The sequence below is a fragment of the Streptomyces kronopolitis genome (genome assembly GCF_014646275.1).
GTDB lineage: Bacteria > Actinomycetota > Actinomycetes > Streptomycetales > Streptomycetaceae > Streptomyces > Streptomyces kronopolitis.
In genome coordinates, this window is the sequence record NZ_BMND01000027.1 from 57,672 (window position 1) to 104,420 (window position 46,749).

At 73.4% G+C, this 46,749-nt stretch carries 12 protein-coding genes (1 of these 12 cut by a window edge); 2 read left to right on the top strand and 10 right to left on the bottom strand.

Going from position 1 to position 46,749, the window contains the following annotated elements; translation table 11 throughout:
• Nucleotides 1–4,339: the 5' portion of a type I polyketide synthase gene (locus IEY78_RS25115; protein WP_189101951.1), read on the bottom strand. The gene continues 2,858 nt to the left of window position 1, outside the view; the window shows 4,339 of its 7,197 coding nt (coding positions 1–4,339); it begins with the start codon at nt 4,337–4,339; its stop codon lies beyond the left edge, outside the window.
• 527 nt (nt 4,340–4,866) lie between these two features.
• On the opposite strand from IEY78_RS25115, the gene rfbH reads away from it, so the two are divergent.
• The gene (gene rfbH, locus IEY78_RS25120) at nt 4,867–6,168 is read left to right on the top strand and encodes a lipopolysaccharide biosynthesis protein RfbH (protein WP_189101930.1); all 1,302 of its coding nucleotides are present in this window, start codon (nt 4,867–4,869) and stop codon (nt 6,166–6,168) included.
• Between the two features lie 87 nt (nt 6,169–6,255).
• Here the strand turns inward: rfbH and IEY78_RS25125 are convergent, their stop codons facing one another.
• From IEY78_RS25125 to IEY78_RS25145, 5 genes are all read right to left on the bottom strand, one after another.
• Nucleotides 6,256–7,485, bottom strand: a complete 1,230-nt coding sequence (locus IEY78_RS25125; protein WP_229700160.1) for a macrolide family glycosyltransferase — start codon at nt 7,483–7,485, stop codon at nt 6,256–6,258.
• A 101-nt stretch (nt 7,486–7,586) separates the two neighbouring features.
• Entirely contained in the window at nt 7,587–8,612 is a 1,026-nt protein-coding gene (locus IEY78_RS25130) for an NAD-dependent epimerase/dehydratase family protein (protein ID WP_229700161.1), read from the bottom strand.
• Entirely contained in the window at nt 8,612–9,613 is a 1,002-nt protein-coding gene (gene rfbB / locus IEY78_RS25135; protein ID WP_189101932.1) for a dTDP-glucose 4,6-dehydratase, read from the bottom strand. The genes IEY78_RS25130 and rfbB overlap by 1 nt, the downstream gene beginning before the upstream one ends.
• A gap of 101 nt (nt 9,614–9,714) precedes the next feature.
• Entirely contained in the window at nt 9,715–10,782 is a 1,068-nt protein-coding gene (locus IEY78_RS25140) for a glucose-1-phosphate thymidylyltransferase (protein ID WP_189101934.1), read from the bottom strand.
• Between the two features lie 66 nt (nt 10,783–10,848).
• Nucleotides 10,849–12,105 (bottom strand): activator-dependent family glycosyltransferase, encoded by a 1,257-nt coding sequence (locus tag IEY78_RS25145; protein ID WP_189101936.1) that lies wholly within the window; start codon nt 12,103–12,105, stop codon nt 10,849–10,851.
• A 418-nt stretch (nt 12,106–12,523) separates the two neighbouring features.
• Here IEY78_RS25145 and IEY78_RS25150 point away from each other — a divergent pair, with 418 nt between their 5' ends.
• Complete coding sequence (locus IEY78_RS25150) at nt 12,524–13,738, top strand: cytochrome P450 (RefSeq protein WP_229700162.1); 1,215 nt, start codon at nt 12,524–12,526, stop codon at nt 13,736–13,738.
• Nucleotides 13,739–13,769: 31 nt separating this feature from the next.
• Here IEY78_RS25150 and IEY78_RS25155 read toward each other — a convergent pair whose 3' ends face one another.
• The 4 genes from IEY78_RS25155 to IEY78_RS25170 form a co-directional block, all read right to left on the bottom strand.
• The gene (locus tag IEY78_RS25155; protein ID WP_189101938.1) at nt 13,770–13,973 is read right to left on the bottom strand and encodes a ferredoxin; all 204 of its coding nucleotides are present in this window, start codon (nt 13,971–13,973) and stop codon (nt 13,770–13,772) included.
• A gap of 199 nt (nt 13,974–14,172) precedes the next feature.
• The gene (locus IEY78_RS25160; RefSeq protein ID WP_189101940.1) at nt 14,173–25,131 is read right to left on the bottom strand and encodes a type I polyketide synthase; all 10,959 of its coding nucleotides are present in this window, start codon (nt 25,129–25,131) and stop codon (nt 14,173–14,175) included.
• A 46-nt stretch (nt 25,132–25,177) separates the two neighbouring features.
• Nucleotides 25,178–40,945, bottom strand: coding sequence for a type I polyketide synthase (locus IEY78_RS25165; protein ID WP_229700163.1), 15,768 nt, complete (start codon nt 40,943–40,945; stop codon nt 25,178–25,180).
• Between the two features lie 45 nt (nt 40,946–40,990).
• On the bottom strand, nt 40,991–46,749 hold a 5,759-nt coding region (locus IEY78_RS25170), incomplete at its 5' end, for an SDR family NAD(P)-dependent oxidoreductase (RefSeq protein ID WP_229700164.1).

Sequence of the window (46,749 nt, forward strand, 5' to 3'; positions counted from 1 at the left end):
GCAGGACGCGGGTCGCGGCTTCGAACTCCACGGTCTGGCGGAGATTGCGGTACCAGTAGGCCGCGGTCAGTTCCGGACCGTCGACCTGTCCGCCGGTCACCGACGAGTAGAACGCCACCTCGCACGGCCGCGGCGACACCGACGCCAGCAACTCCAGCAGCTCGTCCTCCAGTTGCTCGGTCGCCACCGAGTGTCCGGCGAAGTCGACCGGGACCCGGCGCACCCGTGCGCCTTCGCCCTCCAGCAGCCCTATCGCCTGCTCCAGGGCCTCGGCGTCTCCGGAGATCACGGTGGAGGAGGGGCCGTTCACCGCGGCGACGCCGATCTGGCCGTGCCAGCGTTCGAGGTGGGCCCGTACGTCGTCCGCGGGCAGGCCGACCGACGCCATTCCGCCGGAGCCCGCCACCCGGGCGATGGCCTGGCTGCGCAGCGCGACGATCCGCGCCGCGTCGTCCAGGGTCAGGGCGCCCGCCACGCAGGCCGCCGCGATCTCGCCCTGGGAGTGCCCGACCACCGCGTCCGGCCGCACGCCGAACGAGCGCCACAGCTCCGCCAGCGAGACCATGACGGCGAACAGCACCGGCTGCACCACGTCCGCCCGCTCCAGCCCCGGAGCGCCCTCGGCCCCCTCCAGCACGTCTGCCAGCGACCAGTCCACGAACGCCGACAGCGCCTGCTCGCACTCGGCCAGCCGGTCGCGGAAGACCTCCGAGGTGGCCGCCAACTCCCGTGCCATGCCCACCCATTGGGAGCCCTGGCCGGGGAAGACGAAGACGGTGCCGCCCGGGCGCGCGGTGCCCCGCACCACGCCGGCGCCGGCCTCACCCCGTGCGAGGGCCTCCAGTCCCGCCGGCAGTCCCGCGCCGGCGGCGACGACCACGGCGCGGTGGTCCAGGGCGCTGCGGTCGAGCAGTCCGAGGCCCACTCCTGCCGCGTCCACGGCCTCCGGTCCGGCCCCCGGTCCGGTGTCGGTCTCGGCTTCGGTCTCGGTTTCGGTGAACTCCCGGAGCCGGGCGGCCTGTCCGGCCAGTCCCTGCGGCCCGCGGCCGGAGATCACCCAGGGGAGCACACCGGGCGCCGTGACCGGCTCCGGTACCGTGCCGCTCGCCGCGGGGGCGTCCGGCGCCTGCTCCAGGATGAGATGCGCGTTGGTGCCGCTGGCCCCGAACGAGGAGACCGCGGCGCGCCGGGGCCGGTCGCTCGCCGGCCAGTCGACGGGCTCGGTGAGCAGCCGCACCGCTCCGGCGGACCAGTCCACGTGCGGGGAGGGTTCGTCGATGTGCAGGGTGCGCGGCAGTACGCCCTCGCCGAGGGCCTGCACCATCTTGATCACACCGGCCACGCCGGCCGCCGCCTGGGTGTGGCCGATGTTCGACTTCAGCGAGCCCAGCCACAGGGGCCGCTCCGGTGCCCGCCCCTGGCCGTAGGCCGCCAGCAGGGCCTGTGCCTCGATCGGGTCGCCCAGGGTGGTGCCCGTGCCGTGGCCCTCGACCGCGTCCACCTCGTCGGGGGCCAGGCCCGCCCGGTCCAACGCCTGGCGGATGACCCGCTGCTGGGCCGGTCCGCTGGGGGCCGTCAGGCCGTTGCTCGCGCCGTCCTGGTTCACCGCGCTGCCCCGCACCACCGCGAGCACCGGATGCCCCAGCCGGCGGGCGTCCGAGAGCCGCTCCAGCAGCACCAGTCCCGCCCCCTCGGAGAAGCCGGTGCCATTGGCCGCCGAGGAGTACGCCTTGCAGCGTCCGTCGGCGGACAGCGCGCCCTGGCGGCTGAATTCGACCAGGGCGGTCGGCGCGGTCATCACCGTCACCCCGCCGGCCAGAGCCAGGGAGCACTCGCCCTGCCGCAGCGACTGGGCGGCCAGATGGATCGCCACCAGCGAGGACGAGCAGGCGGTGTCGACCGTCAGGGCGGGTCCCTCCAGTCCGAAGCTGTAGGCGATCCGGCCCGAGGCGATGCTGATGGCGCTGCCGTTGGCGAGGTGCCCCTCCAGGCTCTGCGCCGACCGGTCGTGCGGGCCGGGGCCGTAGCCGCCGTGCATCACACCGGCGAACACCCCGGTGCGGCTGCCCCGGAGCGACGTGGCGTCGATGCCCGCGCGTTCGAAGGTCTCCCATGCCGTCTCCAGCAGCAGTCGCTGCTGCGGATCCATCGCCAGCGCCTCGCGCGGGGAGATGCCGAAGAAGGCGGCGTCGAAGCGGTCCGCGTCGGACAGGAACGCGCCTTCGTGGGCATCGGACCGGCCGGCGGCGGCCGGGTCCCGGCCGAGGAGCCGCTCCAGGTCCCAGCCGCGGTCCGCGGGCAGCGGGCCGACGGCGTCGGTCCCCTCGGCGACCAGCCGCCACAGGGCCTCCGGGGTGTCGCTGCCGCCCGGGTAGCGGCAGCCCATCGCGACGATCGCGACGGGTTCGTCCGGATCCGCGCGGGGCGGGGCCGGGGCGGCGTCCTCCTGCGGGGCGTCCAGCAGCTCGGTGTGCAGGTGTCCGGCGAGCGCGGCGGGGGTGGGGTAGTCGAAGGCGATCGCGGCCGACAGCCGCTTGCCGGTGAGGGCCCGCAGCCGGTCGCGCAGCTGGACCGCGGCCAGCGAGGTGAAGCCCAGCTCCTTGAACGCCTTGTCCGGCGCGACGTCGTCCGCCGCGCCCAGGCCGAGGACGTCGGCGACGGCCGAGCGCACCATCGTCAGCAGCGCGCGGTTGCCCTGGGAGCCGTTCAGCCGGCGCGTCAGCAGCTCGGCGGCCCGGTCGGCGGAGCTGTGCGCCGGTGAGAGCGCCTCGGTGCGCAGTTGCGCCAAGGGGTTGACCGCCAGCAGCCGGGCCGGCAGCTTCGCCAGTTCCTGCCGGGCGATCTTCCCCGCCGGGGTGCGCGGGACGGCGGCGATCTCGTGCAGCGCGTCGGGCACCTTGTAGGCGGACAGCTGCTCCTGGCAGGTGGCGAGGACGAGGTCGGGGTCGATGCCGTCGGGGCCCGGTACGAGGTAGGCGACGGGGACCTCGCCGAGCACCTCGTGCGGGGTGCCGGCGACCGCGGCCTCCGCCACCCCGGGGATCTGCTGGAGGACCTCTTCGACCTCGCGGGGGTGGATGTTCTCGCCGCCGCGGATGATGAGTTCCTTGAGCCGGCCGGTGAGGGTCAGATAGCCGGCGTCGTCGAGGCGGCCGAGGTCGCCGGTGCGGTACCAGCCCTCGGACAGCACGGCGGCCGTGGCCTCGGGCTGCTGGTGGTATCCGACCATCAGGGCGGGGCTGTTGACCCAGACCTCGCCCTCCTCGCCGGTGGCGACCTCGTCCCCGGTGCGCGGGTCGGTCAGCCGCAGCCGGAGGCCGGGCAGGGGCAGCCCGCAGGAGCCCTCCACCTGCGGGCCGTCGGGGAGGTTCGTGGTGATCGCGCCGCCGGTCTCGGTGCTGCCGTAGCTGGCCAGCAGGGAGATCGTGAAGGTCTCCTGGAAGGCATGGTGCAGCCGGACCGGGCAGGCGGAGCCGGCCACCAGGCACAGCCGCAGGTCCGGCGCGGCGAAGTCGCCGGCGCGGGCCGCCTCGACCATGTGGTGGAAGAGCGTCGGTACGCCGACGAGGAAGGTGCTGCGCTCGGCCCGCAGGGCGTCCAGGACCTCGTCGGCCGCCAGCCCCTGCATGAGGTGCGCCGTGGCGCCGACGGCCACGACTCCCAGCAGGCACACATTGTGCGACACGAGGTGGAACATCGGCAGCGGCCAGAGCACCCGGTCTTCGGCGGACAGGCCCAGCACCGGTGCGGTGCACGACGCCGTGGCCCACAGGGACCGGCGCTGGGTCGACAGCACGCCCTTGGGCCGGCCGGTGGTTCCGGAGGTGTAGAGCATCCAGGCCGGCTCGTCCAGGCCGAGGTCGTCGCGCGCCGGGGTGGCCGGTTCGGTGGCGGCGAGGGTCTCGTAGTGCGCGGTGCCCTCGGGGGCCGCGCCGTCGCCGGTGACCACGACGCGCAGGCCGGGGCGTCGCGGCAGCATCCGCAGCACCTGGTCGACCTGGGCCGGACCGGTGATGATCACCTGCGCGTCGCTGTCGTCGAGCAGATGCGCCAGCTCGGCGTCGGAGGACTGGGGGTTGAGCGGCACCCCCACGGCGCTCGCCCGGGAGGCCGCCAGGCAGCTCTCCGCCATCTCCACGCAATTGCCCAGGTAGACGGCCGCCCGGCCGCCGCGGTCCAGGCCCAGATCGGCCAGCTGGCCGGCCAGGTGCGCGGTACGGCGGTCGAGCGCCGCGTAGGTCACGCTGCGCCGCGCGTCGGAGAAGGCAGTCCTGCCGGCGAACCGGACGGCGTGCTCGGTGAGCAACTCGTGCACCGGGCGGATCAGTTCGGTGCGCATCTTGGCACTCACGTCTTTCGCGCTCCCACCACTTCGGAAACAGGTCCTTGCCCCGGGCAGGCGCGGGCCGTCCGGGCGGCCCGGGCACATGGCTCCGGGCTCGCCGGGATCATCCCGTCCGCTCTGCCGAGACCGCCCTCGCGAAAGGTCTCACCGGAACGTCATGCACCTTCGGGAGGGAGAACACATCCCGTCGCTCCGACCGTGGAGAAGCGCCGTCCCCCTGTCCGGCCCCAGTATGGTCAGCGGCGATGTGGGACATTCCCTAGTGTCCGCCCCGCCTGCGGCGCCGGTGGTGCCGCGCCGCACAGCCTCTATGGCACTCCCTAGACTTCGCGGGCCCCACTGGCACCGTCCGGGCCCGGCGTGCTGAGCTGATGACCCCGATCAGCCGACCGGTGACGGGACCCGGTGTACCGCGTGGGGTACACGCCGTCGGCCTGTCGTGCCCCGCATCGCGACCCGCGGATCGCACCCCGCGGCAACGCGACGAACATCCCGCAGGAACTCACAGGAGGCGGCAGCCGATGGGGTACAGCAAGAGCGACATTCTGGATCAGGTACGCAAGTACCACCAGGACAATGTCGCGTCCGGGTTCGTGCCCGGGGTGACGCCGGTGGCGGCGTCGGGCGCCGTCCTGGACGAGGAGGACCGGGTCGCCCTCGTCGAGGCGGCCCTGGATCTGCGGATCGCGGCCGGTACCAGTTCCCGCCGGTTCGAGCGGGCGCTGGCCCGGTACTTCGGGCTGCGCAAGGCGCACCTGACGAACTCGGGTTCCTCCGCCAACCTGCTGGCGCTCAGTGCGCTGACCTCACACCAGCTGGAGGACCTGCGGCTGCTGCCCGGCGACGAGGTCGTGACCGTGGCGGCGGGCTTTCCCACCACGGTCAATCCGATCCTGCAGAACGGCCTGGTGCCGGTCTTCATCGATGTCGAGCTCGGCACCTACAACGCCTCCCCGGAGCGGATCGCGGAGGCCATCGGTCCGCGCACCCGCGCCATCATGATCGCCCATGCGCTCGGCAACCCCTTCGCCGTCGAGGAGGTCGCCAAGATCGCCAGTGACCGCGGGCTGTTCCTCATCGAGGACAACTGCGACGCCCTCGGCAGCACCCACCGGGGCCGGCTGACCGGAACGTTCGGGGATCTGGCCACGGAGAGCTTCTATCCCGCCCACCACATCACCATGGGCGAGGGCGGCTGTGTGCTGACCGACAACATGGTGCTCGCCCGCATCGTGGAGTCGCTGCGGGACTGGGGGCGGGACTGCTGGTGTGAGCCCGGCGAGGACAACCGCTGCTTCAAGCGCTTCGACCAGCAGATGGGCACCCTGCCGAAGGGCTACGACCACAAGTACATTTTCTCGCACATCGGCTACAACCTGAAGTCGACGGATCTGCAGGCCTCGCTCGGGCTCAACCAGTTCGGGAAGATCGAGGAGTTCGGTGCCGCCCGGCGGCACAACTGGGCGCGGCTGCGCGCGGGGCTGGACGGGCTGCCGCATCTGCTGCTGCCGGAGCCCACGCCGGACAGCGATCCGAGCTGGTTCGGTTTCGTGCTCACGGTGCTGGACGACGCGCCGTTCTCGACGGCGGAGCTCATCGACCACCTGGAGTCGCGGCGGGTGGCCACCCGCCGCTTCTTCGCCGGCAATCTCACCCGCCACCCGGCCTATCTGAACAGCCAGTTCCGGGTGAGCGGGCCGCTGACCAACAGCGACATCATGGCCGAGCGGACCTTCTGGATCGGGGTCTTCCCCGGGCTGAGCGACGAGATGATCGACCACAGCATCCGCAGCATCACCGAGTTCGTCACCCGCCGTACCTGACGGGCCCGACAGGCGACAGGCGCCCGGCACGCGCGGATGCGTGCCGGGCGCCTGGTGTCCGGGCGCGGGGCGGGGCGGCCCGGACGTTCAGACCCCGGAGACGGACGGGGTCCGGTCGTCGGCCCACTGCTCCAGCAGGTCGGCGGCCCGGATCGCGCCCCCGGCCCCGCGGACGTGCGCGCGCATCCGCGCCATCCGCTCCGGTGTCCCGGGGTCGGTCACGAGGTCGTGGACGGCCGCGGCCAGGGTCTGCGCGGTCAGCTGGTCGCGGTCGATCCACCGGCCCAGCTTCAGATCGTCCAACCGCCGTGCGGTCAGGGCGAGTTCAAAGGTCTGCGGCACGGCGATCAGCGGTGTGCCGAAGTACAGCGCCTCCATGACGCTGCCCATGCCCGCGTGGCAGACCAGCAGATCGGCGTGCGGCAGGACCACGGGGTGCGGCAGCCACTCGTGGAGCTCCACGTGGGGCGGTACGGGGCCGAGGGCGGCGAGGTCGCTGCCGCGGCCGAGGGTCATCACCACGTGCCAGTCGTCGCCGTCGAAGGCCTCCAGGCAGGTGCGGAAGAAGTCACGCTGCCGGTTGGACTCGGTGCCGAGCGAGATCAGTGCCAGCCGCCGGCCGTCGCCGGGCGGTGACCACGGCACGGCGGCGGGGTCCTCGGCGACCGAGGGGCCGACGAAGGCGAAGCGGTCGTCGAAGCTCGCGCCCTCGATCTGGAACTCCCGCGGCTGGAAGACCAGGTTCCGGTCGTCCCATTCCGCCAGGAAGCGGCCCAGCTCGTCCGGGGCGAGGCCGTGGTCGCGGGTGAAGCGCGTCAGTGCGTCGCCGCCCTCGCGCATCGAGGGGTCCTCGGGGTCGAACATCTGGGCCCGCATGGAGAACGTCTCGTTCGACGCGTGGCTGGGGCTCAGCTGCACGGTGGTGGTGCAGCCCAGGATGCGCGCGGCCATCCGGGCGGCCGCGAACGACTCGAAGTCGTAGAGCACCGCGTCCGGAACGTCGGAGGCGAGGGCGGCCACGGCGAGCGGGCAGACCGTGTCCATCGTCTCGACCAGCAGCTCGTAGCCCTCGGCGGCCAGGCGTGCGGCGCTCGGGTCGGGCACCTTGCCGAACGCGCCGCGCCGGGAGGTGTAGCCCACGGCCCGGGCGCCGGCCCGCTCGACCAGTTCGGTGTAGCGGTGGTCGACGACATAGGTCACCCGGTGGCCGCGGGCGACGAGTTCACGGGTCAGGCCGAGCGTCGGGTTGACGTGCCCGAAGTCGGCGAAGACGAAGACGGCCACATGCCGCGGGGAAACCGCTCGGGACCCTGACACTTCCACACCTCTGCTCACTGCCGTACGGGGCGGACCAGGGGCGTTCGACGGCAGCCGACTCCCCCTGCTGCCACCGTAGGGACGGCGGCCTAGGGTTTCTGCTAATGCTGCGCCGGCGACCAATGCTGTGCCGGCGACCGGTCCGTGACAGGGACGGGCTGCGCGCCGACCGCCCGCCACAGTTCCCGGGCCGAGCTGTCGAGGCCGTGGCGTGCCGACCAGCCGAGCACCCGTCGGGCGGTGCCGGTCGCCACCTGCATCCAGTCCAGACCGGTGTCGGTCCGCACGCCGGATCCGGCCCCTTCGACGATCCGGGCGGGCTTCCCGCTGGCGGTGATGAGCCGCTCCACCATCGTGCGCACCGGCACCGCCTCGCCGCGCCCGATGTTGATGACCTGCCCGCCGACCGGCAGTGCCGCCGCGGCCAGTACCGCGTCCGCGGTGTCCCGGACGTCCACGAAGTCGCGGCTCGCCCGCAGTGGGCTGACCCGCACCACGGCCTCCTGTCCGGCGTCCGCGGCGTGCAGTTGCGCGGCGACCTGCCCCAGCAGGCTGCTCGGCGAGGTGCCGGCCCCGATGACGTTCGACAGCCGCAGGACGACGGCGTCCGCCCGCCCCTCTCCCGACGCCGCCAGGACCGCCTCGGTGCCGCGCAGTTTCGACTGTCCGTACGGGGTGGTCGGCCGGGTCGGTGCCTGCTCGTCCAGGGCGGTGCCGGGTGTGGGCGGGGCGTACTCGAACACCGACCCGAGGTGGACCAGGCGGGGGCGCCAGGAGGCCGCGGCGAGCGCCGCCAGCACCGTCTCGACCAGGGTGTGGTTGGCCTGCCGCATGGTCTCCTGCGCGCGGGACCACACGGCGCCGGCGGCGTTGACCACGGCGTCCGGCCGCTCGGTGTCGAGGAGGCGGCTGAGCGCGTACGGCCCGTCGCCGATCAGGTCGAGCGGCACGCAGTGCGCGGGGTCGGCGGTGAAGGGGCGGCGGGCCACCAGCAGGGGTTCGCCGCCGGCCGCCCGGACCGCGGCGGACACCTGCCGGCCGATGAATCCGCTCGCGCCCAGCACGACCACCCGGCGGACGGCGCGATCCGGATCACGGCCCGTTTCCGGCGTCTCGCACCGGGCCATCAGCACGTCCCGGCGAGCCGCGTCGCACGTTCGCGCAGCGGCTCCCACCAGTCGCGGTGGTCGCGGTACCAGGCGACCGTCTCGGCCAGGCCGTCGGCGAAATCCTTGGCCGGCTTGTAGCCCAGCTCGGTCTGGATCTTGCGCCAGTCCACCGAGTAGCGCCGGTCGTGTCCCTTGCGGTCGTCGACGTACTCGATCATGTCGGGCGAGGCCCCGCAGGTCTCCAGCAGCAGATCGGTCAGCTCCCGGTTGCTCAGCTCGGTGCCACCGCCGATGTTGTAGACCTCGCCGGGGCGGCCGCCGGTGCGGACCAGCTCGATGCCCTGGACGTGGTCGTCGATGTGCAGCCAGTCGCGGACGTGCAGGCCGTCGCCGTACAGCGGGACCTTCTTGCCGTCCAGGAGGTTGGTGACGAACAGCGGGATGACCTTCTCCGGGAACTGGCGGTGCCCGTAGTTGTTGGAGCAGCGGGTGACCCGGACGTCGAGGCCGTGGGTGCGGTGGTAGGCCAGGGCGATCAGATCGCTGGAGGCCTTGGAGGCCGCGTACGGCGAGTTGGGACTGACCGGCTGGGTCTCCGAGCAGGCGCCGGTGGCGATCGAGCCGTAGACCTCGTCGGTGGAGACATGGACGAAGGTCCCGATCCCGTGCCGCAGGGCGGCGTCGAGCAGGACCTGGGTGCCCAGGACGTTGGTGCGGACGAACTCCGCGGAGCTGCGTATGGAGCGGTCGACATGGGACTCGGCCGCGAAGTGGACGACCTGGTCGTGGGTGGCGATCAGCTCGCCGACCAGTGCCTCGTCGCAGATGTCGCCGGCGACGAAGCGGAAGCTGTCGAGGTGGCGGACCTCGTCGAGGTTGGCCGGGCTCGCCGCGTAGGTGAGGCTGTCGAGCACGGTGATCTGGACGTCGCCAGGCCCGAAGGGTCCCAGGAGCGTACGGACGAAGTGCGAACCGATGAAGCCGGCGCCGCCGGTCACCAGGAGTCTCGTGGGGCTCATCGAGGTTGTGGCGCGGGGCCTGGGAGCCAGGCCGGTGGTGCGCCTACCCCCTTCCGTTGTTCGGTGCGGGTGGGATGGGTCGGCCCGCCGCGCGGGCGGCGTCAGGACTGGATGTGGACCCTCGCGTGGTCGCCGAGGACCAGCCGGTGGGCCACCGGGCCCTGCGGGGCGAGCGCCACCTGGGCGTTGCGGCCGACCAGCGAGGCCTCGACCCGGCGCACGCTCTCGAACGACGAGCCGCGCAGCACGATCGAGGAGGCGAGTTCGCTGTCGTGGATGCGGCAGTCCTCCGCGATGGAGGTGGACGGGCCGATGTAGGAGTCGGTGACGACGGTGCCGGCGCCGATCACGGCGGGCCCGACGATGCGCGAGGCGCGGATCGTGGCGCCGGGGCCGATGCGGACTCGGCCGAGGACCTCGCTCGCGCTGTCCACGTCGCCCTCGATGCAGCGGTCCTGGCTCTCCAGCAGCATGCGGTTGACCTCCAGCATGTCGACGACGCTGCCGGTGTCGCGCCAGTAGCCGGACAGTTCGCCGGAGCGGATGTCCTGGCCCGCCTCGACCATCCACTGCACGGCGTCGGTGATCTCCAGTTCGCCGCGCGCGGACGGCCGGATGGCCCGTACTGCCTCGTGCACCGCGGGGGTGAACAGGTAGACGCCGACCAGCGCCAGGTCGCTCTTGGGGTGCTGCGGCTTCTCCTCCAGTCCCGTGACCCGGCCGCTGGCGTCCAGTTCGGCGACGCCGAAGGCGGTGGGGTCGGGGACCCGGCTGAGCACCAGCTGGGCGTCGGGGCGCTCCTTGCGGAAGCCCTCGACGAGGTCGGTGATGCCGCCGGAGATGAAGTTGTCGCCCAGGTACATCAGGAAGTCGTCGTCGCCCAGGAAGTCGCGGGCGATGACGACGGCATGGGCGAGGCCGAGCGGGGCGCTCTGCGGAATGTAGGTCACCTGGAGGCCGAACTGCGAGCCGTCGCCGACCGCCTCGCGGATCTCCGGACCGGTGTCGCCGACGATCATGCCGACGTCGACGATGCCGGTCTCGGCGATGGCCTCCAGCACGTAGAAGAGGATCGGCTTGTTGGCGACCGGCACGAGTTGTTTGGCGGAGGTGTGGGTTATGGGCCGCAGGCGCGTACCGGCGCCTCCCGAGAGCACAAGAGCCTTCACGGTTTCCATCCAGGGGCGAGTGGTGTCAGGGGAAGGGCCTGTCGGTCGCCGGCCGACGCGGCCCGGTCAGCGCTCCGCGACCAGTTGCTCCAGTGTGGCGACCATGTCGCGCGGGCTGGGCATCGCCGCGGATTCGTCGCGCAGTCGCTGCGCGGCGGAGGCGAAGCCCGGGTCGTCGAGGATCTGCCGGGTGTGGCGGAGCACCAGGTCGGTGGTGACCTCGCTGTGGTGGGCGTAGATCCCCGCGCCGGCGCGCTCCAGGGACCTGCCCCGCCACTCCTGGTCGGCCACATTGGTGGAGAGGGCGAGTTGCGGTACGGCGTTGATCAGGGCGGTGGCGTAGGTTCCCCAGCCGCCGTGGTGGATGACGGCCGAGCAACTGGGCAGCAGGGTGTGCAGCGCCACGCCGTCGACGGCGCGCACATTGGCGGGGAGGTCAGCGGTGTCGGCGAGCGCCGCCCGCTGCTGCGGAAGGAGCGCGGCGACGACCTCGATGTCGAGCCCGGCCAGCGCTCCGAGGATGTCGGGGACGGAGACGTAGTCCCCGCCGTAGGCCTCGGTGTTGCTCGTGCCGAGGGTCAGGCAGACCCGCGGACGCTTGGGTGCCTCGCGCAGCCACTGCCACCACACCGCGTCGCCGTTGTAGGGCACGTAGCGCATGGACAGGGACGCCAGCGTGGTGGGCGGCCGCAGGCTCGGCGGCAGGGTGTCCAGGGTGTACTGCCCGTTGATCAGCTCTTCGTCGCAGCTGACGCCGAAGGGGGCGCCCCGCTCGTCGAGCCAGTCGGCGAGCGGGTCCACCCGCTCCTCGGGCGGTGCCTGGCGCATCAGGTCGAGGTAGGTCTGCCGTGCCCTACCGTAGACGTCGGCGCACCACAGCAGCCGGACGTGGACGGCGTCGCAGGCACGGGCGGCGAGGGCTCCGGCGTAGCAGAGCGGGTCACGGATGACCAGGTGCGGCCGCCAGCTCTTCGCCAGGGCGGTCATCTCCTCGATGACCGGCTCGTTGTAGAGGGCGAACCCGTAGGGGACGCTGATCTCGTAGCGGCCGCGGAGGGCGGGCCAGTCCACCTCCTCCGGTCCCAGCCGGCTCCAGTTGGCGACGTCCTGGTCCTGGGACTCGGGGGCGAGTTTCATGGCCTGGTGGAGTTCGTGGTCACGGCCGACGGGGGCGGCGACCAGGCCGGTGCCGGTGACGATGTCGGTCAGTGCCGGGGCGTTCGCCATGCGTACGTCGTGTCCTGCCGCGGTGAGCGCCCAAGCCAGCGGCACCATGGAATACAGGTGCGACTTCTCGGACAGTCCGGCGAACAGCACGCGCATGGGCGTCCCCTCTCGGTCGCGCACGTTTTGGGTGGCCTCGATATGACCGCCAGGCCCGCATTCACGGCCAGAGCGTGGATGGTGTCGATGCTTATCCTGTGGTCTGCGGAGGTGCCCTGCGGTACCGCGCCGCCAGGGTCTGGGGATTCCTCCAGACAATGGCCACCGGGCCCGCTGCCGCCTCCCGATGCCCGAGATGGGCCCGGTCCGGGCCCTGCCGACACCCGTCGGGCACCGGCCCTTTCACTGCCCCGGCCCGGGCTTCGGAAATCCCTAGAATTCCGCCGCGTTCCTGTCCGCTGCCGCGTCGCCGTGCTGAGCTTCGTTCTTATCTGTGACGAGTGGTTTCGGCGGCGGGACGTGTGCTGCGGTATGCGACCGGGCCGCCGCGAAAGGGGAATCAGCGGTGCCGCAGAACATGTCGAATGTCCTCCCGAACGTGCCGCATCCGCCGTCGGTACCCGGCCCGGAGGTCGGGCAGCCGCCGACGGTGGAGCCGGACGGCGGAGCGACGCTGCTGGCCTGGATGCGCCGGATGCGGGACGAGAGACCGGTCTGGCGGGACGAGGCGGGGAACGCGCATGTCTTCAGACATGAGGACGTGGTGCGCATCATGTCGGATCCGGCGCTGTACTCCTCCGACACGGTGGGGCGCCTAGGCGGCGGTGAGACACCCAGCGGCGTCCTGCTGCTGCTCGACCCTCCGCAGCACGGCAAGCTGCGCCGCCTGGTCAGCCGCGCGTTCACCAACCGGCTGATCTCCGAACTGGCCCCGCAGATCACCACCCTCACCCGGGAGCTGCTCGACGCGGTCGACGGTGACCGCTTCGATCTGGTGGAGGCGGTGGCCAATCCGCTGCCGGTGATGGTGATCGCCACGATGCTGGGCGTACCGGTCGCCGACCACGACAAGTTCCAGGCGTGGGGGGAGCAGCTGCTGGCCACGGACGCGTCGGATCCGGAGAGCGTGCGGCGCATGGAGCTGACCGGCAAGGAGATCTCGGCGTATTTGCAGGAGTTCGTGGACGCCCGGCGGCGCACCCCGCACGACGATCTGATCGGCACCCTGGTGCAGGCGGAGGTCGACGGGCAGCGGCTGAGCGACGACGAGATCGTCAGCTTCGCCACCCTGCTGCTGCTGGCGGGCCACATCACGACCTCGGTACTGCTCGGCAACACCCTGCTGAGTCTGGACAGCGCGCCGGAGCGCTGGGAGGCGCTGCGCGCGGACCGGTCCGGGATACCCGCGGTGATCGAGGAGACTCTGCGTTGCCGGCCGCCGTTCACCCGCGTCGAGCGGGTGCCGACCCGCCGGGTGGAGATCGCCGGAGAGGTCATCGAGCCGAACACCATGATTCATCTGTGGCTGCTGTCCGCCAACCACGACGAGCGGGTCTTCGACGACCCCGCGGCGTTCGTGCCGGAGCGGCCCAACTCCCGGCAGACGGCGTTCGGTCACGGCATCCACTACTGCATCGGGGCGCCGCTGGCCCGGCTGGAGAGCCGGATCGTGCTGGAGCTGATGCTGGACCGCTTCCGCACGGTGCGGGTGGACGCCGGCGCCCCGCTCTCGTTCCACGGCAGCAACGTCTTCGGCGCCGAGCGACTGCCGCTGGTGGTCCGGCGCGCCTGACGCCCCGTGCCGACGGACCTCGCCGCGCCGGTCAGGAGGCGGCGGGGTCCACCGTGATGGCCCGGGACGGGCACAGCTGCTCCGCCTCTTCCACGTCGTCCGCGCACCGCTCGGGCGGCTCGGTGAGCAGCAGTACGACACGGCCGTCGTCCTCGTGCTGCTCGAAGACCTCGCCGGCGGTCATCGCACACATCCCGGCGCCGACACACCGGTCCCGGTCAACCGTGATCTTCATGGTGTTGTCCTCCCTCTCGTCGTGGCCCTGCGGCCGCGTCGTGCGGGCCGGTGGGCCCGTGGGCCTGCCGACCATGGTGTCCGCTGTGCGGCGCGCCGCCGACCGTCACCGGCCGGGTCTGGTGAATCGCCCAGACAATGGGCCCGGGGCCCTGGAGCCCCGGGCGGCCGTCCGGCCGTCGCAGGCCGCTGCCCGCCGTTCATCGCGGCGGGTCGCCCGGCCGCGGCTCCGGCAGGGCCTCCATCCAGGCGTTGACGGTCTTGGCGGTGGAGGCCGCGTGGTCCTCCATCATCGTGAAGTGGTTGCCCGGTACGTCGGTCACGGCGTCCGCGCCGTCCCAGGAGGCCTGCCACTCCTCCGGTGCGAGCTGTTCGCCCTGCTCGGCGCTCACCGGCGGCTCGCTGGAGCGCACCAGCAGCACCGGGCAGGACAGCCGGTCCGGTGACCAGGCGCCCACGACGTGGATGTACCAGCTCATCGCGGTCAGCCGGTCGGAGTCCATGTGCGCGAAGAGGGACTCGCGGGCGAACATGCCGCCGATCATCTCCCCGGCGAACCGGGTGAACGGCGAGTCCTCGCGCGGCAGATAGGTGTCCAGCAGCGCCACCCCGGCGGGCGGGGTCCCCGCCTTCTCCAGGTGGTGCGCCACGGCGAGGGCCAGGATGCCGCCGGACGACGAGCCGAGCAGGACGAACGGGCCGCCGTCGGCGCACCGCAGCACCGCCTCGGCCTGGAGCCGGACGACCGCGTCGAAGGACGCCGGCAGGTGCTCCGCCCGGCCGAAGCCCGGGGTGGGCAGCGCCCACACGTCGCGGGTGCCGCGGTGGGCGGAGGCGAACCTGGCGTACTGGTGGACACCGGCGAGCGCCACGTACGAGCTGAAGCAGATCAGCGCCGGCTCGGGCGCCTCCGGGGAGTCGCCGCCCCGCGCGAGGCGTACGGGGGTGCACTGCGCCCCGGCGTCCTGCGGCGCGTCGAACGTCGGCCGCAGCCGGGCGGCCGCCTGCAGCAGCGCGAAGCCCTCCTCGACCCGTCCCGACTCGCAGGCTCCCCGGAAGAGGGCGCCGAGGGTGTCCTGTGCGCGCGCCGGCGCGGACGACCGGTCGTCGGAACCCGCGGCGCCGGACCGCGGGAGGGCGCCCGCGGTCAGCTCCTCGCCCAGCCGGGCGGCGAGGTCCTGCGGGGTGGCGACATCGAACACGAGGGTGGGCGGCAGCCGCAGGCCGGTGACGGTGCCGAGCTGGTTGCGCAACTCCACGGCGGTCAGCGAGTCGAAGCCCAACTCGGTGAAATCGCGGTCCGGTTCGACGTCGTCGGGCGAGCCGTGGCCGAGGACCGCGGCGACCTGGCGCCGGACCAGATCGAGCAGCAGCGCGTCCCGCCCTTCGGGGCCGGCGTCCGTGAGCCGGGCGAGCAGATCATCCTTGTCCGCGGCGGACGCGGAGACCGTGCGCCGGGTGCGGCCGGGAGCGGCGCCGTCCAGCAGTGCCGCCTGTCCGCCGCTGCCCAGGGCCAGGGTGACCAGGGCCGGGTCGCCGGTAGCCAGTGCGGCGTCGAACAGCGCGAGCCCGTCCTCGGCGGAGAGCGGCCGCATCCCGCCGCGGGCCATCCGCCGCCGGTCGGTGTCGGCGAGTCCGGTGGTCATCCCGCCGTCCTCGGCCCACAACCCCCAGGCCAGGGAGGTGGCCGGCAGCCCCTGGGCCGCCCGGTGCCCGGCCAGACCGTCCAGGAAGGCGTTGGCGGCCGCGTAGTTGGCCTGCCCTGCCGAGCCGAAGGTGCCGGCCGCGGAGGAGAACAGCACGAAGGCGGACAGTTTCTGATCCTTCGTCAGCTCGTGCAGCAGCCAGGCGGCGTCGGCCTTGGGCCGCAGCGTCCGGTCGATCCGCTCCTCGTCGAGGGCGGTCAGCACACCGTCGTCGACGACCCCGGCGAGATGCACGACCGCGGTCAGCGGGTGCTCCGCCGGGACCGAGGCGAGCAGCGCCGCCACATCGGCCCGCTCGGCGACATCGCAGGCCGCCAGTGAGACCTCCGCTCCTTGCTCCGCCAGCTCCGCGCGGAGCCGGTCCGCCCCGTCGGCCGCGGGGCCGCGGCGGCTCGCCAGCAGCAGGTGCCGCACACCGTGCCGGGCGACCAGATGGCGTGCCAGGAGTTGCCCCAGCGCGCCGGTCGCCCCGGTGACCAGCACCGTGCCGTCCGGCTCGAACGGCGGCTGCGGGGCCTGCGGGGCCCGGGGAGGCTCGACGCGGGTGAGCTGCGGCAACCGCAGCACACCGTCCCGCAGCACCGCCTGCGCGGGGGCGGCGGCCACCGCGTCCGCGAGCGCGCCGCGGGACGCCTCACTGTGGTCGAGGTCGAGCAGCCACAGCCGCCCGGGGTGTTCCCGCTGCGCGGAGCGGACCAGCCCGCACAGCGCCGCGCCCGCGAGGTCACCGACGTCCTCGCCCGGCGCGGCGGCGACCGCGCCCCGGGTGACCAGCACCAGCCGGGAGCCGGCGAACCGCTCCTCGGCGAGCCACTGGCGGCAGGTGGCGAGGGTGGTGGCGAGCAGCCCCCGGACGTCGGGGGCGGCGGCCGTGCCGGCGGCCGTACCGGTGTCCGTGGCGCACTCCAGCAGCACGGTGTCGGGCATCGTCATGCCCGTGTCCACCGCGGCCGCCAGCGCGTCGAGGTCGGCGTAGGACTCGGTGTGCACACCGGCGCCGTCCAGTGCCTCCGTGATCCCGGAGTCCCCGGCACTGCCGGGCGCGGCGCCGGCCGGGCTGCCGAGCACGACCCAACGTGCGGCCCCCGAGCGCGCGGGCACGGGGGTGGCCCGCCAGTCGACGCGCAGCGGCGCCGGTGGCCCTGTCTGCGGGACGGCGGGCAGCTGCTCGGAGGTGACCGTGCGCAGGGTCAGCGCGTCGGCGCTCGCGACGGGACGCCCGGAGACATCGGTGACCAGCACCGAGAAGGCGTCGTTCCGCCCCTCGGCGGGCGCCAGGCGGACCCGCAGCGCATCGGCCCCCTCGGCATGGAACGTGACCCCGCTCCAGGCGAACGGCAGCATCGCGCCGCCGCCCCCCTCGGTGCCGTCACCCGCGTCCCGGCCGCCGACGAGCAGCGTCTGCACGGCCGCGTCGAGCAGTGCGGGGTGCAGCGTGAACCGTGCGGCGTCGGCGCGGTACGGCTCGGGCAGGGCGGCCTCGGCGTACAGCTCCTCGCCGCGCCGCCAGACCCGTCCGAGCCCCCGGAACGCGGGCCCGTAGGCGAATCCGGCCTCGGCGAAGGCGTCGTACCACTCCCCCGTTCCGACCGGCTCAGCACCCTCGGGCGGCCAACTGCCGGGCACCACCGGCTCGTTCGCCGGGGCGGTGGCCAAGGTGCCCTGGGCGTGCCTGGCCCACGGCGCGTCGTCGCCCTCCGCCACGGGCCGGGAGTGCACGGTGAACGACCGGCACCCGGCGTCGTCGGGTGCGCTCACCGCGACCTGGAGCTGGACCGCGCCACGCTCCGGAAGCACGAGCGGCGCCTCCAGGGTGAGTTCGGCGAGATGGTCGCAGCCGGTCCGGTCACCGGCGCTGACGGCCAGGTCGAGATAGGCCGTCGCCGGCAGGATCACCCTGCCCAGCACCGCGTGGTCGGCGAGCCAGGCATGGGTGGCCAGGGACAGCCGCCCGGTGAACACCACCGACTCCGCACCGGCCACAGTGACCGCCGCGCCGAGCAGCGGGTGACCGGCCGCGCGCAGCCCCACGGCGTCCAGGTCGCCCGCCGCGGCCACCGCGTCCCACCAGTAGCGCCGCCGCTGGAAGGCATAGGTCGGCAGGTCGACGCGGCGGGCACCGGGGAACAGCGCGGCCCAGTCGAGACCGGCACCCGAGGTGTGCAGCGCTCCGACCGCGGACATGACCCCGTGCGTCTCGGGCCGGTCCTTGCGCAGCGCGGGAATCAGCGTCCGCTCGCCATCGAGGCACGCCTGCGCCATCGCGGTCAGCGTGCCGTCCGGCCCGATCTCCAGGAACCGGGTCACGCCCTGCTCCTCCAGCCGCCGGATGCCGTCGGCGAAGCGCACGGCCTCACGGACGTGCCGCACCCAGTAGGCGGGTGAGGTCAGTTCTTGGGGTGTGGCGAGTTGACCGGTGACGTTCGAGACGACCGGGATGCGGGGTGCCTCGAACGTCAGGCTTTCCGCGACCGTGCGGAAGTCGTCGAGCATCGGCTCCATCAGCGGGGAGTGGAAGGCGTGGCTGACCGTGAGCCGCTTGACCTTCCGGCCCTCGGACTCGAAGCGCTCGGCGACCTCCGAAACCGCGGCTTCCTCGCCGGAGACCACGACCGACTGCGGGCCGTTCACAGCGGCGATGCTCACCCGCTGCTCCTGGCCCTCCAACAGCGGCAACACCTCATCCTCGGAGGCCTGAAGCGCGACCATCGCGCCACCCGCCGGAAGCGCCTGCATCAGACGACCACGAGCCGCCACCAGACGGCAGGCGTCCTCCAACGACAACACACCCGCGACGTGCGCGGCCACCAACTCACCGATGGAATGCCCCACCAGGTAGTCCGGCCGGACACCGAACGACTCCACCAGCCGGAACAGCGCCACCTCGAACGCGAACAACGCCGGCTGAGTGAACCCCGTCCGACTCAGCAGCTCGGCGTCCTCACCGAACACCACATCCCGCAGGGCCGAGTCCAACTCACCCTCGAAGTGCGCACACACCGCGTCGAAGGCATCCGCGAAGACCGGGAAGGAGTCATACAACTCCCGGCCCATTCCCGCACGTTGGGCACCCTGGCCCGCGAACAGCAGCGCTGTTCTGCCCTCGCCGCGTACGACTCCGGTGAGGACGTGCGCCGGGGCCTCTCCGTTCGCCAGTGCGCTCAGGCCGCTCAGCAGCTCGTCGCGGGTGGCACCCACCAGGGCGGCGCGGTGTTCGAAGGCGGACCGGGTCGTGGCCAGGGAGAGTCCCACGTCCCGCGGGTCGGCGTCGGGCCGGGCCGCGAGGTGGGTGTGCAGCCGGCCGGCCTGGGCGCGGAGGGCGTCGCGGGTGGTGCCGCTGAGCGTCCAGGTGACGGGCACGGACGGGGTGCGGGCCGGCGGCGGGGCGGGAGTGGCCGGGGCCTGTTCCAGGATGGCGTGCACATTGGTGCCGCTGATGCCGAAGGAGGAGATGCCCGCCCGTCGCGGCCGGTCGGTGTCGGGCCACTCCACGGGGTCCGTGAGCAGCCGTACGTTCCCCTCCGACCAGTCCACATGGGTCGACGGCCGGTCGATGTGCAAGGTGGGCGGCAGGGTGCCGTGCTGGAGTGCAAGCACCATCTTGATCAGACCCGCCACACCGGCGGCGGCCTGGGTGTGGCCGATGTTGGACTTGACGGAGCCGAGCCACAGCGGCCGGTCGGTCTCCCGGTCCCGGCCGTAGGTCGCCAGGAGCGCCTGGGCCTCGATGGGGTCGCCGAGGGTGGTGCCGGTGCCGTGGGCCTCGACGGCGTCGACGTCCGTTCCGGACAGGCCGGCGCCGGCCAGGGCCTCGCGGATCACCCGTTGCTGGGAGGGGCCGTTGGGGGCGGTCAGGCCGTTCGAGGCGCCGTCCTGGTTGACGGCGGAGCCGCGGAGCAGCGCCAGTACCGTGTGGCCGTTGCGCTGTGCGTCGGAGAGCCGCTCGACCAGGACGACGCCGACGCCCTCGGAGAAGCCGGTGCCGTCGGTCCGGTCGGCGAACGCCTTGCAGCGGCCGTCGGGGGCCAGGCCCTGCTGGCGGCTGAAGTCCAGGAAGAGTCCCGGGGTGGACATCACGGTGACGCCGCCGGCCAGCGCGAGGTCGCACTCGCCCGAGCGGAGGGCCTGCGCCGCGAGGTGGAGGGCGACGAGGGAGGAGGAGCAGGCGGTGTCGACGGTGACCGCGGGGCCTTCCAGACCGAAGGTGTAGGAGAGGCGGCCGGACATGACGCTCGCCGAGTTGCCGGTGCCGAGGTGGGCCTCGGCGTCCGGTGCCGGGGCGAGGGAACGGGAGGAGTAGTCCTGGTAGTTGGTGCCGGCGAAGACGCCGGTGCGGCTGCCGCGCAGCGACACCGGGTCGATCCCGGCCCGCTCGAACGCCTCCCACGACGTCTCCAGCAGCAACCGCTGCTGCGGATCCATCGCCACCGCCTCCCGCGGCGAAATACCGAAGAAGCCCGCGTCGAAGCCACCGACATCATCGAGGAATCCACCGGCACGGGTGTAACTCCGCCCGGGCACACCCGGCTCCGGGTCGTAGAGCGCCTCCACGTCCCAGCCGCGGTCCGCCGGCCACTCACCGATCGCGTCCACACCACCCGCCAGCAGCCGCCAGAACTCCTCCGGCGAACCCACCCCGCCAGGGAAGCGGCAGCTCATCGCGACGATGGCGATGGGGTCGTCCTCGGGGGCGGTGGCCCGGGAGGGGGCCGGGGTGGCCGGGTCCTGGGCCTCGTCGAGGTGGAGTTCGGTCCTCAGCCGGGTGGCCAGGGCCGCCGGGGTCGGGTGGTCGAAGATGAGGGTGGCCGGAAGGCGGGTGCCGATGGCCGTGCTGAGCGCGTTGCGGAGTTCGACGGCCATGAGGGAGTCGAAGCCCAGCTCGCGGAAGGCCCGGTGGGGGGCGATCTCGTCGGGGTCGCTGTGGTTGAGAACGGCGGCGATATGGGCGCGGACGAGTTCCGACAGGGCCTGGCGCTGCTCGGCCTCGTCCAGGGCGGCGAGCTGCCGGGCGAGTGTGGGGCCTTCGGTGGTGTCCTCGGTCGCCGGTGCGGCGGTTGCTCGGGCCCGCTGCGCGTCGGGGAGGTCGGCGATCAGGGGCCGGGTGCGGGCCGTGGTGTAGGCGTGGGTGAAGGTGTCCCAGTCGATGTCGGTGACGGCCAGGGTGGTGTCGTCGTGGTCGAGGGCGCGTTGCAGTGCGGCTACGGCGGACTGCGGGTCCATGACGCGTACGCCGTGCCGGTGGAGCCGCTCGCCGACGGTGCCCTCGGCCATGCCGGCCTCCGCCCAGGGGCCCCAGGCGATGGAGGTGGCCCGGTGGCCGGCGGCGCGGCGCTGCTGGGCCAGGGCGTCGAGGTAGGCGTTGCCGGGGGCGTAGTTGGCGTGGCCCGGTGCGCCGATGGTGCCGGCGGTGGAGGAGAACAGCACGAAGGCCGACAGGTCGTGTGCCCGGGTCAGCTCGTCGAGGTTGCGTGCGCCGCCGGCCTTGACCCGGAGGACCCCGGCCAGTTGGGCGGGGGTGAGGGAGTTGATCGTCCCGTCGTCGAGGACCGCCGCGGTGTGCAGGACGGCGGTCAGCGGCCGGTCGGCGGGGATGGTGTCGAGGAGGGCGGCGAGCGCGTCGCGGTCGGCGATGTCGCAGGCCGCGAATTCGGCGTGGGTGCCGAACTCAGCCAATTCTGCCGCGAGTTCGTCCGTGCCGGGGGTGTCGGCGCCGCGCCTGCTGACGAGCAGCAGATGGGGTGCGCCGTTGCGGGCGAGCCAGCGGGCCACGTGCCGGCCGAGGGCGCCGGTGCCGCCGGTGACCAGGACGGTGCCCTCGGGTGCCCAGCGCCGGGCGGTGTCGAGTGCGCCGGTGGCGGCGCGGACCAGGCGCCGGGCGAGGATGCCGTGCGGGCGGATCGCCAGCTGGTCCTCGTCGCCGAGGCCGGCGAGGGCCCGGACCACGGCGGTGGCCGCGGCCGGGTCCAGGGTCGCGGGCAGGTCGAGCAGTCCGCCCCAGCGCTCCGGCTGCTCCAGGGCGACCACCCGGCCGAAGCCCCACACCAGGGCCTGGTGGGGTGCGGTGACGCCGCGCAGCGGGTCGGTGGTGACGGCGCCGCGGGTGGCGAACCACAGGGGGGCCTGCACACCGAGGTCGTCGAGGGCCTGGACGAGGGCGACGGTGGCGGCGAAGCCGCGGGGCAGGCCGGGGTGGGCTCCGTGCTCGTCCTCGTCCAGGGCGAGCAGGGAGACGATGCCGGCGACCGGGGGCGGCGGCGCGTCCGGGGCGGTCGTGCCGCGCAGGGCCGCCTCGATCGTCCCGGCGAGCGCGGCGCGGTCCCCATCGGTGTCCACGAGCACGGTGACGGGCTGCGCACCGGCCGCGGCGAGTGCCGTCGTCAGGTCGTCGGCCGGGGCGTGGTCGCCGGGGGTGAGGAGCAGCCAGGTGCCGCGGAGGGTGGCGGGAGCGGTGCCGGCGGGGACGGGCTTCCAGGTGATGCGGTAGCGCCACGAGTCGGCCTGCGCGCCCTCGCGGTGGCGCCGGCGGTAGTCGGACAGTGCGGGCAGCAGCGCGTCGAGGGTGGCCGGGTCGAGGGAGAGTGCGGCGCCGAGGGTGTCGGCGTCGCCGCTCTCGACGGCTTCCCAGAAGCGGGAGTCGGTGGCGTCGCCGGGGCCGCCGCGCAGCGCGGGGGCGGGCTCGGGCCAGTAGCGGCGCCGCTGGAAGGGGTAGGTCGGCAGGGCGATCCGCCGGGCGCCGCCGGCTCCGGCGGGGTCGAGGACGGTGCGCCAGGTGACGGGCCCGCCGGCGACGAAGAGTTCGGCGAGGGAGGTCAGGAACCGCCGTGGGCCGCCCTCTCCCTTGCGGAGGGTGCCGACGACGGCGGCGTCCGTGAGGTCGAGTGCGTCGAGCGTCTCGCGTACGGCGGTCGTCACCACGGGGTGCGGGGAGGCCTCGACGTAGGCGCGGTAGTCGTGTTCGGCCAGGGAGCGGACGGCGTGTTCGAAGCGGACGGTGCGGCGCAGGTTGCGGTACCAGTACTCGGCGTCGAGCCGGCCGGTGTCGATCCAGTCGCCGGTGACCGTGGAGAAGAACGGGGTGGCGCCGCTGCGCGGGCGCACCGGTGCGAGGTCGGCGAGCAGTTGCTCGCGGATCTCCTCGACCTGTGCGGAGTGGGACGCGTAGTCGACCGGTATCCGGCGGACCTGGGCGCCGTCGGCCTGCAGCGCGGCGAACAGCTCGTCGAGGGCGTCCGCCGCGCCGGAGACGACCACGGAGCGGGGGCCGTTGACGGCGGCGACGGAGATGGCGTCGCCCCAGGGGGCGAGGCGCTCCTCCACCTCGGGCAGCGGCAGCAGGACGGACATCATGCCGCCGCGGCCCGCGAGCGCGGTCAGCGCGCGGCTGCGCAGGACGACGACGCGGGCGGCGTCCTCCAGGCTCAGCGCCCCGGCGACGCAGGCGGCGGCGATCTCGCCCTGGCTGTGTCCCACGACGGCGTCGGGCTGCACGCCCCGGGCGCGCCAGAGCCCGGCCAGGGCGACCATGACGGCGAACAGGGCGGGCTGGACGACGTCGACGCGGTCGAGGGAGGGTGCTCCCGGCGCGCCGCGCAGCACCTCGTCGAGAGACCAGTCGGTGAACTGCTCCACGGCGCGGGCGCATTCGGTGAAGCGGGCGCGGAACTCCGGGTCGGTGTCGAGGAGTTCGGTGGCCATGCCCGCCCACTGGGAGCCCTGGCCGGGGAAGACGAAGGCGGTGCGGCCGTCCGTGCCGCTGGTGCCGCGTACCACTCCGGGGGCCGGGGCGTCGCGGGCGAGCAGGTCCAGCCCGCGGCGCAGCTCCTCGTGGTCGGCGGCGAGCACGGCGGCCCGGTGCTCGAAGGTGGTGCGGGTGGTGGCCAGCGACCAGGCGAGGTCGGACAGCGGCGGCGGGGTCGGGCCGGAGAGCCGCTCGTGCAGCCGGGCGGCGAGGGTGCGCAGCGATTCCGCGGTGCGCGCGGAGAGCGGGAAGGCGAGGTCCCGGGGTTCGGTGTCCGTCCCGGGGGCGGTGTCCGGCTCCGGGGCTCCGTCGGCCTCGGGGGCGGGTTCCCGGGCCGGGGCCTGTTCGAGGATGACGTGGGCGTTGGTGCCGCTGACGCCGAAGGAGGAGACCGCGGCCCGGCGCGGCCGCCCGTGGTCGGGCCAGTCGGTGGCCTCGGCCAGCAGCGACACGTTCCCCGCCGACCAGTCGACGTGCGACGAGGGCCGGTCGATGTGCAGGGTCGAGGGCATCAGCCCTTCCTGGAGGGCGAGCACGATCTTGATGACGCCGGCCGCGCCGGCGGCGGCCTGGGTGTGCCCGATGTTGGACTTCACCGAGCCCAGCCACAGCGGCTGCCGCTCGTCCCGGTCCTGTCCGTAGGTCGCCAGGAGCGCCTGGGCCTCGATGGGGTCGCCGAGGGTCGTGCCGGTGCCGTGGGCCTCCACCATGTCGACGTCCGCGGTGGCCAGGCCCGCGCCGGACAGCGCCTGCCAGATGACGCGTTGCTGGGAGGGGCCGTTGGGGGCGGTCAGGCCGTTCGAGGCGCCGTCCTGGTTGACGGCGGAGCCGCGCAGGACGGCCAGCACGGGGTGCCCGTGGCGCCGGGCGTCGGAGAGCCGCTCGACGAGGAGCATGCCCGCGCCCTCGCCCCAGGCGGTGCCGTCGGCCGCGTCCGCGAAGGCCTTGCAGCGGCCGTCGGCGGCCAGTCCGCGCTGCCGGCTGAACTCCAGGAACAGGCCGGGCGTGGACATCACGGTGACGCCGCCGGCCAGCGCGAGGTCGCATTCGCCCGAGCGGAGGGCCTGCGCCCCGAGGTGGAGGGCGACGAGCGAGGAGGAGCAGGCGGTGTCGACGGTGACCGCGGGCCCCTCCAGGCCCAGCGCGTAGGAGACCCGGCCGGACACCACGCTGGCGGCGTTGCCGGTGCCGATGTGGCCTTCCAGCCCTTCCGCGGCGCCGAGCAGCAGCGCGGTGTAGTCCTGCCCGTTGGTGCCGGCGAAGACGCCGGTGCGGCTGCCGCGCAGCTCCGCCGGGTCGATCCCGGCCCGCTCGAACGCCTCCCACGACGTCTCCAGCAGCAACCGCTGCTGCGGATCCATCGCCACCGCCTCCCGCGGCGAAATACCGAAGAAACCCGCATCGAAGCCACCGACATCGTCCAGGAAACCACCGGCACGGGTGTAACTCCGCCCCGGCACACCCGGCTCGGGATCGTAGAGCGCCTCCACGTCCCACCCGCGGTCCGCCGGCCACTCACCGATCGCGTCCACACCACCCGCCAGCAGCCGCCAGAACTCCTCCGGCGAACCCACCCCACCGGGAAAACGGCAGCTCATCGCCACGATCGCCACCGGTTCCTGGCGCCCGGCCTCCACTTCCTGGAGGCGCTGGCGGGTCTGGTGGAGGTCGCTGGTGACCTTCTTGAGGTACTCGAGGAGCTTCTCTTCGTTCATGCACCCTCATCCACGTGGCGGTTCCGGGGGTCGTGCGGTCGGCGCGTCATGACATGCCGAGGTCGTTGTCGATGAAGTCGAAGATCTCGTCCGCGGTGGCGGAGTTGATCCGGTCGCTCACCCCGGCGCCGTCGTCCGCCGCCGTGTCGGCCTCCGCCCGCTCGCTCCACTTCGCGAGCAGCGTCTGGAGGCGGGAGGCGATCCTGGCCCGCTGCGGATCGTCCTGCGCCACGTCGGCGAGCACGTCCTCCAGCCGGTCCAGTTCGGCGAGCGCGGGCAGCGCCCCGGCGGAGTCCCCCGCGGCGACCTGGGTGCGCAGATGGCGGGCGAGGGCCGCGGCGGTCGGGTGGTCGAACAGCAGCGTGGCGGGCAGCTGGGTGCCGGTGGCCAGACCGAGCCGGTTGCGCAGCTCGACGGCCATCAGCGAGTCGAAGCCCAGCTCGCTGAACGCCCGCTTCGGGTCGATGGCGTCCACCGCGTCGTATCCGAGGACACCGGCGACCTGGGTGCGCACGAGCGTGACCAGGACGCGTTCCTGGTCCGTCTCGCTGCGCCCGGCCAGTTGGGCGCGCAGCGCCCGCAGACCGCCGGGCCCGTCGCCGTCCGCGGACTCGCGCTCGGGGGTCGCCCGCCGGGCCTCCGGCAGGTCGGCGAGGAGCGCGCTGGGCCGCACCGAGGTGAAGCCGGGGACGAAGCGCGCCCAGTCCACGTCGGCCACCGTCAGTGTGGTGTCGCCGCGGGTGAGGGCCCGCTCCAGCGCGTCGACCGCCAGCCGCGGGGCGAGGGTGTTCATGCCGCCGCGGGTGAGGCGCTCGACCAGCTGCTCGTCGCCCGCGCCGCCGGCCGCCATGCCGGCGCCGGCCCACGGGCCCCAGGCGACGGAGGTGGCGGGGAGCCCCAGGGCGTGCCGGTGCTCGGCGAGGGCGTCCAGGTAGGCGTTGGCGGCGGCGTAGTTGGCCTGGCCGGTCGCCCCTGCCGTGCCGGCGAAGGACGAGAACAGCACGAACGCGCTGAGGCCGTCGGTCAGTTCGTGCAGATGCGCCGCGGCCGCCATCTTGGACCGCAGGACGGCGTCCAGTCGGTCCCCGTCGAGTCCGGCGAGGAGCCCGTCGTCGAGCACGCCCGCGGCGTGGAACACCGCGTCGACGGGGTGTTCGGCCAGCAGTCGGGCGAGCGCGTCGCGGTCGGCGGCGTCGCATGCGGCGAGCGTCACCCGGGTGCCGCGGGCGGTGAGTTCGTCCCGCAGCTCGGCCGCGCCCTCGGCCCGCGGGCCGCGCCGGCCCGCCAGGATCAGGTGTGCGGCGCCCCGGTCGGCCAGCCGGCGGGCCAGGTGTGCGCCGAGCGCGCCGGTGCCGCCGGTGATCAGTACGGTGCCGGTGCACGCCCACGGCTCGTCGGTGCCGGGTGCGGTGTCGGGGGTCCGGGCGCGGACCAGCCGCCGGGCGAACACGCCCGAGCCGCGTACGGCGATCTGGTCCTCGCCCGGACCGGCTTCCAGGACCGCGCACAGCCGCGCCACGGCCCGCTCGTCGGGCTCGCCGGGCAGGTCGATCAGACCGCCCCAGCTCTGCGGCTGCTCCAGCGCGGCGACCCGTCCCAGGCCCCAGACGGCGGCCTGGACGGGGGACGGCACGGCCTCGCCCTCGCGGACCGCGACGGCCCCGGTGGTCGCGCACCACAGGGGCGCGCCGGTGCCCAGGTCGTCGAGCGCCTGGACGAGGGCCATGGTGGCGGCGAGTCCGCCGGGTGTGGCGGGCTGGCCGCGGTGCGGTTCCTCGTCGGTGCCGAGCAGGGACAGCACCCCGTCGACGGGGCCCGACTCGCCCAGCAGGGCGGCCAGTTGGTCGGCGAGCGACTTGCGGTCGGCGCGGGCGCAGTCGACCTCGACCGGGACGACCGCGGCCGCGCCGTGGGCGGTGAGCCCGGCCGCGAGCGCCGTCTCCCAGGCACGGTCGGCGTGGCCCGCGGGGTGCACGAGCAGCCAGGTGCCGGAGAGCACGGGGGCCGGGGCGTCGCCGGCCGGCCGCCAGCTGACCCGGTATTCCCAGCCGTCGGCGACGGAGCGTTCGCGCTGCTGGTGGCGCCACGAGGACAGCGCGGGCAGTACGTCGCGCAGCGGGGCGTCACCGGACAGGTGCAGGCGCTCGGCCAGCTCGCCCGGGTCGGTGTGCTCCACGGCGGCCCAGAACTGGTCGTCGAGCGACTGTGCCGCCCCGTCCCCGTTCTGCGGGCCGGCCGGCTCCAGCCAGTACCGGCGCCGCTGGAAGGCGTAGGTGGGCAGCTCGACCTGGCGCGCGCCCTCGCCGTACAGCGCGGCGGGCCCGGCGCCGAGGCCGCGGACGTGCAGGTTCGCCGCGGCGAGCAGGGCGCTGCGCGCCTCGGGCCGGTCGCGCCGCAGGACGGGCAGCGCGGCGGCCTCCTCGCCGGGCTCGCGCAGGCTCTCCCACGCCATGGCGGCGAGGGCGCCGTCCGGTCCCAGTTCCAGGTAGGTCCGTATGCCGTCGGCCTCCAGGCGGCGGACGCCGTCGCAGAAGCGGACGGCCTCGCGGACGTGCCGCACCCAGTAGTCGGGCGAGGTCAGGTCGGCGTCGGCCGCCGGTTCCCCGGTCAGGTTGGAGATGACGGGGACGCGCGGCGGTGCGTAGCGCACACCCCGCGCGATCTCGCCGAACTCCGCCAGCATCGTGTCCATCAGTGGAGAGTGAAACGCATGGCTGACCCGCAAACGCCTAGTCTTTCGCCCGCGCTCGGCCAGCTGTGCGGCGATCTCGGTGACCGTGTCCTGCGCGCCGGAGACGACGACGGCCGTCGGGCCGTTCACCGCGGCGATCCCGGCCCGGTCGGCCAGGCCCGCCAGCAGCGGCCGGACCTCCTCCTCGGCGGCCTGCACGGCGATCATGGCGCCGCCTTCCGGCAGTGCCTGCATGAGGCGGCCGCGGGCGGCGACCAACCGGCACGCGTCCGCCAGGGTCAGCACCCCGGCGACGTGCGCGGCGGTCAGCTCGCCGATGGAGTGGCCGATCAGCACGTCGGGCCGGATGCCCCATGAGGTGACGAGCGCGTGCAGCGCGGTTTCCACGGCGAACAGCGCGGGCTGGGTGTAGGCCGTGCGGTCGAGCAGCGCGGCCTCGGGCGTGCCCTCGTCCGCGAAGACGATCTCGCGCAGCGGCCGTTCGAGGTGGCGGTCGAACTCCGCGCAGGCCTCGTCGAAGGCCGCCGCGTAGGCGGGGAAGCGGGCGTGCAGCTCGCGTCCCATGCCGGCGCGCTGGGATCCCTGGCCGCTGAACAGGAAGGCGAGCTTCCCGCCGGTGTCGGCGCGGCCGCGCACCAGCTCGGCCGTGTCCTCGCCGCGGGCCAGCGCGGCGAGGCCCTTCAGGAACGCGTCCCGGTCCTCGGCGACCAGCGCCGCCCGGTGGTCGAAGGCGGCCCGGGTGGTGGCGAGCGAGTACCCGAGGTCACGCACCGGCAGGTCCGGGCGGTCGGTGAGGTGGGCGCGCAGCCGCTTCGCCTGGTCGCGCAGGGCGGCCCCGGACCGGGCGGACAGCGGCCAGACCACGGGTCCCGCCGGGTCGTCGGCTCCTGCGTCCGCGGCCCGCGCGGCATCGGCGGGCGCGGCACCGTCACGCTCAACGGCTGCCTCCGGCCCGTCGTCGGCCGCGCCGTACTGTTCGAGCACCACATGCGCGTTGGTGCCGCTGATCCCGAACGAGGACACCGCGGCCCGGCGCGGCAGTTCGCACCGCGGCCACTCCACGGCCCGGGTCAGCAGCCGCACCTCGCCCGCCGACCAGTCGACGTGCGAGGACGGCTCGGTGACGTGCAGCGTGCGGGGCAGGACGCCCTTCCGGAGGGCCAGCACCATCTTGATCACACCGGCGATGCCGGCCGCGGCCTGGGTGTGTCCGATGTTGGACTTCACCGAGCCCAGCCACAGCGGCCGGTCCGCCGCGCGGTCCTGGCCGTAGGTGGCGATCAGCGCCTGGGCCTCGATCGGGTCGCCCAGTGACGTCCCGGTGCCGTGCGCCTCGACCGCGTCCACCTCGTGGGCGTCGAGTCCGGCGTTGGCGAGCGCGGCCCGGATGACCCGCTGCTGGGAGGGCCCGTTGGGGGCGGTCAGGCCGTTCGAGGCGCCGTCCTGGTTGACCGCGGAGCCGCGGAGCACGGCGAGCACCGGGTGCCCGTTGCGGCGCGCGTCGGAGAGCCGCTCGACGAGGACGATGCCCGCGCCCTCGCCCCAGCCGGTGCCGTCCGCGTCGTCGGCGAACGCCTTGCACCGCCCGTCGCCGGCCAGTCCTCCTTGCCGTCCGAACTCCACGAAGGCGCCGGGGGTGGCCATCACGGTCACCCCGCCGGCGAGGGCGAGGTCGCACTCCCCCAGCCGCAGCGACTGTGCGGCCAGGTGCAGCGCCACCAGCGACGACGAACAGGCCGTGTCGACGGTGACGGCGGGGCCTTCGAGGCCGAGGGCGTAGGAGACCCGGCCGGACGTGACGCTGGTGGCGTGGCCGGTGAGCAGCTGCCCCTCGGCGCCCTCGGGCAGCGTGTGGGCGGCCGAGCCGTAGCCCTGGTAGTTCGTGCCGGCGAACACCCCGGTGCGGCTGCCGCGCAGCGTCGCCGGGTCGATGCCGGCCCGCTCCAGCGTCTCCCACGAGATCTCCAGCAGCAGCCGCTGCTGCGGGTCCATGGTGACCGCCTCCCGCGGCGAGATGCCGAAGAAGTCCGCGTCGAAGTCGCCGCTGTCGTAGAGGAATCCGCCCTCGACGCGGGTCGCGTCGTCGCCGGTCTGCCAGCCGCGGTCGTCCGGCAGCGGCGACAGCGCGTCCACGCCGTCGGCCAGCAGCCGCCAGAACTCCTCGGGGCTGCCGGCCCCGCCCGGGAACCGGCAGCTCATGGCGACCACGGCGAGCTGCTCCTCGCCGGTCACCGGCCGGCTGGCCACGGCCACCGGTGTCGCGGCCGCCTCGTCGTCCCCGAAGAGTTCGGTGCGCACGTGGCGGGCCAGCGCCGTCGGCGACGGGTAGTCGAAGACGAGCGTCGCCGGCAGCCGCAGACCGGTCGCGGCGCCCAGCCGGTTGCGCAGCTCGACGGCGGTCAGCGAGTCGATGCCCAGGCCGCGGAAGTCCCGGGCCGGCTCGACCGCTTCGGGGCCGGCGTGCCCGAGCACGAGTGCCGACTGCGCCCGGACGAGTTCCAGCACGGCGGGCTCCCGCTCGGCGGGCGGCAGCGCGGCCAGCCCGGTCCGCAGGTTCTCCGCGGCACCACCGGCGGCCGCCGACGCGGCCGAGCGCCGGGCGGACCCGGTCACCAGCCCGCGCAGCAGGGCCGGGGGCGCGGACTGCGGTGCCCGCAGCGCCGCGTGATCGAGCCGCACGGGGGCGTACACCGCTTCGGCGGTACGGAACGCGGCGTCGAACGCCGCCATGCCCTGCTCGGCGGTGAACGGCACCATGCCGCCACGCGCCATGCGCCGCAGATCGGCCTCCGCCAGCTCGCCGGTCATCCCCGCGCCGGGCGCCCACGGGCCCCAGGCGAGTGCCGTGGCGGGCAGCCCCGCACCGTGCCTGGCCTGGGCGAACGCGTCCAGGAAGGCATTGGCCGCCGAGTAGTTGCCCTGCCCCGAGCCGCCGAACGTCCCGGCGACGGAGGAGAAGACGACGAACGCCGCCAGGTCCTCGCCCCGGGTCGCCTCGTGCAGTGCGCTCACCGCGTCCGCCTTCGGCACCAGCACGGCGTCCAGCCGCTCGGGCGTCAGCGAGGACAGCACACCGTCGTCGAGCACCCCGGCCGTGTGCACGACCGCGGTCAGCGGGTGCCGCCGCGGTACGGAGGCGAGCAGGTCGCGCAGGGCCTCGCGGTCCGCGGTGTCACAGGCGGCGACGGTGACCTCGGCTCCGAGGGCGGCGAGTTCCTCCCGCAGCGCCGCGGCACCCGGAGCCTGCGGCCCCCGGCGACTGGACAGCACCAGATGACGGACCCCGTGCGCGGTTACCAGATGCCGGGCCACCAGCGCGCCCAGACCACCCGTACCGCCTGTGACCAGGACCGTTCCCTCCGCGTCGAGCGGAACCGGCATGGTCAGTACGACCTTGCCGACGTTCTTGGCCTGGCTGAGGTAGCGGAATGCCTCGGGCGCCTTGCGTACGTCCCACGCGGTGAGCGGCAGGGGCCGCAGCACGTCCTGCTCGAAGAGGGCGACGAGTGCCGTCAGCATCTCCCCGATCCGCTCCGGACCGGCGTCGAACAGGTCGAACGCCCGGTAGCGCACCCCCTCGTGCGCGGCCGCGACCTCACCCGGGTCACGGACATCGGTCTTGCCCATCTCCAGGAACCGACCGCCGCGCGGCAGCAGCCGCAGCGAGGCGTCCACGAACTCCCGCGCCAGGGAGTCCAGCACCACATCCACACCCCGGCCACCGGTCGCCGCCAGGAACGACCGCTCGAAGTCCAGCTCACGCGAGGACGCGATATGGGCCTCGTCCAGACCCGACGACCGCAGCGTCTCCCACTTCCCCGGACTCGCGGTCCCGAACACCTCCGCGCCCAGATGCCGCGCCAGCTGCACGGCGGCCATGCCCACACCACCCGCGGCGGCGTGCACCAGCACCGACTCGCCCGCCTGGAGTTCCCCCAGGTCCACCAGGGCGTAGTAGGCCGTCAGGAACACCACCGGAACCGATGCCGCCTGCGCGAACGACCAGCCCTCGGGGACGCGGGCGAGGGTGCGCGCATCGGCCACCGCGCGCGGGCCGAAGGACTGGGTGAACAGCCCCATGACCCGGTCGCCCGGGGCGAACCCGGTCACCCCGGGCCCGACCTCGGTGACCACACCGGCGCCCTCGATCCCCAGCGCCACGGCGTCACCCGGATACATGCCGAGTGCGTTCAGCACATCACGGAAGTTCAGACCCGCGGCACGCACCGCGATCCGCACCTCCCCGGCGCCCAACTCCGCCTGCGCCGTGGGGGATTCGGCGAGACGCAGGTTCGCCAGCGTGCCCTTCTCGGCGATGTCCAGGCACCACGCCTCGCTCTGCTCGGGCACCGGCAGCGCGTCCGGCCGCACGTGCCTGCTGAGCCTGGGGACGTACACCTGGCCCGCGCGGACGGCCAGTTCGGGCTCGTCGTGGGCCAGCGCGGCGGGAAGGGCGGCGAGGGACTCGCTCGCGGCGTCCAGATCGACCAGCGTGAAGCGGTCCGGGTGCTCCGAACGCGCCGACCGGACGAGCCCCCACACGGCGGCCAGCGCCGGGTCCGGCCGCCGTTCGTCCACGGTGACCGCACCCTGGGTGACGACGACCAGCCGGGCCGCCGCGAACCGCTCATCGGCCAGCCATGCCTGAAGCAGCGCGAGCGCCCGATGGGCCGCGGTGTGCGCGGCGGCGGCCGGGTCGCCGTCAGGGGCGTCCAGCCGCAGCAGGACGTGGGACGGCACCTCGTCCTGCGGAAGCGAGGCGAGCTCCGGGTACACGGTCGCGCCGATGGCGGACAGGTCGAGCCGGACCTCGGCGCCTTCGCACGCATCGACGGCCGCGTCGATGGATATCGGGGGCTGGGTGGACGCGTCGGTCGTGGCGGGTTCCGGCAGCGGAATCCAGTCCATCGTGTGCAGCGCGGTGTCCTGCCCGCCCGCCTTGGCCTGGGCGATTCCGTCGGCCGACACCGGTCGCAGGACCAGGGAGTCGATCGTCGCGACGGGGGCGCCCGAGGCGTCGGCCAGCTCCAGGGCGACCGAGTCGGGTCCGCGCACGGTCAGCCGGGCACGCAGCACCGACGCTCCGGACGCGTGCAGCGTCGCCCCCGACCAGGAGAACGGCAGCCTGCCCCGGCTCTCGTCCGACCCCTCCTCGTCCGCCCGGCCCGACTCCACTAGTCCGAGCGCGTGCAGCACCGAGTCCAGCAACGCCGGGTGCAGCCCGAAGCCGGCCGCCTGGGGGACGGCGCTCTCCGGTAGCTCGACCGAGGCGAACAGCTCGTCACCACGGCTCCATACCTGCCGCAGACCACGGAAGAGTGGACCGTAGCCGAACCCCGCCTCCGTCAGCCCCTCGTACAGCCCCTCGACGGAGACGGGCTCCGCACCGGCGGGCGGCCACTGGGACAGACCGGCCCCGGGGGCCGCGCCGTCCGTACCGAGGACACCGACCGCATGGCGTACCCACGGCTGGTCGGCCCGCGCGTCCTGCGGCCGGGAGTAGACGCTCAGCGTCCGGCGCCCGGTCTCGTCCGCGGCCCCGACGGCCACCTGGAGCTGTACGGCGCCCCGCTCCGGCAGGACCAGCGGCGCCTGCAGTGTCAATTCCTCCACCTGCGCGCAGCCCACCTGGTCGCCGGCACGGACGGCCAGCTCCAGGAAGGCGGTGCCGGGCAGCAGGACCGAGCCCGAGACGCAGTGCTCGGCGAGCCAGGGCTGCGCGGCGACGGACACCCGCCCCGTGAACACCACGGCGTCATCGTCGGCCGAGCCGTACGCGCCGTCGAAGCCGTCCGCACCGTCCGCGCTGCCGGCCAGCGAGACGGCAGCACCCAGCAAGGGGTGCTGCGCGGACACCAGCCCGGCAGAACCGAGATCGCCAGCCGGCAGACCCGTGAACCGGGGCCAGTAGCGCTGGTGTTGGAAGGCGTAGGTGGGGAGGTCGACGGGGGTGGGGGTGTTGGTGGTGCCCTCGTTGGGGGTGGTGGGGAAGAAGGTCGGCCAGTTGATGGTAAGGCCGTGGGCGAAGGCGCGTCCGGCGGCGGTCAGTACGGCGGATATCTCGCCGCGGTCGTCGCCCCGCAGGGTGGGGATGAGAACCGGGCCCGCGTCCAGGTCCGTGGCCGTGGCCGTGTCGTTGTCAAGGCAACCCTGTGCCATGGCGGTGAGGGTGCCGTCCGGACCGATCTCCAGGAACCGGGTGACCTCGTGCTCCGCCAACCAGCGGATGCCATCGGCGAACCGGACCGCCTCACGGACGTGCCGCACCCAGTAGGCGGGGGACGTCAGGTCCTGGGCTGTGGCGAGTTGGCCGGTGACGTTCGAGACGACCGGGATACGAGGCTCGGCGTACGTCACGCTGTCGGCGACGGTGCGGAACTCGTCGAGCATCGGCTCCATCAACGGCGAGTGAAACGCGTGGCTGACCGTGAGCCGCTTGACCTTCCGACCGTCAGACTCGAAGCGGCCAGCGATCTCCGAGACCGCTGCTTCCTCGCCAGAGATCACAACCGACTTCGGGCCGTTGATCGCGGCGATGCTCACCCGCTGCTCCTGGCCCTCCAGCAGCGGCAACACCTCATCCTCGGCGGCCTGAAGCGCGACCATGGCACCACCCGCCGGAAGCGCCTGCATCAGACGACCACGAGCCGCCACCAGACGGCAGGCGTCCTCCAACGACAGCACGCCCGCGATGTGCGCGGCCACCAACTCACCGATGGAATGCCCCACCAGGTAGTCCGGCCGGACACCGAACGACTCCACCAGCCGGAACAGCGCCACCTCGACGGCGAACAACGCCGGCTGAGTGAACCCCGTCTGGTTCAGGGGCTCCGCGTCCTCGCCGAACACCACATCCCGCAGGGGCGAAGCCAGCTCACCGTCAAAGTGCGCACAGACAGCGTCAAAGGCATCGGCGAACACCGGGAACGCGTCATACAGCTCACGCCCCATCCCCAACCTCTGCGCACCCTGACCCGTGAACAGCAGCGCGAGTCGCGCTTCGGGTGCAGCTACAGCGCTCACCACGGAAGCGGCTTCGCCCCCGGTGGCAAGCGCCCTGAGTCCGTCAACCAGCGCAGACCGCTCGGTGCCGAGCACGACGGCCCGGTGCTCGAACGCCGATCGTGTCGTGGCGAGGGCGAACCCCACCTCCGGCGCCCCGAGTTCAGGCCGGGCCTCCACATGCGCCAACAACCGCTGCGCCTGCGCCCGCAACCCTTCCCGGCTCCGCGCCGACACCACCCACGGCACCACACCCACATCACCAACCGGCGCGGCCTCCGTGCTCTCCTCCACCGGAGCCTGCTCGATCACCACGTGCGCATTGGTCCCACTCACGCCGAACGCCGAGACACCGGCCCGACGCGGCCGCTCACCCTCCGGCCACGCCACTGCCTCGGTGAGCAGCCGCACGTCACCCGCCGACCAGTCCACATGCGAGGACGGCTCATCGGCATACAGGGTCTGCGGCAGCACACCGTGCTGGAGCGCCAGCACCATCTTGATGACACCGGCCGCACCCGCGGCAGCCTGCGTGTGCCCGATGTTCGACTTCACCGAACCCAGCCACAACGGCCGGTCTTCATCCCGGTCCTGGCCATACGTCGCAAGCAGCGCCTGCGCCTCGATCGGGTCACCCAGGGACGTTCCGGTGCCGTGCGCCTCGACCACGTCCACATCGGACGCCGACAGTCCCGCACCGGCCAGCGCCTGCCGGATCACCCGCTGCTGCGAGGGACCGTTCGGCGCCGTCAAACCATTCGACGCACCATCCTGATTCACCGCAGAACCCGCCACCACAGCCAACACCCGATGGCCATTGCGCCGCGCATCCGACAGCCGCTCCACCACCAGTACACCGGCGCCCTCGCCCCAGCCGGTGCCATCCGCGGCGTCCGAGAACGCCTTGCACCGGCCATCAGCGGCAAGACCACGCTGCTGGCTGAATTCGATGAACGCGCCTGGCGTCGACATCACGGTCACACCGCCGGCCAGCGCTACATCACATTCACCCGAACGCAGCGACTGCGCGGCCAGGTGCAGGGCGACCAGCGACGAGGAACACGCCGTGTCCACCGTGACGGCCGGCCCCTCCAGGCCCAGCGCATACGAGATCCGGCCCGACACCACCGCGGCGGCGTTCCCGGTACCGAGGTAGCCGTCCTGGCCTTCCGGAGTGCTCAGCAGCAGGGCGGGATAGTCCTGGCCGTTGGAGCCGACGAAGACTCCGGCCCGGCTCCCCCGCAGCGTCTGCGGATCAATGCCGGAACGCTCCAGCGCCTCCCAGGAGGTCTCCAGCAGCAGCCGCTGCTGCGGGTCGATCGCGACCGCTTCCCGTGGGCTGATACCGAAGAACGCCGGATCGAACTGGTCGACCCCGCTGACGAATCCACCGTGGCGCGAGTAGCTCTTCCCCGGCTGGCCCGGAGTCGGGTCGTAGAGGCCATCGAGGTCCCAGCCACGGTCATCGGGAAGCTCGGTGACCGCGTCCTCCGCCCCGGCCACCAGCCGCCACAGGTCCTCGGGAGTGACGACCCCACCGGGAAGCCGGCAGCTCATCCCGACGATGACCACCGGATCGTCCGAGACGGAAGCCAGCGCAGGCAGACCGGCCGATGCGTCCGCCCCGGTGCCGAACAGCTCATCGCCCAGGAAGCGCGCCAGGTCGACCGGCGACGGATAGTCGAAGACGACGGTGGCGGGCAGCCGCAGACCGGTTTCGGTGTTCAACCGGCCGCGCAGCTCCACAGCGGTCAGCGAGTCAAAGCCCAGGTCACGGAAGGCAGAACGCGCTTCGAGCGACTCCGGCTTGTGGTAACCGAGGACCGCTGCGGCGTGCGTACGCACCAACTCCAACAGCGCCCGCTCCCGCTCCACCACCGACAGCCCAGCGAGACGCTCCCGCATCACACCAGCGCCGGAAACCTCACCACCAGCGCCGGCAGCCAACGCCGCCCGCACCTCCGGCAGATCCTCCAGCAACGGACTCGGACGGGCACTCGCGAACGCGGGGGCAAACCGCTCCCAGTCCACGTCCGCCACGACCACCGAACCCTCACCCGCGCCAACAGCCGACTCCAGAGCCGACACCGCACGAACCGGATCCAACGCCCTCAACCCACGGCGCAGCAGATGCTCCTCCGCACCCTCCGCGCCGACCATCCCACCGCCGGCCCACGGGCCCCACGCCACCGAACAACCCACCGCACCCCGCGCACGACGAGCCTCCACCAGACCCTCAACAAAGGCGTTCCCCGCCGCATACGCCGCCTGACCACCACTCCCCCAGACACCAGCGATCGACGAGAACACCACGAAGGCATCCAGCTCACGGTCGCCCAGCACCTCATCCAGCACCACAGCGCCGGAGACCTTCGCCCCCATCACCTCAGCGAAATGCTCCGCATCCACGTCACCCAGGGGCACGGAATCCACGACCCCCGCCGCATGAACAACGGCGTCCACGTCACATTCGGACAGCAGAGCCTCGACCGCGCGCCGATCCGCGACGTCACAAGCCGCCACCGTCGCCTGAACACCCAGGCCCGACAGCTCCGCCTCCAGCTCCACCGCCCCCGGAGCCTCCAAACCACGGCGACTGGTCAAGACCACATGCTCCGCACCACGCTCGGCCACCCAGCGCGCCACACGAGCACCCAGCGCACCCGTACCACCCGTGATCAGCACCGTCCCCCGCGGCTGCCAACCACCATCCACGTCCCCAGCCGGAGCCGGAGCGTGCACCAGCCGCCGCCCGAACACCCCCGACGCCCGTACCGCCACCTGATCCTCAGCACCATCGGCCAACACACCAACGAGCCGATCAAGAGCCCTGCGGTCCACGGCCTCCGGAAGATCCACCAGACCGCCCCACCGGTCCGGGAACTCCAGCGCGGCCACCCGACCCAGGCCCCACACCGCAGCCCCCACCGGATCCGGACCACCGTCCGACCGGCCCACCGCGACAGCCCCCCGCGTCACCAGCCACACACGCCCACCGACATCGGCGTCCCCCAGCGCCTGCACCACCACGGCACTACGCACCACATCCGCGCAGCCCACCACCAGCACCCCGGCAACCGACTCCTCGCCCGCCGCCTCACGCACCCGCTCGGCCAGCAGCTCCCGGTCCATCTCCCCCGAGACACACTCCACCCGCTCAACCGACGCACCGCACTCCGACAGCCCGTCCACCACGGCCTCGGACCACTCCTCGCCCGGAGCCACCACCGCGAGCCAACGACCGCCCGGCACCGCACCCGACGGCGCCACCAACGGCTTCCACTCCACCCGATACCGCCAGCTGTCCACGGTGGACTGCTCGTGCGGCTCGGGTGTGGCGCCCGTCGACTCCAGCCAGTAGCGCTCGCGCTGGAACGCGTACGTCGGCAGGTCCACCCGACGCGCCCCGGTGCCCGCGAAGTACGCCGACCAGTCGAACGGTGCGCCCGACGCGAAGGCGCCGGCCATCGCCGACATCAGCGAGGTGGTCTCGGGCCGGTTCGTCCGCAGGGAGGCGAGGAACACCCGCTCGGTGTCATCGTCCCCCGCGTCCGCGAGGCAGGCCTGTGCCATGGCGGTCAGGGTGCCTCCGGGGCCCAGCTCCAGGAGCCGGGTCACGCCGTGCTCCGCGAGCCAGCGAACACCGTCGGCGAACCGGACGGCGTCCCGCACATGCCGCACCCAGTAGTCGGGCGACGTCAGCTGCTCCGCCGTGGCGAGCTCACCGGTCACATTCGAGACCACCGGGATACGAGGCTCCGCGAACGTCACGCTCTCCGCGACCGCCCGGAACTCCTCCAGCATCGGTTCCATCAACGGCGAGTGGAAGGCATGGCTGACCGTGAGCCGCTTGACCTTCCGACCCTCGGACTCGAAACGGTCGGCTATCTCCGCAACCGCCGCTTCCTCACCGGAAACCACCACCGCCTGCGGACCATTCACCGCAGCCACACTCACCCGCTGCCCCAGACGCTCCAGCAGCGGCAACACCTCATCCTCGGCAGCCTGGAGCGACACCATCGCCCCACCCGCCGGCAGCGCCTGCATCAACCGGCCGCGAGCCGCGACCAGTCGGCAGGCGTCCTTCAGTGACAGCACGCCGGCCACATGCGCGGCCGTCAGCTCGCCGATGGAATGTCCCACCAGGTACTTGGGCTTGACGCCCCAGGACTCGATCAGCCGGTAGAGGGCCACTTCCACGGCGAAGAGCGCGGGCTGGGTGAAGGCCGTCCGGTGGAGGGCATCGGCGTCGGGTGCCTCGCCGAAGACGACCTCGCGCAGCGGGCGCTCCAGGTGGGTGTCGAGGAGCGCGCACGCCTCGTCGAATGCCGCGGCGAAGGCCGGGAACGCGGCATACAACTCGCGTCCCATTCCCGCGTGTTGGGCGCCCTGGCCGGTGAAGAGGAAGGCGGTGGCACCGCGCATGGTGCGGCCGCCGACCACGTCGGCGCCGGGTCCCCCGATGCCGTTGGCGGCCAGTTCCTCCAGGCCGCGCAGGGCGGCGGCCCGGTCCTCGGCGAGGACCACGGCGCGGTGTTCGAACGCGGTCCGGCCGGTGGTCAGGGAGTGGCCGACGTCGGTCAGGTCCAGCTCGTCCCGCTTGACCCGCGTCAGCAGTTGTGCGGCTTGTGCGCGGAGCGCGGCCGCGCTGCGGGCGGAGACCACCCAGGGGACGAGGGGCAGGGTGCGGGCGGGCTCGCCGTCGGCGTCCGGTGCCGGGGCCTCCTCGTCCGCCGGGGCCTCTTCCAGGATGGCGTGGGCGTTGGTGCCGCTGATGCCGAAGGACGAGACGCCGGCGCGGCGCGGGCGCCCCTCGTGCTGCCAGGGTCGCGCCTCGGTCAGTACCTCGACCTCGCCGGCGGACCACTCGATGTGGCGGGACGGCTCGGAGATGTGGAGGGACTTGGGGAGCGACCCGTGGTGCATCGCCATGACCATCTTGATGACGCTGCCGACGCCGGCGGCCGACTGGGTGTGGCCGATGTTGGACTTGAGCGAGCCGAGCTGGAGCGGTCCGTGGTCGGCGCGGTCCTTGCCGTAGGTGGCGAGGAGTGCCTGGGCCTCGATGGGGTCGCCCAGCGAGGTACCGGTGCCGTGGGCGTCGACGGCGTCGACATCGCTCGGGGAGAGACCCGCCCGGGACAGCGCGGAGCGGATGACCCGCTGCTGGGAGGGGCCGTTGGGGGCGGTCAGTCCGTTGGAGGCGCCGTCGGAGTTGATGGCGGTGCCCCGGACGACGGCCAGCACCGGGTGGCCGTTCTTGCGGGCGTCGGAGAGCCGCTCGACGAGCAGCATGCCCGCGCCCTCCGACCAGCCGGTGCCGTCGGCGTCGTCGGAGAACGGCTTGCAGCGGCCGTCGGCGGCCAGGCCGCGCTGCCGGCTGAACTCGAAGAACATCGCCGGGGTGCACATCACGGCGACGCCGCCGGCCAGCGCCAGATCGCACTCGCCCCGGCGCAGCGCGTGGCAGGCCCAGTGCAGGGCGACCAGCGAGGAGGAGCAGGCGGTGTCGACCGTGACGGCGGGGCCTTCGAGGCCGAGGGTGTAGGCGATCCGGCCGGAGGCGACGGAGGTGGCGTTTCCGGCGAGGAGCAGGCCCTGGACGCCTTCGGGGAGGTCGGCGACGCCGATGCCGTACCCGGAGGTGGCGGCGCCGACGAACACTCCGCCGTTGGAGCCGCGCACCGAGGTGGGGTCGATGCCCGCACGCTCGAAGGCTTCCCAGGCCACTTCGAGCAGCAGCCGCTGCTGCGGGTCGGTGGCCAGGGCCTCCCGTGGGCTCATCCCGAAGAACGCCGGGTCGAAGTACCCCGCGTCGTGGAGGAAGCCGCCTTCGCGGACATAGATCGAGCCGGGCTTGTCCGGGTCGGGGTCGTAGGCCGCGTCGACGTCCCAGCCGCGGTCGACGGGGAAGTCGGAGACGGCGTCTCCTCCTTCGTCGACCAGCTGCCACAGGTCTTCCGGAGTCCGCACGCTGCCGGGGTAGCGGCAGCTCATCGCGACGATGGCGATGGGCTCCTGGTCCCTGCTCTCGGCTTCGCGAAGCTGGCGACGGGTCTGCCGAAGCTCGGTCGTCACCCGCTTCAGGTACTCCATGTACTTCTCGTCGTCAGCAGCCACCAACGTCACATCCTCGAACAGAGCCGAGCGGTTCCCCGCGTCCGGTCACGACGTTCCCAGTTCCTTGTCGATGAGGTCGAACAGTTCGCCGGCGGTCGATGCCGATGCCAGTTCGCCGTCGTCCTCATCGGTTTCCGCGTACGGATCCGCGCCTTGCTCCTGCTTGGTGTCGCCCTGCCAGTGCGCGGCCAGTGCCCGCAGCCGGTCGGCGATCTCGGCCCGTTCCTCGTCCCCGACCGTGGCCCCGGCGAGCGCCGCCTCCAGCCGGGTGAGCTCGCCGAGGATCGGCTGCGCACCCGAGATCTCGGGGAGGTCGATCTCGTCCAGGACATGGCGGACCAGGACGAGGGGTGTCGGGTAGTCGAAGACGAGGGTGGCGGGCAGCCTCAGCTGGGTCGCCGCGTTGAGGTGGTTGCGGAGTTCCACCGCCGTCAGCGAGTCGAAGCCCAGTTCCTTGAAGGCCTGGTCGGGTTCGATGTCCTCGGCGGATCCGTGTCCGAGGACGAGTGCCACCTGGGTGCAGACCAGGTCGAGCAGATACTGCTCGCGGTCCGCCGGCGGCAGTGCGGCCAGTCGTGCCGCGAGGTCCTGCGCCGCTTCGGTTCCCTTCGCCGCGGCGGCGGTCGCAGTCTGGCGGCGGGCGGGTGCCCGGACCAGGCCGCGCAGCAGCGGCGGTACGGCCTCGGGGTGGGCGCGCAGCGGCGCCGTGTCGAGGTTCATCGGGAGCAACAGCGGCCGGGCCAGGTCCCGTGCGGTGTCGAGCAGGCCGAGCCCCTGTTCCGGGGTGAGGGCGAGCATGCCGCCGCGGGCCATCCGCTGGAGGTCGGCTTCGCTGAGTTCGCCCGTCATGCCGACGCCGGGGGCCCAGGCTCCCCACGCCAGCGACTGTGCGGGCAGCCCCAGTCCACCGCGCCGGCAGGCCAGTGCGTCCACGAAGGCGTTCGCGGCCGCGTAGTTGGCCTGCCCGGCGCTGCCGAACGTGCCCGCCACCGAGGAGAAGACGACGAACGCCGCCAGGTCCTCGTGCCGGGTCAGCTCGTGCAGGTTGCTCACCGCGTCCACCTTCGGCGCGAGCACCGTGTCCAGCCGCTCGGGTGTCAGCGAGGACAGGATGCCGTCGTCGAGGACCCCGGCCGTGTGCACGACGGCGGTGAGCGGGTGCTGCGCGGGTACGGAGTCCAGCAGCGCGCGCAGGGCGTCGCGGTCGGCGCTGTCGCAGGCGGCGACGGTGACCTCGGCGCCGAGGGCGGCGAGTTCGTCGCGCAGTGCGTCGACGCCGGGAGCCTGCGCGCCGCGCCGGCTGGCCAGGAGGAGGTGGCGCACCCCGTGCTCGGTCACCAGGTGCCGGGCCACCAGTGCGCCCAGCCCGCCGGTGCCTCCGGTCACCAGGGCCGTGCCCTGCGGGTCGAGGGGCGCCGGCACGGTCAGTACGACCTTGCCGATGTGCCGGGCCTGGCTGAGGTGCCGGAAGGCCTCCGGCGCTCGGCGGACGTCCCAGGCCGTCACCGGCAGGGGCCGCAGGGCGCCCTTCTCGAAGAGGTCGAGGAGTGCGGACAGCATCTCCCCGATGCGGTCCGGACCGGCCTCCCAGAGGTCGAACGCCCGGTAGCGCACGCCCTCGTGGTCGGCCGCGATCTCCCGTGGGTCACGGACATCGGTCTTGCCCATCTCCAGGAAACGGCCGCCGCGCGGCAGCAGCCGCAGCGAGGCGTCCACGAACTCCCGCGCCAGGGAGTCCAGCACCACATCCACACCCCGGCCACCGGTCTCGGCGAGGACGGACGGCTCGAAGTCGAGGTCACGTGAGGACGCGATGTGGGCCTGGTCCAGACCCGACGACCGCAGCGTCTCCCACTTGCCGGGGCTCGCGGTGCCGAACACCTCGGCGCCCAGATGCCGCGCCAGCTGCACGGCGGCCATACCGACGCCACCGGCGGCGGAGTGCACCAGCACCGATTCGCCCGCCTGCACCTCGCCGAGTTCCACCAGCGCGTAGTACGCCGTCAGGAACACGACGGGAACCGAGGCGGCCTGTGCGAACGACCAGTCGTCGGGGATGCGGGCCAGCAGTCGGCGGTCGGCCACCGCGAGGGGGCCGAAGGCGCCGAAGAACATGCCCATCACCCGGTCACCCGGTCGCAGGTCCGCCACTCCGGGACCGACCTCCAGCACCACCCCGGCGCCCTCACTGCCGAGTGCGCCGGCCTCACCGGGGTACATCCCCAGCGCGTTGAGCACATCGCGGAAGTTGACGCCTCCCGCGCGCACCCCGATGCGGACCTGTCCGGGCTCCAACTCGGCCGCCGCGTCCGGGCATTCGGTCAGGAGCAGGTTGTCCAGGGTGCCCTTGTCGGCGATGTCGAGCCGCCAGGCGTCCCCGTCCGTGTCGGGTCGGCGCAGCGCCTCCGTGGACGCGACCCGGGCCAGGCGCGGTACGTGCAGCGCGCCCGCCCGTATTGCGGCCTCGGGCTCGCCGCTCGCGAGGGCGCCGGGCACGGCCGCGATCGAGGCCGCCGTGCCGTCGAGGTCCAGGAGCGTGAACCGGCCCGGGTTCTCCACCCCGGCGGCGCGCACCAGGCCCCAGACGGCGGCCTGCGCCGGGTCCGGGTGGTCGGCGTCGGAGGTGCTCACGGCGCCGTGCGTGAGGACGACCAGGCGGGAGGCGGCGAAGCGGTCGTCGGCCAGCCACTTCTGGAGCAGCGCGAGGGTGTCGTGGGCGGCGGTGTGCGCCCCGGCTGCCGCGTCGGACGGGTCCGCCGTCCTGGTGGCGCTGACGAGTACCACCGGGGGCGCCTCGTCGGCCAGCTCGCTCAGGCTGTCCGTCGCCTCCGCCCGTACGCCGGTGCCGTCCAGGGCCACGGCCAGCGCCATGTCCCCGACGACGGCCCACTGCTCGTCCGGCTGCGCGGTGGGCGTCGGCACGGTGTTCCAGTCCACCTGGAACAGCGCGTCGTGGTAGGCGGCGGCGCCGCTCACCTCACCGGAGACCTGACGCAGCGTCAAGGACTCGATGGAGGCGACCGCGCCGCCTGCGGGGTCGGCCAGTTCGAGGGAGACCGCCTCGGGTCCGGACTGCACCAGGCGGACGCGCAGAGCGCCGGCGCCGGCCGCCTTCAGTGAGACGCCGTTCCAGGAGAACGGCAGCCGGCCGCGGCCGACATCCTCCATCGACACGAACATCATCGCGTGCAGCGCGGAGTCGAGCAGCGCGGGATGCAGCCCGAACGCGCCGGCCAGCCCCTCGTGCTCCTCCGGCAGTCCGACCTCGGCGAAGATCTCGTCGCCGCGCTGCCAGACGGCCTGCAGCCCGCGGAAGACGGGACCGTAGGCGAAGCCGGCCTCGGCGAAGCGGCCGTAGAAGTCGTCGACCGAGGTGGCGTCCGCGTCGCGCGGCGGCCAGACCGTGAAGTCGTACGCCTCGCCCCGGTCCGCCGTGTCTCCGGTGGACACCACACCGCTGGCGTTGAGCACCCACGGCTGCTCGGCCAGCTCGTCCTCCGGCCGCGAGTACAGGTTCAGGCTCCGGCGCCCGGACTCGTCCGGCGGCTCCACCGCGAGCTGCAACTGCACCGCACCGCGCTCGGGCAGGACGAGCGGCGCGGCGATGGTGAACTCGTCCACCCGGTCGCAGCCCACCTCGTCGGCGGCGCGGACGGCCAGTTCGAGGAAGCCGGTGCCGGGGAACAGGACGGTCCCGGTCACCGCGTGGTCGCCGAGCCACGGGTGGGTGTGCAGCGACAGCCTGCCGGTGAAGAGGTAGGCGTCCGACCCGGCGACCTGGACGGCCGCGCCGAGCAGGGGGTGGTCCGCCGAGCCGAGTCCCGCCGAGCTGATGTCGCCGGTCGGCAGGACGGGCGGCTTGGGCCAGTAGCGGTGCCGCTGGAACGCGTAGGTCGGCAGCCCGACGCGCCGGGCATCGCCGTCCGTGAAGGCGGCCTCCCAGGTCAGCGGCGTCCCGGCGGTGAACATCTGGGCGAGGGCGGCGAGCAGTCCGGTCGCCTCGGGGCGGTCCTTGCGGAGGGCGGGGACGAGGAGATGGTCGGCGTCGGTGTCGCCGTCGAGGCAGCCCTGCGCCATGGCGGTCAGGGTGCCGTCCGGGCCGATCTCCAGGAACCGGGTGACCTCGTGGTCCGCCAGCCACCGGACACCGTCGGCGAACCGGACGGCGCCGCGGACGTGCCGCACCCAGTAGTCGGGGGAGGTCAGCTCCTCGGCCGTGGCGAGCGTGCCGGTGACATTCGAGACCACCGGGATACGGGGCTCCTCGTACGTCACGCTTTCCGCGACGGTACGGAATTCGTCGAGCATCGGATCCATCAGCGGGGAGTGGAAGGCGTGACTCACCTGGAGCCGCTTCACCTTCCGGCTTTCGGACTCGAAATGCCCGGCGATCTCCGCCACTGCCGATTCTTCACCGGCGATCACGGTCGACTCGGGACCGTTCACCGCGGCGATGCTCACCCGCTGCTCCTGCCCCTCCAGCAGCGGCAATACCTCGTTCTCGGTGGCCTGAAGCGCGACCATCGCACCGCCCGCCGGGAGTGCCTGCATCAATCGCCCACGAGCAGCCACCAACCGGCAAGCATCCTCCAGCGACAGCACGCCCGCCACATGCGCGGCGGCCAATTCGCCGATGGAATGCCCCACCAGATAGTCGGGCCGGACCCCGAACGACTCCACCAGCCGGAACAGCGCCACCTCGACGGCGAACAGCGCCGGCTGAGTGAATCCGGTCCGGTTCAGCGTCTCCGCATTCCCGCCGTCCTTCTCCTCCGCCTCGTCGCCGAAGACCACACCGCGCAGCGGCGAGGACATTTCACTGTCGAAGTGGGCGCAGATCGCGTCAAAGGCATGCGCGAATGCCGGGAACGCGTCGTACAACTCACGGCCCATTCCGAGCCGTTGTGCGCCCTGGCCCGTGAACAGGATGGCCAGGCGGCCGTCCGCCTTTGCCGTGCCGGTGACGGCGTTCGGCGCGGATTCGTCGGCCGCCACGGCGGCCAGGCCGCGCAGCAGCTCGTCCCGGTCCGTACCGAGGACCACGGCGCGGTGTTCCATGACCGACCGGGTGGTGGCCAGCGACAGCCCCACGTCGGCGGTGCGCAGGGCCGGGAAGTTCTCCACGTGCGCGAGCAGCCGGGCGGCCTGCGCGCGGAGGGCGGCCTTGGTCTTACCTGTGATCACCCAGGGGGCGGGAGCGGCCTCCTCTGCTGCCGCCCGGACCTCTTCGGCGGGCACGATATCCGCGACAGGGGCGGCATCCCCGGACGGGCCGGCGTCCTCGGCCGGGGCCTCCTCCAGGATCGTGTGGGCGTTGGTGCCGCTGATGCCGAAGGAGGACACACCCGCACGGCGCGGACGTCCCGTCTCGGGCCACTGCACCGACTCCGTCAGCAGCCGCACGTCGCCCGCCGACCAGTCCACATGCGACGACGGCTCATCGACATGCAGCGTCTGCGGCAGTACACCGTGCTGCAACGCCAGCACCATCTTGATCACGCCCGCCACACCCGCAGCCGCCTGCGTATGACCGATATTCGACTTCACCGAACCCAGCCACAACGGCTGGTCCCCGTCCCGGTCCTGGCCGTAGGTGGCGAGCAACGCCTGGGCCTCGATCGGATCGCCCAGAGACGTTCCGGTGCCGTGCGCCTCGACCACGTCCACGTCCGACGGCAACAGTCCCGCGCCCGCCAGCGCCTGCCGGATCACCCGCTGCTGCGAGGGACCATTCGGCGCCGTCAAACCATTCGACGCACCATCCTGATTCACCGCAGAACCCGCCACCACAGCCAACACCTGAT

Bases quoted from the DNA above. Each gene is read 5' to 3' on its own strand.
- rfbH (WP_189101930.1), top strand. From the start codon at position 4,867: ATGGGGTACAGCAAGAGCGACATTCTGGATCAGGTACGCAAGTACCAC.
- IEY78_RS25130 (WP_229700161.1), bottom strand. From the start codon at position 8,612: ATGGCCCGGTGCGAGACGCCGGAAACGGGCCGTGATCCGGATCGCGCC.
- rfbB (WP_189101932.1), bottom strand. From the start codon at position 9,613: ATGAGCCCCACGAGACTCCTGGTGACCGGCGGCGCCGGCTTCATCGGT.
- IEY78_RS25145 (WP_189101936.1), bottom strand. From the start codon at position 12,105: ATGCGCGTGCTGTTCGCCGGACTGTCCGAGAAGTCGCACCTGTATTCC.
- IEY78_RS25150 (WP_229700162.1), top strand. From the start codon at position 12,524: ATGTCGAATGTCCTCCCGAACGTGCCGCATCCGCCGTCGGTACCCGGC.
- IEY78_RS25155 (WP_189101938.1), bottom strand. From the start codon at position 13,973: ATGAAGATCACGGTTGACCGGGACCGGTGTGTCGGCGCCGGGATGTGT.
- IEY78_RS25160 (WP_189101940.1), bottom strand. From the start codon at position 25,131: ATGAACGAAGAGAAGCTCCTCGAGTACCTCAAGAAGGTCACCAGCGAC.